The 57,671-nt window shown below is 52.4% G+C and carries 45 protein-coding genes and 2 pseudogenes (1 of these 47 running past the window's edge); 22 read left to right on the top strand and 25 right to left on the bottom strand.

Features of this window, described 5'->3' with window-relative positions:
- From BLQ17_RS04380 to BLQ17_RS04360, 5 genes are all read left to right on the top strand, one after another.
- Positions 1-76 carry the end of a hypothetical protein gene (locus BLQ17_RS04380; protein ID WP_092220183.1) on the top strand. It extends 176 nt beyond the left edge of the window, so the window shows 76 of its 252 coding nt (coding positions 177-252); its start codon lies beyond the left edge, outside the window; it ends in the stop codon at positions 74-76.
- Entirely contained in the window at positions 63-455 is a 393-nt protein-coding gene (gene pspC, locus BLQ17_RS04375; RefSeq protein WP_092220181.1) for an envelope stress response membrane protein PspC, read from the top strand. The genes BLQ17_RS04380 and pspC overlap by 14 nt, the downstream gene beginning before the upstream one ends.
- Before the next feature lie 204 nt (positions 456-659).
- Complete coding sequence (locus tag BLQ17_RS04370) at positions 660-1,091, top strand: PilZ domain-containing protein (protein WP_092220179.1); 432 nt, start codon at positions 660-662, stop codon at positions 1,089-1,091.
- An 85-nt stretch (positions 1,092-1,176) separates the two neighbouring features.
- Entirely contained in the window at positions 1,177-1,770 is a 594-nt protein-coding gene (locus BLQ17_RS04365; protein ID WP_092220177.1) for a hypothetical protein, read from the top strand.
- Between the two features lie 382 nt (positions 1,771-2,152).
- Positions 2,153-3,583 (top strand): trimethylamine methyltransferase family protein, encoded by a 1,431-nt coding sequence (locus BLQ17_RS04360; protein ID WP_176761081.1) that lies wholly within the window; start codon positions 2,153-2,155, stop codon positions 3,581-3,583.
- A gap of 3 nt (positions 3,584-3,586) precedes the next feature.
- On the opposite strand, the gene BLQ17_RS04355 is transcribed toward BLQ17_RS04360, so the two are convergent.
- Entirely contained in the window at positions 3,587-4,609 is a 1,023-nt protein-coding gene (locus BLQ17_RS04355) for a potassium channel family protein (protein ID WP_092220173.1), read from the bottom strand.
- A gap of 428 nt (positions 4,610-5,037) precedes the next feature.
- Between BLQ17_RS04355 and BLQ17_RS04350 the strand changes: the two genes are divergently transcribed.
- A complete protein-coding gene (locus tag BLQ17_RS04350) occupies positions 5,038-6,783 on the top strand; it encodes a sigma 54-interacting transcriptional regulator (RefSeq protein ID WP_092220171.1) in 1,746 nt (581 codons plus the stop codon).
- Between the two features lie 81 nt (positions 6,784-6,864).
- On the opposite strand, the gene BLQ17_RS04345 is transcribed toward BLQ17_RS04350, so the two are convergent.
- From BLQ17_RS04345 to BLQ17_RS04325, 5 genes are all read right to left on the bottom strand, one after another.
- Positions 6,865-8,367, bottom strand: a complete 1,503-nt coding sequence (locus BLQ17_RS04345) for a Na+/H+ antiporter NhaC family protein (RefSeq protein ID WP_092220169.1) — start codon at positions 8,365-8,367, stop codon at positions 6,865-6,867.
- A gap of 219 nt (positions 8,368-8,586) precedes the next feature.
- Positions 8,587-8,826, bottom strand: coding sequence for a MoaD/ThiS family protein (locus BLQ17_RS04340; protein ID WP_092220167.1), 240 nt, complete (start codon positions 8,824-8,826; stop codon positions 8,587-8,589).
- Between the two features lie 12 nt (positions 8,827-8,838).
- Positions 8,839-10,569, bottom strand: coding sequence for an aldehyde ferredoxin oxidoreductase C-terminal domain-containing protein (locus BLQ17_RS04335; RefSeq protein WP_092220166.1), 1,731 nt, complete (start codon positions 10,567-10,569; stop codon positions 8,839-8,841).
- Between the two features lie 160 nt (positions 10,570-10,729).
- Positions 10,730-12,124, bottom strand: a complete 1,395-nt coding sequence (locus BLQ17_RS04330; RefSeq protein ID WP_092220164.1) for a putrescine aminotransferase — start codon at positions 12,122-12,124, stop codon at positions 10,730-10,732.
- A gap of 253 nt (positions 12,125-12,377) precedes the next feature.
- Positions 12,378-12,986 (bottom strand): TetR/AcrR family transcriptional regulator, encoded by a 609-nt coding sequence (locus tag BLQ17_RS04325; protein WP_092220163.1) that lies wholly within the window; start codon positions 12,984-12,986, stop codon positions 12,378-12,380.
- 1,005 nt (positions 12,987-13,991) lie between these two features.
- Between BLQ17_RS04325 and BLQ17_RS04320 the strand changes: the two genes are divergently transcribed.
- Both BLQ17_RS04320 and BLQ17_RS04315 read left to right on the top strand, forming a co-directional pair.
- A complete protein-coding gene (locus BLQ17_RS04320; protein WP_092220161.1) occupies positions 13,992-17,135 on the top strand; it encodes an NAD-glutamate dehydrogenase domain-containing protein in 3,144 nt (1,047 codons plus the stop codon).
- A 96-nt stretch (positions 17,136-17,231) separates the two neighbouring features.
- On the top strand, positions 17,232-17,459 hold the full coding sequence (locus BLQ17_RS04315) for a hypothetical protein (protein ID WP_092220159.1): 228 nt from the start codon (positions 17,232-17,234) through the stop codon (positions 17,457-17,459).
- Positions 17,460-17,623: 164 nt separating this feature from the next.
- On the opposite strand, the gene BLQ17_RS04310 is transcribed toward BLQ17_RS04315, so the two are convergent.
- From BLQ17_RS04310 to BLQ17_RS04290, 5 genes are all read right to left on the bottom strand, one after another.
- On the bottom strand, positions 17,624-18,043 hold the full coding sequence (locus tag BLQ17_RS04310; protein ID WP_092220157.1) for a hypothetical protein: 420 nt from the start codon (positions 18,041-18,043) through the stop codon (positions 17,624-17,626).
- A 208-nt stretch (positions 18,044-18,251) separates the two neighbouring features.
- Positions 18,252-18,644 (bottom strand): c-type cytochrome, encoded by a 393-nt coding sequence (locus BLQ17_RS04305; RefSeq protein ID WP_092220155.1) that lies wholly within the window; start codon positions 18,642-18,644, stop codon positions 18,252-18,254.
- Positions 18,645-19,038: 394 nt separating this feature from the next.
- Complete coding sequence (locus BLQ17_RS04300) at positions 19,039-19,407, bottom strand: hypothetical protein (protein ID WP_092220153.1); 369 nt, start codon at positions 19,405-19,407, stop codon at positions 19,039-19,041.
- A gap of 333 nt (positions 19,408-19,740) precedes the next feature.
- Positions 19,741-21,114, bottom strand: coding sequence for a sigma-54-dependent transcriptional regulator (locus BLQ17_RS04295; RefSeq protein WP_245694988.1), 1,374 nt, complete (start codon positions 21,112-21,114; stop codon positions 19,741-19,743).
- Entirely contained in the window at positions 21,111-22,865 is a 1,755-nt protein-coding gene (locus BLQ17_RS04290) for a two-component system sensor histidine kinase NtrB (RefSeq protein WP_092220151.1), read from the bottom strand. The genes BLQ17_RS04295 and BLQ17_RS04290 overlap by 4 nt, the downstream gene beginning before the upstream one ends.
- A 705-nt stretch (positions 22,866-23,570) precedes the next feature.
- On the opposite strand from BLQ17_RS04290, the gene BLQ17_RS04285 reads away from it, so the two are divergent.
- Both BLQ17_RS04285 and BLQ17_RS04280 read left to right on the top strand, forming a co-directional pair.
- Complete coding sequence (locus BLQ17_RS04285; RefSeq protein WP_092220149.1) at positions 23,571-24,185, top strand: CBS domain-containing protein; 615 nt, start codon at positions 23,571-23,573, stop codon at positions 24,183-24,185.
- A 2-nt stretch (positions 24,186-24,187) separates the two neighbouring features.
- Complete coding sequence (locus BLQ17_RS04280; RefSeq protein WP_092220147.1) at positions 24,188-24,724, top strand: HPP family protein; 537 nt, start codon at positions 24,188-24,190, stop codon at positions 24,722-24,724.
- Between the two features lie 753 nt (positions 24,725-25,477).
- Here the strand turns inward: BLQ17_RS04280 and BLQ17_RS23635 are convergent.
- The 3 genes and pseudogenes from BLQ17_RS23635 to BLQ17_RS22160 all read right to left on the bottom strand — a co-directional run.
- Positions 25,478-25,762 (bottom strand): annotated as a pseudogene (locus tag BLQ17_RS23635) (AMP-binding enzyme); the annotation flags it as partial.
- Positions 25,740-26,249: a PAS domain-containing protein gene (locus BLQ17_RS04265; protein ID WP_407919117.1), complete on the bottom strand. Its 510-nt coding sequence runs from the start codon at positions 26,247-26,249 to the stop codon at positions 25,740-25,742. The gene BLQ17_RS04265 and the pseudogene BLQ17_RS23635, both read right to left, overlap by 23 nt.
- 60 nt (positions 26,250-26,309) lie before the next feature.
- Entirely contained in the window at positions 26,310-26,516 is a 207-nt protein-coding gene (locus BLQ17_RS22160; RefSeq protein WP_143005433.1) for a PAS domain-containing protein, read from the bottom strand.
- Positions 26,517-27,085: 569 nt separating this feature from the next.
- On the opposite strand from BLQ17_RS22160, the gene BLQ17_RS04255 reads away from it, so the two are divergent.
- The 5 genes and pseudogenes from BLQ17_RS04255 to BLQ17_RS23485 all read left to right on the top strand — a co-directional run bounded on the left by BLQ17_RS04255 (position 27,086) and on the right by BLQ17_RS23485 (position 34,202).
- Positions 27,086-28,555 (top strand): RimK family protein, encoded by a 1,470-nt coding sequence (locus tag BLQ17_RS04255; RefSeq protein WP_092220139.1) that lies wholly within the window; start codon positions 27,086-27,088, stop codon positions 28,553-28,555.
- A gap of 12 nt (positions 28,556-28,567) precedes the next feature.
- Positions 28,568-29,683, top strand: a complete 1,116-nt coding sequence (locus tag BLQ17_RS04250; protein ID WP_092220137.1) for a GNAT family N-acetyltransferase/peptidase C39 family protein — start codon at positions 28,568-28,570, stop codon at positions 29,681-29,683.
- A gap of 266 nt (positions 29,684-29,949) precedes the next feature.
- Complete coding sequence (locus BLQ17_RS04245) at positions 29,950-31,092, top strand: glycerate kinase (protein WP_092220135.1); 1,143 nt, start codon at positions 29,950-29,952, stop codon at positions 31,090-31,092.
- 148 nt (positions 31,093-31,240) lie between these two features.
- Positions 31,241-31,492, top strand: coding sequence for a hypothetical protein (locus tag BLQ17_RS04240; RefSeq protein WP_143005432.1), 252 nt, complete (start codon positions 31,241-31,243; stop codon positions 31,490-31,492).
- Positions 31,493-31,550: 58 nt separating this feature from the next.
- A pseudogene (locus BLQ17_RS23485) lies at positions 31,551-34,202 on the top strand (glycosyltransferase).
- Here BLQ17_RS23485 and BLQ17_RS04230 read toward each other — a convergent pair.
- Complete coding sequence (locus BLQ17_RS04230) at positions 34,196-36,064, bottom strand: LTA synthase family protein (protein ID WP_092220131.1); 1,869 nt, start codon at positions 36,062-36,064, stop codon at positions 34,196-34,198. The pseudogene BLQ17_RS23485 and the gene BLQ17_RS04230 overlap by 7 nt on opposite strands.
- 63 nt (positions 36,065-36,127) lie before the next feature.
- Positions 36,128-36,580: a metal-dependent hydrolase gene (locus BLQ17_RS04225; RefSeq protein ID WP_092220129.1), complete on the bottom strand. Its 453-nt coding sequence runs from the start codon at positions 36,578-36,580 to the stop codon at positions 36,128-36,130.
- A gap of 575 nt (positions 36,581-37,155) precedes the next feature.
- Here BLQ17_RS04225 and BLQ17_RS04220 point away from each other — a divergent pair.
- The 3 genes from BLQ17_RS04220 (at position 37,156) to BLQ17_RS04210 (ending at position 39,953) form a co-directional block, all read left to right on the top strand.
- Complete coding sequence (locus BLQ17_RS04220; RefSeq protein ID WP_092220126.1) at positions 37,156-37,422, top strand: DksA/TraR family C4-type zinc finger protein; 267 nt, start codon at positions 37,156-37,158, stop codon at positions 37,420-37,422.
- 320 nt (positions 37,423-37,742) lie between these two features.
- Positions 37,743-38,312 (top strand): glycerol-3-phosphate acyltransferase, encoded by a 570-nt coding sequence (locus BLQ17_RS04215; protein WP_092220124.1) that lies wholly within the window; start codon positions 37,743-37,745, stop codon positions 38,310-38,312.
- Positions 38,313-38,330: 18 nt separating this feature from the next.
- Positions 38,331-39,953 (top strand): aminotransferase class V-fold PLP-dependent enzyme, encoded by a 1,623-nt coding sequence (locus BLQ17_RS04210; RefSeq protein ID WP_092220122.1) that lies wholly within the window; start codon positions 38,331-38,333, stop codon positions 39,951-39,953.
- A 240-nt stretch (positions 39,954-40,193) separates the two neighbouring features.
- Here BLQ17_RS04210 and BLQ17_RS04205 read toward each other — a convergent pair whose 3' ends face one another.
- From BLQ17_RS04205 to BLQ17_RS22155, 6 genes are all read right to left on the bottom strand, one after another.
- The gene (locus BLQ17_RS04205; protein WP_092220120.1) at positions 40,194-41,117 is read right to left on the bottom strand and encodes a hydroxymethylglutaryl-CoA lyase; all 924 of its coding nucleotides are present in this window, start codon (positions 41,115-41,117) and stop codon (positions 40,194-40,196) included.
- A 36-nt stretch (positions 41,118-41,153) separates the two neighbouring features.
- The gene (locus BLQ17_RS04200; RefSeq protein ID WP_092220118.1) at positions 41,154-42,356 is read right to left on the bottom strand and encodes a CaiB/BaiF CoA transferase family protein; all 1,203 of its coding nucleotides are present in this window, start codon (positions 42,354-42,356) and stop codon (positions 41,154-41,156) included.
- A gap of 153 nt (positions 42,357-42,509) precedes the next feature.
- Positions 42,510-43,376 carry an isocitrate lyase/PEP mutase family protein gene (locus tag BLQ17_RS04195; RefSeq protein ID WP_092220116.1) on the bottom strand — a complete coding sequence of 289 codons (867 nt, stop codon included), beginning with the start codon at positions 43,374-43,376 and terminating at the stop codon, positions 42,510-42,512.
- A 366-nt stretch (positions 43,377-43,742) separates the two neighbouring features.
- Entirely contained in the window at positions 43,743-44,630 is an 888-nt protein-coding gene (locus BLQ17_RS04190; RefSeq protein ID WP_092220114.1) for a DMT family transporter, read from the bottom strand.
- Positions 44,631-44,905: 275 nt separating this feature from the next.
- Complete coding sequence (locus BLQ17_RS04185) at positions 44,906-45,931, bottom strand: XdhC family aldehyde oxidoreductase maturation factor (protein WP_092220112.1); 1,026 nt, start codon at positions 45,929-45,931, stop codon at positions 44,906-44,908.
- Between the two features lie 218 nt (positions 45,932-46,149).
- Positions 46,150-46,374 (bottom strand): hypothetical protein, encoded by a 225-nt coding sequence (locus tag BLQ17_RS22155; protein WP_143005431.1) that lies wholly within the window; start codon positions 46,372-46,374, stop codon positions 46,150-46,152.
- Between the two features lie 65 nt (positions 46,375-46,439).
- Here BLQ17_RS22155 and BLQ17_RS04180 point away from each other — a divergent pair, with 65 nt between their 5' ends.
- Positions 46,440-47,465, top strand: a complete 1,026-nt coding sequence (locus BLQ17_RS04180) for a uroporphyrinogen decarboxylase/cobalamine-independent methonine synthase family protein (RefSeq protein WP_092220110.1) — start codon at positions 46,440-46,442, stop codon at positions 47,463-47,465.
- Positions 47,466-47,988: 523 nt separating this feature from the next.
- Positions 47,989-48,978, top strand: a complete 990-nt coding sequence (locus BLQ17_RS04175) for an NADP-dependent oxidoreductase (protein WP_092220108.1) — start codon at positions 47,989-47,991, stop codon at positions 48,976-48,978.
- Between the two features lie 167 nt (positions 48,979-49,145).
- On the opposite strand, the gene BLQ17_RS04170 is transcribed toward BLQ17_RS04175, so the two are convergent.
- Positions 49,146-49,370, bottom strand: coding sequence for a hypothetical protein (locus BLQ17_RS04170; protein ID WP_092220107.1), 225 nt, complete (start codon positions 49,368-49,370; stop codon positions 49,146-49,148).
- Positions 49,371-49,524: 154 nt separating this feature from the next.
- Here BLQ17_RS04170 and BLQ17_RS04165 point away from each other — a divergent pair, with 154 nt between their 5' ends.
- Together BLQ17_RS04165 and BLQ17_RS04160 are read left to right on the top strand one after the other, a co-directional pair.
- On the top strand, positions 49,525-51,999 hold the full coding sequence (locus tag BLQ17_RS04165; RefSeq protein WP_092220106.1) for a glycyl radical protein: 2,475 nt from the start codon (positions 49,525-49,527) through the stop codon (positions 51,997-51,999).
- Positions 52,000-52,052: 53 nt separating this feature from the next.
- Positions 52,053-53,030: a glycyl-radical enzyme activating protein gene (locus BLQ17_RS04160; protein ID WP_092220104.1), complete on the top strand. Its 978-nt coding sequence runs from the start codon at positions 52,053-52,055 to the stop codon at positions 53,028-53,030.
- A 234-nt stretch (positions 53,031-53,264) separates the two neighbouring features.
- Here BLQ17_RS04160 and BLQ17_RS04155 read toward each other — a convergent pair whose 3' ends face one another.
- Together BLQ17_RS04155 and BLQ17_RS04150 are read right to left on the bottom strand one after the other, a co-directional pair.
- The gene (locus BLQ17_RS04155) at positions 53,265-54,968 is read right to left on the bottom strand and encodes an acyl-CoA dehydrogenase family protein (protein ID WP_092220102.1); all 1,704 of its coding nucleotides are present in this window, start codon (positions 54,966-54,968) and stop codon (positions 53,265-53,267) included.
- A gap of 94 nt (positions 54,969-55,062) precedes the next feature.
- Positions 55,063-57,066, bottom strand: a complete 2,004-nt coding sequence (locus tag BLQ17_RS04150) for an oxidoreductase (RefSeq protein ID WP_092220100.1) — start codon at positions 57,064-57,066, stop codon at positions 55,063-55,065.
- Positions 57,067-57,671: the final 605 nt, after the last annotated feature.

Raw genomic sequence — 57,671 nt, 5'->3', positions numbered from 1 at the left:
GGAGGAGCGTGTGGAAGCTCTTGAAACAATCCTTGCCGACAACGCCAGAGGAAAAAGAAACGATGAACAGATATAGCGAACAGAAAGGAATCTACCGTGCCCGGGACGGGATTTTTCTCGGGGTATGCAAAGGTATAGCGGAATATTTCGACTTCAAGGTATTCTGGATCCGGGTGATCCTTGTAACCGTGTTCATATTCAGCGGTTTCTGGCCGGTTATAGGCGTTTACCTGGTTGCGGCTTTCTTCATGAAGCCCACCCCCGTCCAACCCCTTGAAAGCGAGGAAGAACAGGTTTTCTACGACCAATATGTCTCTTCTCCCAGAACCGCCGCCATGAGACTGAAAAAGAAGTTCGACCAGCTCGAGCGCAGGATCAGGAGAATGGAAGCGGAGGTGACGGCGAAAGAATACGACTGGGAAAAACGCTTCAACTCCTCGCACGGCGCGAGGTGATCCTTTTTTCCAGGACCTTGTCGTCTCTTGTTCTTTTTTCACCTGCCGACGCACTGACAAGTATAACCAGCTGGAGCAGCAGCAGCAACAATAGAACCTTTATTCCTTGACCTTACAAGCCGCGGCCTTTATCCTAATACAGACAGGGCAGATTATTGCCATTTTTCCACACTCTTGTACAGATAATCGGTTACACAGGTTGCCATGGCTGACACGAAAAAAAACTGGGACGACATTTCATCTCTTGATGACCTGAAGATAGACTGGGATTTTGAACCGGAGAACCCGCAGGGAAAGCGCAAGGATTCAAGGCTTACGGTTAAGGAACTGGGGCTGCTGCTTGAAAAAAAGAACATTCCGGTCAAAGTTCTCGCGCTGAAAAATGAGCACAAAGGTAAACTTGTCGACCTGTCCCTGAAGGGAGCGGCGCTGCTCCTCGATATTGACATCCCCGCCGACACCAAAATAGCGCTTGGTTTTTTTCTTGGAGCGGAAAAGATCCTTACCAGAGGTGTTGTCAAAAACTGTTCGCCGGCAAGCGGCGGACACCGCATCGGCCTGATGTTTTCAGATTTGCCCGCCGAGTGCCAAAAAGCTATCGATGCGCTGCTTGCCTCAAAAAACTACCGACTGTGAGCACCACCTATTGCCACCTGCTTGAGCCACGTTTTAAAACAGAGATGCAATACCTAAAGGCTTAGACACGTCAAGGACACCGCCCATGAATGAAGAGCAAAGAGAGATCACCCTGCACACCCCCAACAAGATATACACCGGTTTTGTCGATGTTGGCGCGAAAGCCATGCGAACAATCGACATCTTCAACAGTGCCAATATGTATTGGAAAAACCCGGCCGAACGTTCTTTCGACGATGCGTTGCTGCTCCACAGGGCAAAGATATCTCTGGATGGCGGGGTTAAAATAGGTGAATTTTCCAAGGTCCAGATCCGGCTGGTCGATATTATCCTGTTCATCGACTCTCTTGGCCAGACCGGTTGCCAGACCGAAAAAGTACGAGCGGCTGCCCTGAAACAGAAGACCAAGGAAGAAACGTCCACGGTCCAAATATTAACCCGTGCATGGGGCGGCAGTTTTTACTACATCCGCGGAACATTTTACGGCCTTTTCAAGTCCAAGTCGTCAAAACGTTATGTGCCCATCACCCAGGCCAATGTCCAGAAAATAACCCGCACAGGGGAAAAATGGCAGAAAAGCGAACTGGTGATCGACAACGCCTTTGTCGGGGTGAGCACCAGCCACATCGAAGCCTGCGCCTTTGGCGCCAAGTCCGAACCAGACCAGCCAGCAACCTGATGCCTACATCTGCTTCTGGTCTGGCGCCCCCCAAGTCCCATCTTTGGTGACAGAGAGCGTGCTGCAGAGACAATCCCTGTGTCCACGACCTCCATGGTGACACCCTCCGTTACACCTTTGTAAGTTACAACCCTGTAACACTTCTTCTTCCAAGGCTCAGCCATAGTCGGCCGACTTCTAGGCCTGCTGTGTCATCCCCCTGCAATTGGGCGGGAATTCCCCCCACCAGGTCGACCTTACATGGCATACAATTTGCTAAACCAACACCAGGGAAGCGTCGGTTTGAGATATGGCCGGAGACAAGCGAAGCAGTAGTGCAGCTGTTGCCGGGCCGATTTTTCTAACACACAATCCGTTAACGGGTAAAGAGGAGATAATAGCCATGATGTTGCAGTCACCACCGCTGAAAATAGTCGCGAAGGAAGATCTACACCGGATCCACGAACAGACTCTCAGGGTTTTAGCAAAGACCGGGGTCGCCTTCCATCTCCAGGAAGCCCTTGCAATTTTCCGCGACAATGGCGCAACCGTTGAAAACGGGACAGTGCTCATCCCTCCGGAAATGGTGGAAAATGCGCTTAGAAATGTACCGCAACAGTTCACCTGGCACGCCAGGAACCCCGACAACAACATTGAGGTCGGTCCCGAGCAGAGCAGAGTCCACGTGATGCTCAATCACGGTCCGGTCAACATCCAGGATATAGAAAACGGCAGGCGGAGGAGTACCACAGAGGATCTGGCAAACCTTTACAAACTGGGACAGGCGAGTGACGTTTGCAATGTCATAGGACAGGTACCGGTAGACCCCAGTGACGCCGATTCTTTAGTAAAGCATCTTGTGGTTACCCACAAACTGCTGCAACATACCGATAAGCCCTTGATGTCATATCCTGTCGATAACCGTCGGCAGACAGAGGATATATTCACCATGGTGGAGATGGCGATGGGCAGGGACTATCTTGATGATCATCCGGCGATAGGCACTTCCGTCTGCGCCCTCAGCCCGCTGAAATACGCTCCGGAGTCCTGCGACACCCTGATCGGTTATGCAAGGAGAAACCAGGTAGCCATGGCCCTCACCTGCGCCATGAGCGGCGTTACCGCCCCGATAAACCCGATAGGGACTGTGATAATGCAGAACGCGGAAATTCTAGCGGGTCTTGTGCTGACCCAGCTGGTAAATCCGGGCACTCCTTTTATCTACTCTCCAGCCTCGGCTGTTCCGAACATGAAAAATGGCGCGTACATCACCGGGTCTCCGGAATCGAACCTGATAAACATTGTCGGTCTGCAGCTGGGAAGAGAGCTGTACAAGATCCCGACGCGCACCATGGCTGGCCTTACCGATGCAAAAACAGTCGATTGCCAGGCGGGATATGAAACCATGCAGAACCTGTTCACCCTGATGCTGGGAGGAACGAACATGATAAACGAGTGCATAGGAACCCTCGATGCCATCATGACGGTCAGTTATGAAAAATTCATAATCGACCAGGAGATGATCGGCCGACTGATGCGCATAATGGAAGGGGTGGCGACAGAGGACGAGGATTTCGATATAAGCGCCATCGAGGAGATGGGCCAGAGCGGCTGCTATCTTATGCACCCGAGCACGCTTAAGAAATGCAGATCGATGTGGACGCCCGCGGTCTCCGACTGGAGTTCCTTCAGCGACTGGCAGAAAGCTGGCGAAAGCGACGTTGTCGTCCGGGCCAACCGCAAGTACAAGGAGATCCTGGCTGCCTGTCCGGAGTCAATGATCAGCTCCGAACTTGACCAGGAACTGCGGGCATTCGTGGAATCTAAAAAATAACCGCTACGAAGGCAGCAGCGACCGGTCCCGGGAGATCATCACCAGATAATCTTCATCGGCGATGACATAATCCATTTCCGGATTTGCCAGCAGTCTGTTTTCTTTCTTGTTCTGGATACCGAGCAGCGTCGCCTGGTGATCCTGTTTCAAGGCGATCATCACCTCAAGATATTTCCTGCCGACGAATTTTCGCGGCGCGGCGACAGAGAACAGATCATTGCCGTAACGGGTGCTGAGCAACTCCGAGACAATGGCGGACATGCCATGATCTATTGCAGCAGTCGCCAGCAGGTGGCTGCTCAATTCGCTGCCGACGATAATCTCATCGGCTCTCGCCCTCCGGCAGTGCTGCTCGTTTGCCTTGTTCACAAGTTCGACAATGGTATACACTTCCGGATTTATCGATTCCACTGTCAGCGTGGTAAGCACAACTTTCGCATCCCTTGCGGTGGGATCGACATTATCGTCTCCAAGAATCACAACGGTTGCCGCGTTTTTCAGCCGTGCTTTTTCCAGGGTCTCCTCATTTACCGTCCCCCGGACAAAGATCAACAGAGGATCATCCACCGGCTTTTCATCGATATCGGCGATAAGCACCACCGGCACCTTCCGTGTTTTCCTGTCGGCCCGCACCTCTTTGAGTACCGCGCTGCTCCGATGGTTCCATTCACACAGAATCACGTGTTCTTCCAGATTGACAGTTCCCATTCCTTTATTCTCACTCATCCTCTTGCTTATCATGACAGTTGCCAGCTGCGCACTCAACATTCCCAAAAGCCCGATCCCGAAAAACATTATGATGGCAGCAACAGCGCGCCCTCCTCCGGAGGTCGGAGAGATATCGCCATACCCCACAGTGGTCAGGGTGACAATGGACCACCAGATACCGCTGACAAACGAGATGTCCGGTTCAAAATAGGTGATGGCCAGGCTGGAGCATAAAACGATGACGAGAATTATCAGCAGCAGGGTCAGCAGATTTTCTCTATTGAGAAATTCGATTATTTTCTTAAGCCTTTTATTCATGGAAAGTTTCGGTATCTGATCGATCTGTCATACTGCAGTGCAACCTGTTACGTCGGGGTAAAGCTAATCGATATTAACAGTGCTGGCAAACACTATCTCTTTAATTATAAGATGTTACCTGGCAACGCCCAACAACAGCACCAACCGCGTCCTGTTTTTTACCAGATGGCAATGGCGGAACATGTTGGCGAAAGCCATAGTGGCGACAGCTGGAATTATACCCATTTTCTCTCATATTCCAGACCTCATTTTCCGTATTTCTGGTATTATAGAACATCAATCTGAAAAAGTTTCATTGCTTGCATGTCCCTCCCATGGATACAACCGGCGCTGCGGCCGGAAACCGACGGGGCCAGCAGCCATTTTAAGCAAAAAATCACCAGTGGTCCCACCGCCTTCACCAGGCTGGCAGGATCCAGCAGTTTTACATGAACGAGAAAATAACTTTTGAAGATGTTGTCCAGAATACCAGCAACGGCGTCATCGCCACAGACTGCAACGGCCACATCCAGATATTTAACAAAAAAGCAAGACAGTTGCTCAATGTAACGGACCAAGACCTGGTGGGAAAGGATATCGAGCCCATTATTCCCTCCGTCGGCAGAGCTGTCCATGACTGCCTGCTGGGGAAAAAACCGGTTTACGGTCGCCAGTGTCCTTTAGGCGTCTCCGAGATTATCGTCAATATAACGCCGATATTCAGAAGTGAAAAACTTATCGGCACTGTGTGCAATTTCCAGAAACTGAGCGCCTTTGAAACTGCTGCGCAAAAAACGGATTCCTACCAGAACCTGAACCGGCAGTTTGAGACGATCTTCCATTCCTCCTCCGATGGGATCTGGGTCTGCGACGGCAATGGAATTGTCCTGAGCATCAATAGCGCCTCGGAGATCCTCAACGGCATCGAGGCCGACCATGTTATCGGCCGCTCCGTCTTTGACCTGCAGATGGATATGGTCTTCGACCACTCCGTCACCTCCAAGGTTATGGCCAGCCGCCAGCGGGAAACCGTCATGCAGTATATTGCCAAGAGCCAGAAATATCTCCTTTCCACAGGGACCCCGTCAATCGACGAACAGGGCAATATCGCCCTTATCGTTATCAACGAGAGGGACATGACGGAACTCAACACCCTGCGCCGGAAATTTGAGCGAAGCCAGATGGTCAGGGAGAAATACCAGCAGGAGCTTTCCGAACTGACCCTGTTCACCCTGAAAAAAAATTCAATAATCGCCGAATCAAGCAATATGCGGCAGCTGCTCCAGATGGCCCTGAAACTCTCCCATATCGGTGCCTCGAATATTCTGGTACTCGGGGAGTCGGGAACCGGCAAGGGGCTGCTGGCCCGGATGATACACAAAAACAGCAGCAGGGGACAGAAACCTTTTGTGGAAATCAATTGTGCGGCGCTGCCGGAAAACCTGCTCGAGGCGGAGCTGTTCGGTTATGAGAAGGGCGCTTTCACCGGAGCAAGGGACAAGGGGAAAATCGGCCTTGTCGAGCTTGCCCAGGGGGGAACCCTGTTCCTTGACGAAATCGGCGATATGCCGCTGCTGCTCCAGACAAAACTCCTCAAGTACCTGGACAATCAGGAAATAAGAAGAATAGGCGGGACCGAATTTATCAAGGTAAGCTGTTCGGTGATTGCCGCCACCAACCAGAACCTGCAGGAGAATGTGCAGAAAAAACTGTTCAGGGAGGATCTTTATTACCGATTGAGCAGTTTTGTACTCAAGCTTCCGCCGTTGCGGGAGAGAGTGGACGACGTTTCCGGACTCGTGCGGTTCTATCTCAATAAATTCAACAAGAAGTATTCATACAATAAGACCATAAGTCCCCAGGCGATACGACGACTCCAGAAATACTCTTTTCCGGGAAACATACGTGAACTCAAATCGATCATTGAAAACGGCGTCGTACTCAGCGACTCTAACCTCATTGACGATTTCGTTGTTTCAAGCGTAACCGACGAACCGCCCCCCGGGAAAAACGCCGTACAACACCACCTGCCCGACACAGACGACCTCAACCTGAACAGGAATCTGAAAACACTCGAAAAACAGCTATTGAAACAGGCCAGGAAAAAATTCAGGACCACCAGGGAAATGGCGGCAAAACTTGGAGTCAGTCAACCCTCCGTGGTGCGCAAACTGCAAAAATACAATATCAGCTGAGTCGATGGTGCAAAAAACAAGGGGGGATGCAGCACTTACCGCATCCCCCCTTGTTTTCGGGTAAATCTTCCGCGACCTCCGTTACAGCCCCATATAGCCTACAACCAGAAAAAGGATCCCGGTAATTATTGCGCCAAGGAACCCGTAAGGCATCTGGGTTACCGCATGCCGGTAGTTGTCGCATCCCGCCGCCGCAGAGCTGAGAATGGTGGCGTCGGAATAGAAACAGATATGGCTTCCCCATACACCGGCTGAACAGACGGCACCGATGGCAACCACCGGATTGGCACCAATGGCAACCGCAAGGGGGATCACGATTGGAATGGCAATGGCGTACATTCCCCAACTCAGCCCCATGATAAACTCGGTAATGCCAAGCACCACAAAAACGACGAACGGCAGCAACTCGGGAGTCATATACATTTTTGCCGTCTCTATTACGTAGGTCAGAAATCCTATCTTTTCGTTAATGTTGGCAAAAGTGAGCGCCAGCACCACCATCAGCAGCGGGAAGAGCATCTGCTTGATGCCGACGATGCAGGTGTCGAAGAATTCTTCAGGTCCCATCAGCCCCTGGGGAATGAAGAACACAAACATGAACGCCACGGTGGTCAGAACACCCAGCTGCATGTCAATGTCAAAATAGATGGTTGATCCTATGAGCACCAGGATAGGCAGGAAGAAATTGTAGATTCTCGGCTTGGCAGGCGTTTTGGTCTTCTCGCCGCTGTGGATATCGATCTTCTCCGACCCGGGAGGGGCGAGAATACCTTCTTCAAAGGCTCTTTTCTCAGCTTTTTTCATCGGTCCGAATATCGGCACGATGCCGACTATAACCAGCGGAACAATAAGCGCTGCGACCCAGCCGTAGATATTATACGGAATGGTCTGGATAAACATTTTTATGCCTTCGCCTTCAGGAGCCGCTCCGGCCTGTTCGATCAGACTGGCGATGTATACGGCCCAGGTTGAGATAGGAATAAGAACGCATACAGGAGCCGCGGTCGAATCGACGATATATGCCAGCTGTTCCCTTGAGACCTTGTGTTTGTCGGTGATCGGTGCCATACAGGAGCCGACGGTCAGTGAATTGAGGTAGTCGTCGATAAAAATCACCACGCCAAGCAACCAGGTCCACAGCAGCGTACTTTTTTTGGTCTTGGCGCGTTTTGCGACCCATTCACCGAACGCTGCCGCCCCGCCGCCTCTTTCGATAAGGGCGATGATGCTTCCCATAAGACCGCACACGATAAAGAGCCACTGGGTATCCCCATCGGTGAGGACCTCACTTAAAGTTTCACTCATCGGAGCGAAAAATCCGGTCTGGTGGGCCATAAGAAAAGCCAGCAACGAGGCCAGCGTTAAACCCTCGAGGATTCTTTTGGTATAAAAGATAAATGCAAGCAGAAACACAGAAGGAAGTGCAGAAAAAATTCCCAGACTCGCTTCATCGTCGGGAACCATGACCGTGATGATCAGAAAAGCAACAGCCAAGACGGTGTACTCAACGATGGTCCTGCTGAGTTGACCTCTTCCTATACCGCTATCGGTAGTCATAGCGTTTATCCCTACAGATTCACTCATTGTATATCCTCCGCACAAACGAAATGGAAAATGTTTGCGTATGTAATTTAATACGATACGGTCAGCACCCGCAATTGTACCTGAACCAGCCACCCCTTATCGTGTCACAGGTGCTGTTCCAGCCTGACGTCTTTTGACGTTGCCGTATCGCTCTATGTTGTTGTCGCTCTATATCATCTCCTAAAATAGACCCTGCAATAGTACGGTCTGATAACACCATCAGCCGCCGTGCAGGCTCTGCAGAAACTTCACCACGCCGTTTTCCGGCACCTTGTCGTCCGCCTTGGCGAGAAAGCCGTTGACGGAGACGATCGAAATGCGCTCCCGGGGCATTTGCACCAGGTCAGCGAGCTCACCCACCGTGATGCCAGCGGGAACGTCCAGGTCAAGGCCGGTTTCCGGATAATCACCCGGATAGTAGTCCGGCAGTGTTCCAAGAAGTCGCAGGTGTACTTTCATTTCAGTTCAAATTCACAAATCTTCAAAGGTACTGTTCATCTGTTCCCTGGTGACCTTGACAACAACATTATATGGCGGCAGCGGCTCTTTGTAGAACATCTCCGGCAGCTGGTAGTCTTCTTCCGTAAGACCCGCCCGTTTGTTAAAACCAAGCTCCGTCCTTAGTACTGTTGAGCCAAGCTCGGCCCACTCGGCTTCACCGAAAACATCACCCGACTTTGCCGACATCATGGTATAGACGTTGCCTATACCTTCTTCCGAGGCAAGCCCGGACTGGGCGAAATCACAAATACCGACACTGTCCACCGCCGCCATGTGAATCTGGGTGGCCCGGGATATTTCCACCTGACCTTCACCGCTCCTGGCGTCAACCGTACCGCCGAAGGCTTCCAGGTTCTGGTCGACAACCCATCCCGCAGTGTGGTCGGCGCCCATGGGCGTCGTCGCATAAGTCACCGCCATCCCCTGGATGGCCCGCGGGTCATAGGCGGCCATGCTCTGTTTTTTCACGGCGGGCACCCGGTCGTGGTTGAAATGTTCACCCACCGCATGCGGCCCGTTTCCGATCAGACGACCCATTTCCGTTCCCTCGGCAACCTGCTCGACAAGGCTGATTGCCTTTTTGGCATCGCCAAACTCGGCATAGCCGGCATCAAACGCGACGGCGAGTGCGACTCCGGTATTCATGGTATCAAGACCTATATCGTCGCACAAAAAATCAAGCCTGGCGATTGCATCGATATCGTCGTTACCTATCATACCGCCCATTGACCATATTGTCTCATACTCTAGCGACGAGGTCACAAATTCCCCTTCGGCGGTAACGAATTCGTTGGAGCAGTCGACTATGCACTGGGCACATCCCTTGTGCTTGTTTTTTCCGCCCCGCTCCTTAATCACCTTGGCGATGGCCTCGCCGCTGATCTTGTCAACGTTTTCAAACTGCCCCTGCCTGGCATTCCTGGTCGGAAACGCGCCTGCGGCGTTAATGGGCTCGACCAGTACCGCAGTACCCAGTTCAGGGAGAATCTCACCGCTGAACTCATCGGCTTTGACATCCTTGGCGTAAGCCCTGGCAGCATCTTTAAACCTTTTGTCATCAGCGAGCGGAACCGGTTTCTTGCCGTTGCGATCAACCACAATAGCCTTCAACCCCTTCGAGCCCATAACAGCACCCAAGCCACCCCTGCCAGCGGCCCGGCATGGCCGGCCGTCGAGGTCGGTTGACTGAATGGAAGCAGAAAGCAGCTGCTGGTCACCGGCCGGCCCTATACAGGTAACGCTTTTGTCCGTTCCGAGTTCCCCGTGCAGTGTTTGTGTCAAGGCATAGGTACGCATCCCTTTCAACTGGTCACAGGGCACGAGTGATGCGGCAGTGTCGCTCTCAATATTCAGGTAGAAATACTTGCCATCGGCAGCCTGGCCTTCCACCACCACCGCCTTGACGCCGAGTCGTGCAAGGGAATAGGCAACGGTACCCCCGACATTGCTCTCCTTGATCCCGCCTGTCAGCGGACTCTTTGCCCCCACCGATAGTCTGCTGCTGTTCACAAGCGTTGTACCGCTGAAATAGCCCGGAGCAAAAACAAGTTTGTTGTCACCGGTCAAGGGGTCTGCTGTCGCCGAAACCTCGCTGTCAACCAAAAGCGAGGTAAGTGCCCGGCCGCCCAACTTCTCGTATTCCTGTGGAACATCCTGCCACTCAGCGGTTTGAGCGGTCATATCAACCCTCAGAAATTTCATAGTTCCTCCACTGTCTTGTTAAATAATGAAGAAAATGCCCTTGCTTTTTCCCGTTGCTCTCCAACCGGCCACGGATGAACAGCAGCGAAATCATTCATGATGCTTTATGAAAAAATCCCGGGAGGGGCATCTTCCTCACCGTCACCAAACTACCACATCATTAGCCGAGGCTGATGAATGTGTCTTCCAGCCGTTTCAGCATTTCGTCGATCAACTCATACGAAATAGTAAGAGCAGGTTCTATTCTGATTGTCTGAGCATTGGTCAGGGTACCGGCGGTCAGCACTCCGCGACTGAAAAGTCCCGAGGCCACCTTATAGCCGATTTCATCAGTCGGGAATTCCATGCCGAGCAGAAGACCTCTTCCCCGTATGCCGTTGAGAATCTGAGGATAGCGCTGCTGCAGTTCATTTACCTTCTTCTTGATATATTCACCTTTTTCTGCCGCCTGTCCGGCCAGATCTTCCTCTACCAGGACAGTGACCGCTGCCAGGGCGGCGGCGCATGCCACCGGATTTCCACCTGTGGTGGTGGTATGCATAAAAGGATTCGGTTCCATGCATTTCCAAATTTTTGCCGTGGAAAAGAAACCGGACATGGCTATGACCCCGCCGCCGAGCGCCTTGCCAAAACACATGATGTCCGGCGTAACATTCCAGTGGTCGACACCAAAGATTTTCCCGGTACGGCCAAAACCTGTCTGAACTTCGTCGGCGATCAGCAACACTTCGTACTTGTCGCAGATCTCCCGCAACCTAGGCCAGTAGTCGTCGGGCGGCTCAATGGCGCCTGCTTCTCCCTGGATTGGTTCAACCACCACTCCGGCGATATCATTGCCTACTTCCTTGGCGCAACGCAGAGCCTCTTCAATTGCGTCCGCATCTCCGTAGGGAACCTGGTGGACATTATTGAGCAGCGGTAAAAGAGGCTGGCGGTAGACCGCCTTGCCCAGCAGAGACAGCGCGCCGAGAGATTTTCCATGGAACCCCTTGAGGGTTGAGATAAATCCGCTTTTTCCGGTATAAAGCTTGGCCAGTTTCATGGCTCCATCGACAGCCTCGGTACCACTGTTGGCAAAAAAACCGTACTGGATATCCCCCGGAGTCAGCTTGGCGATAACCTTTGCCAGGTGTGCGCGCAGGGGATCAAGCATTTCCTGGCTGTACTGCGGGCTGCGATCAAGCTGCGCTTTTGCCGCTGCAACGATCTTAGGGTGCCTAATCCCCGGGGAGTAAAGCCCGAACCCACCGAGCATATCGATATATTCGCGACCCAGGACATCGCGCAGGATCGACCCTTCGCCCTGCCAGTCGGTAAGGGCGAAATCACTGGTCTCGGTCACCGATTTCCTGTACTCCAGAAAACCTTTGTTTATATGATTTGCAAAATTCTGGTATGTCGACTCGGCGACCCACTGGCGTTCGGAATCGCTGACATCAGCTTCTGGAGTCTTGATGAGATTGACCATTTTGCTGGCTTCACGCAACGCTTCGTCAATATTTCGTGTACACGGTGCGGTTTCAGAAAAGTTTTTGTTTTCCACAGGCTTATTCATCTTACACGTCTCCTTTTACTAATATTCAGGTCCCCGGATGCTGTTTTGCTCCAGGTGCCACTCTCAGGCAGTATCCTCAACCCCACAAGGTGATCTCCGTCGGCGGTCAACAATATTAACTGACTATTCAGTTTATTTTATTACCCAGCCTTATCGTTGCATCCTCGGTGACTGCCACTACATTAATTGAATGTTCAGTTAATAGTAACCTGAACACTATCTGGATTATAGATTCAGACTACAGTTCCAGACTCTAAACCCCTCGATTCTTCAGAATGGTATATGCCGTTTTTTTGCAGCTTTGCGCAAAATCCTCAAACGGATTGTCCCCCGCGAGAAAATGGGCATGAAACTCCAGTCCCTCCATCATGGTCAAGACAAAATCCGCGGCTTTTACTTCGTCACTCACCTGAATGACACCCTTCCTGTTGAAATCAACGAACTGGTCATGAAGAAAATCCCTGAACCATACAAACATGTCCGTAAACAGTTTGTGGACATGCTCATCCCTGAAGCTCTGGTAATAGAAACCAAAATGAACCCCCGGATCTACCGTTCGCGACCATTCGTAACTGAAGATCATATCCATGAGCGCATCGAATCGCTCCTGATCATCTTCGATATGATCAAAATTAATCAGATGACGAGATTTGAATTTACTGACTATCAGCTCGATAAGGGCCGCCCGCAGGTTGTCTTTATTCTGGAAATAATGAAGAATAAGACTGGGATGAATATCGATACTCTTGGCTATCTTGCTTATAGACGTCCCCTCAAGCCCTTCGTCTATGAGAACGCGATAGTACGCCTCAAGTATCTCAGGTATTCTCAACTCCGCGTTTCTGTTCTTTCGGCCTGCCATAACTGATTAATTTATTTCCCCGCTTGTCTGTGATGTGATTATGGTTGATGCTACACTTTCCATTTTTTCCTGTCAAGAAGCTAAATTCTAATTATTAACTGTCCGTTCAATAAATATTGTTTTATTTACATGTTTATATTGCTGTTTTTTCGCTGCAAAAAAAAATCATTTTTTTTGATGCTTTTCATAAATTTACATATTTGTGATTTATTTTTATTTGTTTTACACATATTCGCAACGATAATTGCCTGCTTGAATTCTATCCTGTTCCGAGGTGCAAAGAGGCAGCGCCACCGTCTTGAACCACGCTTTTGATTACAAAATGTATCAACCACTATCGTAAGAAGCTTCACGACACGATGCCATCTCACCACCGCATGCCAAAACGACAACATGTCGCATCCCCCCGTAGATACAACATTTAAGAGCGATTACACAAACTAAAAACAATACTTTTCCGCGCTACGGGCTTCACTCAATCATTGATACATATTTGTATCATTGGTTTTTTTTACTGTATTTACAACATATTAGCGCGCTCTTCGATGCGCTATCGAATCACAACAACATCTTCTACCATACCCATCCAACAGCATAACACTCTATTTTAAAACGATCTTTTTAAAAATATCTCTCTCTGGCATCCATTTTGCGATATCCACTCTGTCTCGGCTTGCAACCATGTTACCGATAACTCAACGCAGTTTTTGCCGGTTCGGTTCCCGAATCGTACCGAAAATTCCCGTGACAGGTTGGTACGCAGAACATATTTGGCAAACCAGTCATCGCGGACGCCAACTGCCTGGCGCCCCGCAGCAAAGTTGGCCAAATGGTTGATTGTGATGTGATGGATTCAGATTGTACAGCTTTTGCGCAAGTGTTGCGGACGATCGCCCAAATCCCCGGGGCACGCCCGCTGCTTGCTGGCAGCTACTTGTTATCTAAAACTATTTACTTAATACATTTAACATCGTCTGGCAGTTAACCGTTTCGAAGGAGCACATCATGGAAAAGGCTGCAGGTAACTCGACAGTTCTGCTTCAAGGAGCAGATATCATCAACAAGGCACAAAGCGACGGACTCGATTCCAGGTTGCTTTACGAAGCAGTCATAGATCTGTCCTCAAAAGGACTTGTCACCGCAAACTGTATTAACATGGCGGCAGGGATTCTCCTAGAAGACCTTGGACTGCCTTCATACTTCTTTCAACATATCCAGAAAGATTCTCTTATAAATCTTCTGCAGTCTATCGCCACGAGCATACAGCTGGTAGATGGAAAAGTCGTTCTATACGACCGGGTCGCTCATATCGATTTCGACCTCACCCAGGGCGATGAAGCCCGACAGGAAACGGTACGTATTGCCACCAGGGAGACCCGGGACGACATGGAGGTGGTCATTGGCGAACGGATTTCCGGGCATCGCCGGGAGTATTATTACAGCCCCAGGTCCAACTACTACACCTACCTGATCCGTCCGGAGACCGTCGCCGACTTCGACAGGGACAAATTCACCCAATCGAAATTCTTGTTTCACCTGACCGGAGACTACGACGAGATTCCTGAGCCGACAAGAAAGCGCTATGAAAAATTTCTGGCCAAATGCGAGAGCTCGGTCAGCCCGCTCATAGAAGTGTTCAACCTTCCGGAGACTGGAGAAACCCGACTGATGTTCAACAGTGACTTCGAGGCACCGCAGCTTCCCCTGCTGCGCAAAATGCTCGGCGATCACGGTCTCACCCTGGTCAGGGCCTACTGGGAACCGTACTTGGCACAGTCCACCGCTCCTTCATCGGTTTGCACCCTCTATATCCAGGGAGAGTTGACCAGAAGCCAGGAAGAATCTCTTGTCACCGATCTCAAGGCGTTTTTGGCTTTTGCCGTCAACGACACGGTAGACCTCTACCTCCAGGACAAACTCACGTTCCATGAGATGTTGTTTGCCGGCAACGCCATCGATTTCACTCATCTCTTTATCTATAAAGAGAGCGAGAACGCGACCGACAGGGAAATCCTGGAGAGTCTTTCAAACAAAGACCACAGGGACGCATTTGCAAAACGCCTGCAAAGCTCAAACAAATCAATCTACAAAGAACCCCTGATTCACGAACTCGCTGGCAGCAATGCCGATCTGCTCAAGTTCCTGTACGATCTCTTTGAAAAAAGATTTCACCCCGACTCCATGCTCCGGATCGACGACAATGAAATCGCCAGGAAACGGGTCGAATTCGACAAAAAGATCTCGTCACGATTCATAGACTGCAAGCTGGGGTACGACATCTTCTCCTTTATGTTCAAGATCGTCACCTCAACCCTGAAGACCAACTTCTACAAAAAAGACAAGCGGTCGTTCTCCTTCCGGTTCGACAGCACAGTTCTCGATCCCCTGGTATTTGACCAGGAAGTTTTCGGCATTTTCTACGTTAACGGCCACTACGGCTGCGGGACCCACCTACGGGCCGACGATATTTCAAGAGGAGGCTTACGGCTGTTGCGAGTTTCCCGGTCCAACCACGAGGAACAGCTCGACAACGCCGTCCTGCTCAACTACGCGCTCGGCCCCAAGGCCCAACGTCTCAAGCATAAGGATATTTGCGAAAGCGGTTCCAAAGGGGTCATCATTCCCCATCCGCAATACGCCTGCTACTCGATGGAATCACTGCTCGACTACACCGAGGGCATTATGGACCTGATGCTCCTTGAGGACTCCATCATCGACTACTACGGCAAACCGGAGCTGATCTTCTTCGGACCCGACGAAGGCACTGCGCCGCTAATGGACGCGGTGGCCCTCAGAGCCAGGGAGAGAGGATATGAACACTGGCGCACCATGACCACCGGAAAGAGTTTCGGCATCCCCCACGACACCTACGGAATGCTTGAGTCGGGAGAGCTGTTCGGACTGTATGACCGCAAGAGCAAAGGTGTCGAACTCGAACTTGACGGCAAATCGGTGGCTCTGACTAACGATATGAACGAAATCTACCGGCTGATCGGAGATAAAATAGCCACAAGCGGCATGACCACCACCTCCGTCATGAGCAGTTTCAGGACCCTCATCTCCTATTACAAGGCCAAGGAACAGGACCTGAACCTGATGATGTCCGGCGGCCCTGACGGAGACCTCGGCGGCAACCAGATTCAGTGCTATAAAGGGAAAATCTGCCTGATCATCGACGGTGGATCTATACTTTTCGACCCTGAAGGACTGGACAAGGAAGAACTCGCCAAGATCGCGTTTATGAGAAATTCCTCGCCGCGCAAGAATTCCCTGGCTTTTCCCAGGGAAAAATTGAGCGATAAAGGGTTCATGGTACCAATCGGAGCACGGGACATCTCGATGCCCGACGGCACCGTCGTCGAGGACGGAACGCTGTTTCACCGGAACTTTCTCGTCAGCCCTGAAAGTCGAAAGTATATCAAGCAGGCGAACATAAAGGCGTTCATCCCCTGCGGCGGTTTCAAGGATACCGTCAACCAAAGCAACGTCAAAGCCTTTATCGCCAACTTCAAGGAACTGAAATTTATCGTAGAAGGTGCGAACGTATTCTTTGACGATACGGCAAGGCGTTTTATAGCCACCACCACCGCGATAAAGCACATCAAGGATTCGACGGCGAACAAAGGTGGCGTTTTCTCCAGTTCAATTGCCGAAGTGCTCACCGCCTTCCTGTTCCAGGAAGACTATGAGAAAGAGCTGCTCAACGACACGGCAACCAGGTGCGGCCTGACAAAAGACATCATGGAACTTGTGGCCCACTATTCCCAGCTTGAAACAGGGTTGCTGCTGCGCATTCACGAAAAGAATCCGGGCATGCCGCTGTTTGATCTCTCCGCTATCACCAGTGAGCAGATCTTCGCCCTGCAGAACGAGGTTGCGGAAAAACTCGAAGAGATCCTGCAAAACGAAGAAATGGTCTGGCAGGTGCTGCTCCGCTATATCCCGTCAGGACTCATTGAAAAACTTGGACGGGACAAGATCATGACAACATTCAACACCGAGGAGCTGCAGCCCTATCGCAACGCCATCGTTGCCAAGAAGCTCGCCGCCATTGCGTTCTATCAGTTTGGTGATGATTGGGACAACTACCGGGCAAAGGTATTGAAAAGAGATTTTACCGGTGCCCTGAGTAAAGCGCTTCAAGCATAAAAAAGGTCTGAAACGACAAACACACCCTGTCGCTGCTGAGAAACGATCCGCGCAACAGGGTGAAAACAATACACATCCTCTAACAAACGAAATATCATGTGCAGATTAGAGAAAAAACAACAAGTACTGAGAATCCTGGCCGACAATCTCAATACTCCGAACCCGGAGCTGGTAGCCTCGGATTATATCGCCGACAAATTGGATATGAGTAAGACGGACACGTGCCAACTGCTCAAACTCATGCATGAAATGGGGGTTGTGGTAAGTGATATGGAAGGTGAGAGATCGCTTATCACCCATGAAGGCCTGAGCTGCTTGCAATAACAGCTGTCATCCCGGCGCCTCGCCCATGTTTGACGGGGCGCCGCTTTGACAGATATGAGGGCAGAAAAAGGCGACCGGCTGATGCATGCGCCCCATCTAAACAGACACTTCCAACCGGCAAAAACCGGTCAGGCGTAATTTTTTTGCCACCTGCCACTCACCTTTCAGGGGAAGCCGATGGTTATTTTCCGGCCTCCTGCTTCCTCGCGGGTTTTCAGGCGTAACTCCATACTATTATTACGAAAGCCAAAAGCTAAAGTCGACTCCCCCTGGGAACTGTCGACATGGATGATATCCCGAAGAACGGCTACGATCCTGTCGCCAATATCATTATCGGGCGGCGGCAACTCTGTTTTCCTGTATTCGGCAACTACCCTGACCGAACCTGACTTTGTTTTTTCAAGAGATATCTCTTCGGCGTTGTTATTGAGCCCATGCAGAATAGCCAGCGCTATCCACTTGATAGCCGCTTCGTCGACGTCTGGCTGGTGCTGCAGTCTGGACATCTCCTTGAGAGGGTCATTGGTTGCATAACAGTCGCACATTTCCTGAACTTTCTGATGAAGGCTCGATGATTCACGCATAACTGACCTCCCTGTTTGGTGTTGGTTTCGAGGTGGGGTTTCTTTGCCATGAAATGGTAGGATTAGCAGACTCATCCTGGCTCAAAAGATAAATACGATTTCATGAAGTGCAATAAAGAGGCGAACGAGGCCATTTGGAGCCAACTGGTCGCCTGAGCGCAACCATCACCGGCTGCAGTCTCCCCGCATGCTCCCGACACCCCACAGGCTAATCGGACTCGGAGCTGATGTAACCGATAACGGACCAGATCTGATCCGGCGACAACTCTTCTTTAAACGAAGGCATATCTCCTCTTCCCTCCTTGATCTTCCAGAAGAAATCGCCTTCTCCGTGAGCTTTAAAGCTTTTTATAAGGTTCGGCGGTCCCTTCGCCAATCCAGCCTGGTCCGCCGACTTTCCCTCAAGCGCACCACCATGGCAGAATCCGCAATTCTCCTGGTACACTTTTTTCCCAGCGGCGACAACCACATCATCAACCGCAAGAGGGCTGGTCAGCTCTGCCGCCTTTCGGGGAGCCATCCATTCATGGGCGACCGCCTGGAAGCAGACAATTGTCAGCACCAGCACCCCCGCACATATCCACAACAACCTGTTTTTCATCCTCCCTCCCTGATCCTGTCTTTTACCTAAAAGATCCAGCCGCTGCTGCCTGACGGACAATGCGGACAAAAACCACCCCGCTATTTTGCCTTTTCCCCAGGGGCGACCGATTCATCCCAGCTTATGTAATAGCATATTCAGCTTCGCCATGCAAAAACGCACAAGAGCCCGGACCTTGGCAAAACAGTCCCATCCACCACTACAGTGCCTCCCCTGCAACAGCTTTAATTAACACCAAAAAAATCCCGGCACTTTTAGTACCGGGATTTTAAAAGTTGCCGACCGCAGGAAGTAACACCAAAAATAAAAAATAGGGGGGGAACAAATGGCATACATCCGGCCGGCAAGGTTTATTATCTATTGTTATTATGCTCTTTCTGAACTGGACACTCCTTTATTGCATTTCCCCGCGGATCTGCGACTCAAGATCGAAAATATCCTGTTCCAGCCGGGCAAGATTATCTCTTGATATATCCGGGTCTCTCAGGGCCTCCCCATACTCAAAACGCTTATCGTTGAGAGCTTTTCGCAGAGCAACCGTATCCTCCATAAATTTCTGGTTGACACCATTACTCCACTGGTGCCCCCCGGACCAGGTAGCACCGGAACAACCGTGGTGATAATTGTGCATGCCATAGCGGTCGCCGCCCATCATATGACCGTTGTTATGCCCGTACATACCAAACCAGCCGTTATTGTGAGCCGAAGCTGCGCCTGCTGCCAAACCGACGATCAGGATAGTTGCTGCAATAATTTTTTTCATGTTTTTCTCCTTTGCTTTACTATATTTTCATTTCGAAATGAGCCCGACCCATCCTTCTCCGGTCGTTTCGATCAAACTCATACACTCAAGCTACCTTTTAAGAAGCAAAGGACATGCCATTTTAAAAATAATATTTTAATACACCTCAAGCCATTGACATATCGACATTTTATAAATCAAAACGCTACTGTCCGCCACGCGCCTACCGCAGACATATCCAATTTCTGGACAGGGCTGCCGGCTTTCACGTCCGCCGATTGTTCATTTTTTTCACACCCCGAGACAGGTGACGGCGGCGAAGGTGAAGACCTCCAGGATGACTATTTTTTCCAGTCAAAGTCCATACTCCTTAATCTTGTTCAACAGTGTCTGTCTTGCCACTCCAAGCAGCTTGGCCGTGCGGCTTTTATTGTTGCCGGTTTTTTCAAGGGTGGAACGGATCACCTCACGCTCCATATCGCGCAGGGTGAACCCCTCTGTTTGCTTGGAATGTTTTATCTCCTGAACCTCTTCAGAGAGAAGATGCGTAGGCAGGTCGTGGGCCGAGATCTGTTCGCCCATACACAGGATCACCGCCCGCTCAATAGTGTTTTCAAGTTCCCGGATGTTTCCCGGCCAACTATACTGCATCAGCAGATTCAGCACTTCCGGATGAAACCCCTTGATGTCCTTTCTGTTTTTCTCAGAAAACTTTTTCAGGAAATGGCTTGCCAGGTCGGGAATGTCGGTGTTTCGCTCCCGCAGGGCCGGAAGCTTTACCGGAACCACCGACAAACGAAAGTAAAGATCCTGACGGAAGGTGTTTTCACCTATCATCTTGCTGAGATCCTTGTGGGTCGCCGCCAGCAGCCGCACGTCGACTGCGACCGTCTCGGTTCCCCCAAGCCTCTCAAACTCTTTTTCCTGCAGCACCCGCAGGATCTTTGCCTGGGTCTGCAGACTCATATCCCCGATCTCATCGAGAAACAGGGTTCCGCCATCAGCCAGTTCGAACCGGCCCTCGCGTCTGGTGGCAGCTCCGGTAAAGGCGCCCTGTTCGTGACCGAACAGCTCGCTTTCGAGCAGATTCTCATTAAGGGCTGCACAATTGAGCTTGATAAATGGTTTATCTTTACGCAGACTGTTCTGGTGCAGGGCGTTGGCAACAAGTTCCTTCCCTGTTCCCGACTCCCCGGTAATCAGCACCGTCGCATCGGTTGGAGCCACCATTGACAGGGTTGTGAACATCTTCTGCATGGCAATGCTTTTACCGATTATGCTGCCAAACGAAAACTGTTCGTCCAGCCTGTTTTTCAGCGATTCGTTCTCTTTGGCCAGCAAACGGAAACTGAGTGCCCGATCAACCAGAATCTTCAACTCTTCTATGTCGACGGGTTTGGTTATGTAGTCAAAAGCACCTTTTTTCATTGCCGCGACCGCGCTTTCAACAGACGAAAAGGCGGTCAGGACGATAACCGGGATGTCCCACCCCGCCTGCAGCAACACGGAGAGAGTGGTCAGCCCGTCCTGCCTGGCCATTTTCATGTCGAGCACAATCAGGTCCGGACTGTTGTCATTTCCCACGAGATATGGCAAAACCTCATCCCCGTCGGACAATTCAGCAATCGCGTAGCCACTGTCTTCAAGATTTGCCCGGAGCATCATCCGGTGGGCATCATCATCGTCGACCAGCAGTATCAAAGTTTTTTCTGTTATCGTCCCCATCATTCTCCCCTCCTGCGCCTGGGCAGGATTATCGTGATCATGGTACCCTGCCCCACTGCTGTCTCCACCTCGACACTGCCCCGATGCTGCTCGACAATCTGGTGGCTCACCGCAAGTCCGAGCCCGGTGCCGTCCTGTTTGGTGGTGAAAAAAGGATCGAACATTCGCTCGCGGTCCTCCACTTTGATGCCGCATCCCGTATCGGTCACGCTGATCCTGACATCTTGACCGTCAGCCGCCGCGTCAAGGATTACTTTTCCGCCTGGGGCTGTTGCCCCGACACTGTTCTTGAGCAAGTTGAGCAGCACCTGAAGCAGCAAATCGGGATCGGCGCTGATGGTCTCGCCCTGATCACACCGCCAGGAAAACTCAAGAGCATGTTCGGCAAAATCGTTTTCCATGAGAGCAACGGTTTTATTGATCAGTTCACCAAGGCTCAACTCGACAAAATTGGGTTCCCGGGGCCTGGCAAACTGCAGCAACCCGGAAACGTTTCTGTTGAGCCGATCCACCTCACTTTTCATCAGGTTTATGTATTTTTTGCTTTCACTGGTGATCTCCGGTTGATTACCCAGATAATGCGCAAACCCCTTGAGGGTGCTGAGCGGATTGCGTATTTCGTGGGCGATGCCGGCTGCCATTTTACCAAGTGCCGCCATCCGCCTGGACCGTTCCAACTGCTGCTCCATTTCACGGATGTTGCTCATATCGCGTACCACCAGAACCGTACCTATCACCTCTCCCAGATCATTTACCAGTGCAGATCCACCCACTTTTACCGGGACACTCCGGCCATCGCCAAAAGTACAATCCAATGAAAGATCGAGCTCTGCACGGCGGATTGCCGCAGTGTCGTCCATGCAGCCGCCAAACACCTCGGCAACATGTTTTTCCTGCATCACCTTCTGGCTGCAGCCGATAATCTTTTCCGCCTGTCTGTTGCAGGACACCAGGCGATCTTCAGCATTCAAGGTCACCAGCCCTACCGGAATCGACTCTATGACGTTATCGGTATAGAGTTTCATGTTGGCAAGTGTCGACCGGGCAACGCTCATCCCCTGGTACAGAAAAAGAAAATAGAGACCGGCGCTGCCCAGAAGAAAGAGAATCGCTCCCATGAACAGTGCATGCTGTACGTCCTGCTTCCGGGCATTGTCAAAAGGTTCGGTATAGAGGCCTATGTAAATAGTGGCTGTTTCCTGAGGGCTCCAGTCGGCATCGTGCTTGCCCCGGTGCTGCCCCCTTATCCCTCCCATCATGCCCATCATCGAACGGGAGGAATAGAGCACCACGGGCCTTGCTATGGTGTACACTCCTTCTTCCCGGTCAAGCCAGAAGGTTTCTTTTTCCTCGAGCCCGGCTGCCGACCGGACCGCCTCAAGCCCCGACAAATCAGGAGCGTCATCCGTTCTGGCGGCTATATCGCCATAGAGGTCGGCAACAAGAATATAGGCAACCCCGGTTCCCCGACTGCTTTCCGCGAGCAGTGTATCCAGAGTGCCGCTTCCTGCCATGTGATGCATGGCGGAAGTGCGCATCGCCGCTTCAATTACCCGGACAATCGTCTCCCCTTTCTGCCGGAGAAAACGTTCCATCATATTTTGCGCCCGGTTGATATTCTGGATTGTCGAAAATGTCAGCACAATTCCCATGAAAATGGTTGCCAGAATAAGCCCCAGCGCAGTTTTTGAAAGCCTGAAAGGAAGCCGCCTTGCGGCCAGAATATTTATCTTGTCGGTTTCGCCAACGCCCATCTGTCCCCCATCCTCATACCCCTTTAGCCAAACGAATTATTGCCGACCGCACGGTTCGGCACCCTACATCCGGCGCTGCCATACCAGCACCACGTGCTGCTGATTTTCTTTACCGGTGACCGATCAACAGATATTACTGCAGGATCCATACCAGCACCAGAGCTCTAACAACCGACCGCTACCCTGAATATTGCATCAACACCCCGCGCAAATCAACAACAATAACGACATAATTCCAGATATTTACCAGAGAGGATCAGCAGAAAGTATTTCACCTTCGTCATATCCCCCGAAAGACCAGTGCCTAATTTTTTGACATAAGCCCTCCCGATCGCACCTGTTGTTGTACAAAATTTAGGCATATTCTCTTTTTTTTACACCTCCTTTTTCAGCCGCTCTCCCGGAGGTCTCATCAATAAAAATCTGTCCATGTCAGAAAAAACCTATTGCCGGCGCAAAGGCTCCGGGACGGTACTCAACCACCCGACAGGGTTGACACCCGTGACTGATTCCAGGGTATACTCCGAGTTGCCAGCAACCATCATGCTAAAATCATACGAAAAATTGATATAAGTCAATTACTAGGAAACGAATTCATGTTCACCTCCAGACAGCAGGCTGACCTCTTATCCGTAAAAAACAATTAATTCCCGAAAACAAACGTACCGGGAAAAGATCCGCTTGATACCTACACCGGAGAAAAAAATGTCCGAAAACAAACAGCTTCCAGTCATCGCTGCCGATATCTCCGAGGGGGATATCATCAAGGCCATGAAAGCCATTCCTGGATATATCGATATTACCCCCGGCGACTTCCGAGAAATCTACCATGTTGCCCATACACTGGCCGTCCAGCGGATGCTCGATTCGGTGACCGCGTCCGGTCTCATGACCAGTCCGGTACTCTCGATCGAACAGACCACACAACTTGCCGAAGCCGCCCGAATGCTTGCCTCAAATCAAATCACCGGCGCTCCTGTTGTCGACAGCGAAAAAAAAGTGGTCGGCGTCATATCGGAAAAAAACTTCCTCATCGAGATGGGGTTGGGCGCTTCCCCTTCCTTTATGCAGATCGCCACCCACTGTTTACATGACAAGAGCTGTCTGGTTGCCCGACTGCATGGCAGGACTGTCCGGGATATAATGACCCAGCCGGCCATTACCGGAGACAAACAGATGACCATCGGGGAAATCTCTGCCATTTTCACCAGGCAAAAGATCAACCGGATACCTATTGTCGACCGCGACGGCACGGTTGTCGGGATCGTCACCCGTACCGATCTGACACACGGATTTCATATTTTTTCACAAGGGCTGTAATTATGGAATTTTTGCAAAAACTCAAAGGCAGCAGCCAGAGTCCACCAGCAGTCGGTCCCGCCGAAATCCTCTGGTCGTGGATCGGCAGCTTTATTGGCATTGGCGCGGTTTCGTTTGCCCACTACAAGATGTTTGGCCACAACGACCTGATGATGCTTATCGGTTCGTTCGGCGCCTCTGCGGTACTTATCTACGGCGCCATCCGCAGTCCCCTGGCGCAACCGAGAAACCTGGTCGGCGGCCATGTCCTGTCGGCGATAGTCGGAGTAACGGCTTACCAGCTGCTCGGACAGCAGCCATGGATTGCGGCATCGGTTGCCGTCTCTACCGCCATCGCCCTGATGCACTTTTCCAAGACTCTCCATCCCCCGGGCGGCGCAACCGCTCTGATTGCAGTGATCGGCAGCGATGAAGTCCACAACCTCGGGTATCTCTATGTCATTGTACCCGTGGCTCTTGGAGCTGTCATAATGCTCATTATCGCCCTGATAATAAACAATATCCCTAAAAACCGGAGATACCCCGAGTTCTGGCTGTAAACGCCGGCGCGGCAATAGAGCCTTTTGCCCGATCGGTTACGGTCGTGCAACTCATTTTCATGAAACAGCGAGAGAACTGAACGCGCATAGCGACGTCCAACCCGCCATTTTTCCTGACTGTTTTTTGCACCACATCTCTTAAAGGAACTAAAAATAACGAGCAATAACACGTAACCATCAATGTTCCGCTAAACGGTTACCACTCAATGGGTTATTCCACAATAACGCTGACCTTTATGTATTTGAGCGTAATATGTTGCAGCCACAGACTGGCGCTTATCCCAAACTATTTCATTTAGATAAAGTCAGACTCATCTGCGGTTATTTTTTGTCCTTGCTGGTTAAGGACCGCTGTCTTCAGCAGTTCTGCTTGCTTTTTATTTTCAAAATACATTGTTTTCACATTAATCGAATTTTTCAGTAATCTGTTTTTCGATTATCAACAGCTGGCCGTGGCTACTTTAGTTTTTTTTCGCAACACCGCGTATCTGTTACCGGAACCGGAACAGCCCCCTTTCGCTCTGCAGATGTCCTCCAGGGCTCTAAACGGACACAGGACCGGTTCAGGGCAACGGCGCCGAACAATTCTCAACATGGAGCAAGAAAAAGGGTAACAAATGGAAAACAAATTATGGAGCAACAACCAATGGACAGAGAGCAGAGGAGGAAATCCCGCTCCACTCTCTTACTGGCGGAGAAAAGCAAGGAAGCGGGTATGGTCGACGGGGTTTTAAACATTATCGGTGGCAGTTTGCGCAGCACCCTCTTGTTTATTTTACCGACACTGGTCTTGGAGATCGCATCCACCAGCATGATCCGCTCGGGAACTCCATATTTGGGGATTGTACCGTTGTTGACGAACTGTCCTATGAAATCCCTGATCTCGCCCTCGGCAACAGATCCCTTCAGGTCATCCTTGACGATGACAAACGCCACAGGACGCTCCCCCCACTTTTAATCGGGGACACCAATGACCGCCACCTCGCTTACCGCCGGATGCTGGCTGATTATGTCCTCAAGTTCCAGCGAGGAGATCCACCCTCAGGAAAACACGCTTATTCGCTCCGTCACGGTCCTTGAGTGTGGACTCGTAGTTGATCGGAACAGCGGCGCCGTCCCTTCTGCGCCGATAATGATACTGTTCCATCCTGAACCGTTCTTCGGGCGTGGCCACCATATCGGTCCACTTCATTCTGCTCTGGATTTCCTCCTTGGAATATCCGGCAAGTGTTGCAAAACCGGTGTTTGCCAGCGAGATGGTGGTATCTTCTTCAATTATAATGGTGCCAGCCCCGGTGTTTTCGAATACCGACCGGTACCACTCCTCACTTGAGCGCAGCTCTTGCTCAACCTCTTTCTGGGCGGTAATATTCTCGAAAAATCCTTCAAGAGGGCTGATTTCCCCGCGATCATCACGGGCGAGCCTGACATTTAAGTTGCCGATTATGACTGTGCCGTCCCTGCGACGCAGCCTGCTCTCAAAGTTGGTCAGCTCGCCCTGCGCAAGAACCCGATCCACCAGCATCATGCGCCGTTCGGAATCGACATACAGATCCCTGGCAAGGTCCTTGATGGCAGCCAGGCACTATTCAACTGACGAGTACCCGAACATATTAGCCATTACCGGATTGGCGTAGATCAACCTGCCGTCAACCGTCGACCGGACAACACCGATAGGAGCATAATAGAGCATATCTTCGCAAAGAAGAAGCCGCCGGGAGAACTGCGTACAGGAAGTACAGCTACCGGACGGGTCAGGTTGTGAAACTGAAAAAGATTGTTTTTGCACCATTATTGAGTATTCCTGTCAGCAGTGACGCTCTTGACCGTCAGGTCAAACCGTGCTTTATCAGAATCGCCGCTTGTGCAGCAGGCCATTACCCATGGCTGAACAGCAGACAGGATCAACTCAAGCCGACTCCGGCTGAGACAACGGGGTCGCCAGCGCTTCAGCAGGCGGCCGTCCGGTCTCCACAGGGCGTCGCCTTGTTCTGCGGCAGTACGCTGAGACAACTATACTACAGTGGGGTGCTGCGGCCAATCAACTTGTCGCCGTTTTCCAGGTGATAAAGGCCACCCCATGTCGTCTCCATCACACTTGCGGACAGTACCTCCGGCCACTGTGGCGCAGGAGCAGAACCGATTCGGAAAAGATATTGGTGGCCAGATCGCAAAATTTCAACGAAAAATGTATTGTCCCCTGCCGCTACTCCATTTAGAACTTGCAACATCGCTCCCTAAAGGAATATGTTTTCCCGACCATGACCGGATGGGACCGTCGCCTGCGGTCTTCTACCGTTTTTTTATCATTTATCACAACAGCGTTGTTTATCTGTTATCGAAGATCCTTGGAGGTGACCTGTGTCCGTTCTTGTGGTTCTTGAAAATCCCGAAAACTGTCCTCTCAATCTTGAGGGGATCAACCCCGTCGCCGCCAGGACCTATCTGACCGACAGCTCTTTTGCCACGCTGAAAGGGGTGAAAGTTTTCAATATCTGTAAATCCTACAGATACCAGAGTATAGGGTACTACGTCTCCCTGCTCGCAGAGGCCAGGGGACACAAGTCGATTCCCGGGACCACCACAATCCTGGATATGAAATCGGTGGGGATCATCAGGCTGGTCTCCGACGAATTCGAAAATCGTATGGCAAAATGTTTGGGGCCGGACACCGAAACGAAATTATCGATACATATCTATTTCGGCAAAACCAGGGAGAAAAAATACACTTCCCTGGGATCCGCCCTTTTCAAGGCTTTTCCCACCCCGTTTCTCCGTGCCGACTTCAGCAGAACCGGGTCGTGGCAACTGCAGAACGTCACCCCCCTCTCGGTTCAGGATATTCCGGTGGAGGACCGCATTTTTGTAGAAAATATCGCCCAGGATTTTTTTGGCGGCAGAAAGCTCACCATATCCAGGCGGACGGTGCCGAAATGGGACCTTGCCCTGCTCCGCAACCCAAACGAAACCCGCCCTCCGTCGGATGCGAAGGCGTTGAGAATGTTTACCAGAGCCGCCGAAAGCCTCGGGTTCGGAGTGGAGACGATCAGCAGGGAAGACTCGAACCGGCTCAGCGCATTTGACGCGCTCTTTATCCGGGAAACAACCAATGTCAACCATCACACCTACCGCATCTCGCGCAAGGCCACTGCCGAAGGCCTCGTGGTCCTGGACGATCCGGTTTCCATCATGCGCTGTTCCAACAAGGTATACCTGGCCGAGTTGCTGTCGCGCAACCGGATCCCTACCCCCAGGACCCTGATCCTGCATAACAAAAATATCGACCAGGCCCTTGCCATGTTCAATCTGCCCTGCATCCTGAAACAGCCGGACTCCTCTTTCTCGCAGGGGGTGATCATGGTCAGGGAGAGGACCCGGCTGATCGAAGAGGCTCGGCGAATGCTGAAAAAATCGGATCTTGTCATCGCCCAGGAATTTGTTCCCACCGACTTTGACTGGCGCATCGGCGTACTCGACGGCAAACCGCTCTATGCATGCAAGTATCACATGGCCAGAAAACATTGGCAGATAATAAGCAAGAACAAGAAGGGACAGGACATTTACGGCAAAGTCGAAACCTTTCCCGAGGAGAAGGTCCCCAGAAAAGTGATCCAGACCGCCCTGCGCGCAGCAAAACTTATCGGCGATGGATTGTACGGGGTGGACCTCAAGCAAAGGGGCAAGGATGTGGTGGTGATAGAGGTGAACGACAACCCCAACATCGACAGCGGCATCGAGGACTTGATCCTGGGTGAAGAGCTCTACCTGCGGATCGCCTCAACATTTTTGAACAGGATAGAAGACCGGATTCGCGGTGAGCGATCGGTTTGAACGGGTACATGTATGGCAAACATTGAAATTCGCAACGCAGTCGCGTCCGACCTGCAACATCTTGTCACTATCGAAGAAGCCTGTTTCATGACCGACAGATTAAGCATGAGACAGTTCAGACACTGGCTCAAGGCTGACAATTGTATTTTCAAGGTTGCTGACGACGGGAAAAAACTTTTCGGATACGGACTGGTGGTGCTGCACAAGGGCACCAGGCTCGCCAGGCTCTATTCCATGGCGATATCTCCTGACGCACGAAGGCTTGGGATCGCCAAAAAACTGTTGACCACCCTCGAACAGGATGCAGTAACCGAAGGCCGGCTCTTTATGCGGCTCGAAGTGTCGGAAAACAACAATGCAGCCCAGGCTCTCTACCACCAGCTGGGGTATCGCGCCTTTGGCGAATATGAAAACTACTACCAGGATCAAAGCGATGCCCTGCGCATGCAGAAACGAATTCGCCAGATGGACACGTCACTTGTCCATCCCGAAACTCCCTGGTATCAGCAGACCACCAGCTTCACCTGCGGTCCGTCGTCGCTGATGATGGCCATGGCCAGTCTAGGCGACCATATCATCCCCAGCCAGGAACTGGAACTGGATATCTGGCGAGAGGCCACCACCATTTTCATGACATCCGGCCATGGCGGGTGCCATCCCGTCGGCCTGGCGCTGGCCGCCCACCACAGGGGCTTTACCGCCAAGGTCTACATCAACACCAAAAATCCGCTGTTCATTGAGGGAGTTCGTTCCGAGAAAAAAAAACAGGTCCTGCGGCTGGTAAACAGGCAGTTCATGGCCCGGGCACAAAACGCCTCCATAGCGCTTTGCTACAGAGATATAACCCAGGACGATATCAAGGGGTATCTCGATAAGGGCAACATGGTGATAGTGCTCATCAGCACATATCGGCTCGACGGACGAAAACTTCCGCACTGGGTCACTGTCACCGCGGTCGACGATTACTGCCTCTATGTTCACGACCCCGACCCGGATGTGAAGAGCCAGGACCCGCTGGACTGTCAGCATATGCCCATTGCCAGGGATGATTTCTCCAAGATGTCGGTCTTTGGCTCTGAACGTCTTCGCACCGCGGTGGTGATACGAAAAACAGACAACGGTACCTGAATATCCGGCGACTCCGCCACCCCGCGCCGGCCCCTTTCGTTGAAGGTGACTTTTCAGGAGGACGTTTGAAAAACATTTTCCACCTTGTCCTAACTTTTTGTTTTAGCTATAGTTGGCCATGACACAACTCTTTTGCTATTCAACTTCTCTGGTCGCCCGACGGCCGATGTCGTCAAGGTCTCTGCCCCGCTGCGGTCATGGCCGGTCAGGTGCAAGGTGTTAAACAGGATGATCACGAGAACCATTATTGTCCATCTTCATGAGTTATGAAAATCGTTATCGCCCCAGACTCGTTCAAGGAAAGTTTGTCAGCCGTTGAGGTTGCCAACCAGATCAGTGCCGGCTTTCGCATGGTTTATCCCGACGCTGAGCTGGTCCAGCTGCCCATCGCAGACGGCGGTGAAGGAACGGTTGATGCAATGATCGCCGCAACTAGCGGCAGCCGTGTTGAGATTGAAGTGACCGGCCCGCTGGCCGATCCGGTTGCGGCCTTCTACGGCATCACCGGTGACGGCACTACCGCCGTTATAGAAATGGCGGCGGCAAGCGGCCTGGCTCTTGTCCCGGAGGAACTGCGCAACCCCCTGCTCACCACCAGCTACGGCACCGGTGAATTGATAAACCATGCCCTTGACAAGGGCATCCGCCGATTTATTATCGGCATTGGCGGAAGCGCCACCAACGACGCAGGTGCAGGCATGCTCCAGGCCCTTGGCGTCGGGCTGCTCGATGACAGCGGCCGCCCCATTGGCTTTGGCGGGGGAGAACTGGCAAGGATCGAAACAATCGATATCAGCGAACTCGACCCCCGTCTGCGCGAGTGCGATATCCAAGTCGCCTGCGACGTGAACAACCCGCTGATCGGCCCCGAAGGAGCCTCGCAGACATTTGCTCCGCAAAAAGGTGGCGACGCGCTCATGGTGTCACTACTGGAGACGAACCTGGCCCACTTTGCCCGTCGGGTGGCGGACAACCTGGGCCAGGATATCGCGGCCCTCCCCGGCGGTGGAGCAGCGGGGGGCATGGGTGCGGCGCTGGCAGCTTTTGGAGGAGGCCGGCTTCGTCCCGGCATAGAGATAATTATCGATGCCGTCGACCTCAAAACAGCCCTGATCGACGCCGACCTGGTGATTACCGGGGAAGGACGGATGGATGGGCAGTCGATTTACGGCAAAGCGCCTGTTGGTGTAGCTCGGGTCGCCGCCGAACATGGAATTCCGGTGATCGCTCTTGCGGGAAGTCTTGGACAGGGAGCGGAAAAAGTCCTTGACTGTTCGATCGACGCCATCTTTTCAATCTCTCCGGGACCGGGAAGCCTGGCGAAGGCCTTTGACGAAGCGGCTGAAAACCTTCTTTTTCTGGCGAGAAATATTGGTGCCGTCATCAGGATAGCCGGCGGTAAAGGTTGAGACATTCGACTTATCCTGGTAAGCGAAGGGGAAAAACCAACTATCGTCAGTGACCGAAACAGTCTGACAGAGATTTTTTTTGTTTCTATCGACCTGACGACCGATCCCTGTTCGTCGGCCAAAGAAATTTCGCATAGCATTTATCATCTTGCCAACACCTACCATTCTATGGAATATAATAGCCCAGCCTGTCACCTTGATAGCCGGCAGCACCGCAATTCTCAACCGGATCGCTGCCTCTTTTGGGGATATGATTCTGCAGCCAGCAGAACTGTTCAGTCCGGTTTTAGAGCAAGCAGGGCCGACTCTATCGCGGACCTTGACATTCATTCCGTTTACGACCATCACCGCAACCGACCGGACAATCGGGGTATGGGATGGCGATGTGCCGGAACAATGACCCCGTGCGCTTACAATATTTACGTTTAAGCGAAAACGGTTGAGGATTTTTTTTATAGATGAATAGACTTACCTTACTGCTCGTGCTCCTCATCGGCGGACTCAGTTTTTTGATGTGGGGCCTTTTTAACCGTCCGGACCAGCTACCACCCTGGCCGCGCCATATAGACGGATTCGCATTCAATCCGATGCGGATGCACAACACCCCCGACCTCGACAACTACCCGTCCCTAGAAGAGATAGATCAGGATTTGGCGCTGTTAGAAGACAGCGTCCATTCCGTGCGGACCTATTCCGTCTCAGGCTCGCTCGGCGAGATTCCAAAACTCGCCAGCAAGCATCACCTGAACGTGGCGCTCGGCGCCTGGATCGGCGCTGACCTCGAACGCAACAACCAGGAGTTGAAAAAGCTTTGCACTGTATACAGCGGCTCAATCCCCAACATCGTGCGCGTTATTGTCGGCAACGAATCGCTTTTACGTCGTGACGTCCAGCTGAAGACGCTTATCCGCTATCTTGACCGGATGCAACGAGTAATAAACGCGCCGATCAGCACCGCCGAACCGTGGCATATATGGCTCAAGAACCCGGAACTGGCAGCACACGTCGATTTCCTGGCGGTGCACATCCTGCCTTACTGGGAAGGAATCGGCGTCGAGGACGCAATCGCTTTTGCCCGGCAGAGGATGGCTGCGCTGAAAAAAGCGTTTCCGGACAAACCCATTGTCATCGCCGAGATCGGCTGGCCCAGCCGCGGCCCGACCCGGGGAGCGGCCAAGGCATCACTGGCAAACCAGGCCGGCTTTTTGCGGCAATTCCTCGATGTGGCCCAGAAAGAAGATTATACCTACTATATAATGGAAGCTTTTGACCAGGTGTGGAAAAGGGATATCGAAGGTGAAGTCGGTACTGCCTGGGGGGTTTACAACGCCAAACGGGAAGCTAAATTTCCCCATACGGCCCCGGTTGTCCGTATTCCCGAATGGCCGACCCTTGCGGGACTGTGCGCGGCTCTTGCCCTGATCGTCGCCGCATTTCTGTTCCGCGACTCACAAGGGCTCAACTACAAGGGGCGAGGATTTCTCACCATCCTCACCTATCTGGTGGTCACCATCACGGTATGGATTTTATACGATTATACGCAGAGATACCTTACCACAGGGACACTCCTGGTCGGTATCCTCATGATCCTGTCCGCCCTGGGCATAGGGGTTGTGCTGCTGGCCGAGGCCCACGAATGGGCGGAGGCGTTGTGGCTGAGATCGCTGCGCCGGCCGCCGAAACCCGCTGGTGATCCCGGCTATCAGCCCATGGTTTCGATTCATATACCTGCCTACAATGAACCGCCGGAGATGCTCAAACAGACCCTTGATGCCATTGCCGCCCTGGATTACCCTCATTTCGAGGTACTGGTTGTCGACAACAACACCTGCGATCCCGAGATCTGGAAACCGGTCGAGGACTATTGCAGAAATCTTGGTGACAGATTCAAGTTTTTCCACGTCGCTCCCCTTTCCGGTTTCAAGGCCGGGGCGCTCAATTATGCCCTGCAACACACCTCTGCCGACGCAGAAATAAATGCTGTCATAGACAGTGACTACCTCGTCAGTCCCGACTGGCTCAAGGACCTCGTTCCCCTGTTTCAGAATCCCAAAATTGCTGTGGTACAGGCCCCGTAGGACTACCACGATTGTGAAGAGTCTGCATTCAAGGCCATGATGCATGCAGAATATAACGGATTTTTCCATATTGGTATGATCACGCGAAACGAACGAAACGCCATTATCCAGCACGGAACCATGACCATGGTGCGCTACCGGGTGATGCAGGAGGTCAACGGCTGGTCGGAGTGGTGCATTACTGAAGACGCAGAGCTCGGCCTGCGGATCTTTGAACGCGGCTACGAGGCCGCCTACGTTGCTAAAAGCTACGGACAAGGCTTGATGCCGGACACATTTCTCGATTTCAAGAAGCAGCGTTTCCGCTGGGCCTACGGTGCCATGCTGATAATGCGTCACCACCTTGCCAGCCTGCTCGGCCTGAAAAAAACCTGCCTTACCCGGGGACAGCGGTATCACTTCCTTGCCGGATGGCTGCCGTGGATAGCCGACGGGGTCAATCTGCTTTTCAACCTTGGAGCACTCACATGGACGACCTTGATGATCCTCAGGCCCGGAGTCTTCAACCCGCCGGAAGCCATGTTCTCGATGATGCCCATCGTATTTTTCTGTTTTAAGGTACTCAAGATGTTCGTCCTCTACCGCTGGCGTATCAAGGCTGGCCATCGCCAGTGTCTGGCCGCAGGCTTGGCCGGGCTCGCCCTGTCGCACACCATTGCCCGGGCCATGGTTGCCGGTTTTCTCACTAAAGGCATAGGGTTTTTCAGAACACCTAAAATGACAAGTAAAAACAAAATAATGCAGGCCCTGTCCGCCTGCCGTGAGGAACTGCTGTTTGCCACCGCCCTGCTTCTTGGCAGCTATATTCTGGGAAGAACCCAGGATATGTCGCTTTTCGACCTGCGTATGTGGCGTGTGGTGCTTGTCATTCAGTCAATCCCCTTTCTTGCTGCGATCATAGTGTCTATAACCGGCGCCCTGCCGAAGATTCCCGCCAGCCTGATAGGACATATGAAGCCGATCGATCACTACCCGGCAACAGACAGACCCCAGCCGCCCCCACCGCCGATCCATATTGAGTCACCTCACTGAAAAGATCGTTGCCCTGCCTGCAGGCCTACGCTGTACTGGTCGGCCGTAAACAGGTCCTGCCGCAAAACTGTCAGTTCTCTGGTCAGACGCAATATCCCGGGGCAGCGTTCGTCCTGATTTTCGGTTTGCTGTTTGCACAAAACCGGTTTTCCGGCTTCCGGAGCATACAGGCTCAAACCGGACAACGGCCTGATATAACGCAGCTTGCTGCTCTGGGCCAGGTGAAGATATCCATGATTTTCATCCCCTATGAGACCGAGCAACCTGGCCGGCAGCTGATACATGGGCAGCGTCCCGGTATCAACCGGCCCGCGCCGTCCATCCACGATTACAAGCGGTGTCGTCACGTAGGATTTGAACATCTCTGCGTCAAAGTCAGCCCTATTGCGGGGGAAAATGTTCTCCTGGACATACCCTTCGTGATTGGCGCCAAGATACGGCAGGTGGTCGCCGAAGAAAACGATCACCCCGTCCGGGTCCTCCAGCCGTATCTTTTCTACAAAATCCATCAATTCCCTGCTCTTGTAATAGACCTGGTTCACATAGCCCTTTAACATCCGGTTATCCATGCCAACCTCTATGACTTCCGGTCTTGATTTCGACAACGGGTAGTCGAGGTGCCCGAAAAAGGTGACGATATAGACAAACTTCGGCCCCGATTCCGGCATCTCTTGCAGTTTTTCCCAGACCTGCCGGTAAAGAGATGCATCGCTGAGGAACTGCCGATTCATATCGTCGAGGACAAAATCGTTTTTCGACCAGTACCGGTCAAAGCCGATGCGCCGGTAGGAATTGACCCGATTCCAGAACGCCGCATAGTTGGGATGAGCGGCGATGCTTTGATAGCCGGCTCCGTCAAGATAACGAGGCAAACAGGGAGCATCGTTGCGCAGCCATCCTTCGAAAAAAACACCGTTATCCGTTACAGGGAAACCGCACAATGCCTCAAACTCACTGTTCGCAGTATATCCCCCGAATACAGGGGCCATTGTTGTGCTGTGACCTGCGTCTTCCCAGAGTTTTCTAAAACGCGGATCAACCGGATCAGGGTGTATCCCCGCATGCTCAAGAACCATGGGATCCCAGAACGACTCAAGCAGGATCATGTAGAGATTCGGCCTGCGGGCAGGAGCACATGCTTCGGCCAGCCGTCTATTTTCCGGATCCAGCGCCAGCATGGCGTCATGGACATCGTCTGCGGAAACGTCGACCTTACCCCGTGCCATGGATCGCACCCCTTCGTGCACCAGGTGCCTGACCAGCCCGCGATCCCGGTAATTGCCCGGCTGATTCCACACCCAATCGCCGTAGCGTTTGTCCATAAAAGCGATCACCTCCGGCGCATTGGCAAAGACCGCCGCCAACAGTATCACCAGGGAACCAAGAGCAATCCAGGTACTTTTTCGTTTCCAGGCAATGGACGCTGCCAGTACGGTGACCGGAAGTGCCACGGCTGCAATCATCGCCGCCAGGCGCCAGTCGGAAAAGAGGTGCAGCATATTGGTAAAACCCAAAAAATCATCAGGCATGACAGGGCTGCCCAGCACAGTCAGTTTCAGGCCATTGCTTACCTGCAGCACTGCGGTTATCAGCGCAAAAGCGGCCGCCCACATTTTCCAGCTGCGGGCGACCAGGTAAAGCACCAGCCCGACAACGATATGGGCCGCCGCATCCTTGACCCAGGTGGTCGGCCACACCTGAATGGAAAAGAAGACAAAGATACCCCACTGCAGCACCGCATAGAGTGCGGCCGCCCAGGCCAGCATCGCCAAAAGCGCCAGCAGGGTCCGGCGCCAGCAGATACTGTGAGGAGCAGGCGTATTAAAATCACGATAGTAGATAAAAGCTTTTCTTATATTCATGGTACCCTGCGGCAGCTGGCATGGTGTCAGTTCATGGTCGCGGTGCCGCCTCGTTGGTGGTCCTCATATGATCCTGTCCAGCAAAAGGTGCGAAAAATAACCCAAAGTAAAGGATAGGTAGAAGGGGATAAACAGTGTGATATTTCCGGTTCCGAGCAGGACGGAGGGAACTATCAGTATGGGACTGCCCACAAGCAGCATGGCGGGCCAGCTATGAGTCCATCCCCGGTGGTGGCCCAGTGCCGGCAGCATGGCAAACAGCCCAAGCCAGGCTGCCAGTTTATAAGCGTGGCGGTAGATCAGAAAACCGTCCATGAGAACGAAAATGGCATAGAAAAGGTTCTGTCCCTTGGAATCTGTATCGGAGTCGGGAAACAGGGAGCCAAGCAGGCAAAATCCCATGAGAGCGCTTAACTGCAGGGGACTGTCGGTAAACCTGTGTACAACAGCGGCGCTACCGATAGCCAGAGCGCCGGTAACGATTCCGCCGGCTATGTGTCCCTTGTATCCAGGCATGGCATGTTCCTTTTTTCAGCTGTTGTGGTCGTCTTTAAAAAAAACAGTTGTCATACCGCTGATCAATGACCATGACCTCATGGACGGAGCAGCCGGAGTGTGACTTATGCATATCAGCGTATCTACATATCAGAAGATACAGTCTGCCTCAAGCGTAAAGAAATAGGGTGCCGCCTGAAACGTCACTACCAAGCACAGATGTGCCCGCTACGCCGGAGGATTTGCGCAACTCATCCAAAACGGCCCGTTTTGGAGGTTGGCAGCAGTATCTGCCCGCCATGACGCTTCAACGGCACAGAGTTGACCTATGGCTCTCTTTTCAAGTATCCAGGGCAGTAAATATCTGGTAAAATATCAGAGTGTCTGTATAAAGACAAGGTTGTAACACCAAATCCGCGGATCAACAAAGCCGCACTGAAAGTACGATGGGCTCGACCATCCTCTGGAACAGGATGTTGCTGAACTGCCGCCCCAGGCAGCTGTACCCCGCTTCTTCGAGGAGTTGTCCCCCTTCGGTTTATTGGAGTCTTTCCCGGAACCCGCAGAAGTCGCCCCCGGGAAAAAGGAGGTCAGTTATGGCTGTTGGCTGGGCCGGTGACGGAGCAGTTCAGGAACAGATCGATGCCACGGTGGAATCCGCGGTACAGTTGGCGAGAAGCCGCATGCCGCAAGGCCAGAGCTTGACCCATTGCGCCGAATGCGAAGCCCCCATTCCCGAAGCTCGCCGCAAGGCTGTACCTGGAGTTCAATATTGCATCGAATGTCAATCAGAACTTGAAAAAAACCAGAAGGCTGCTTCTCTTTTCAATCGCAGCGGCAGCAAAGACAGCCAGCTCAAGTAACTGTACCCTTCTGTGATCCCCGGGGTTGACATAGTCCTAGGAGCCCACCGGATTGCTCCCTGACGCTGGCTCTACAGGCGACCTTGGCAAACCCGGTGGACTCCTCCCGCAAGATGCCTGCCCTGTTTCCGTTTCCCCCCACGCCCAGACTTGCGCTGACAGCAGCCGCAGGAGTATGTAAGGTTCCGTCTCGGCCCCCTGCCGCTGCAGACCGGAGCTTTGATAGAGACGAAATTGAACCGCTGACCTTTACAGCTGTTTTTTATTTATGATAATCTACTGGTAATATTCAATAAGCTACCGGGGGGTGGATCTGGTTGATGGGAAAAGAACTGGTGGTAATCGTTATCGCGTATCTGCTGGGGAGTTTCTGTACGGGCTATTACCTTGTTCTTGCAAAGACGGGGCAGGATATCCGCGAAACGGGCAGCGGCGGGGTCGGTGCACGCAATGTCGGCCGATTGCTGGGGCCGGCCGGCTTTTTGACTACACTGCTAGGCGACGGGCTCAAGGGAAGCGCCGCGGTGCTGATCGGCCAGATGTTCAGCGGAAACGATACCGTTCTGGCATTAATTCTGCTGGCTGTGGTCGCAGGACACATCTGGCCGCTGAGACTTCAGTTTCGCGGCGGTCGGGGAGTGGCCACAGCTATCGGTGCCTACCTGACTATCAACCCGTTTCTAGCGTTAGCGCTGCTGATCATTACCGCAACGCTCATGATCTTCCGCCAGGGATTCGTTCTCAGCGGGCTGGCGGCATTTGTGTTGCTGCCCTTTGTCGCATTGTTTTTACACTTTTCAGGATATGCGGTAACCGTAATGGAAACATCTTCGATCATCATACTTTTTGCCCACCGTGAACGATTACGCCGGGTGTTTGCCAAATTTTAGAACAGCAGGGAGGCGCAAATGAAGTCTCTGGAAAATTTCAGTTTTAAAATTGCCGAGAAAACCTGGGAGATAGAAGCCGTACACGCCCTGAACTACAAAACATTCGTGGAGGAGATCCCCCAGCATGAGCCCAATGACGAGAAAAAACTGATTGACAAATTCCATCACGAAAACATCTACATCATCTGTGTCAACGAACAACAGAAAATAGTCGCCGGCATGATCGCCTTCCGTGATAAACGGCCATTTTCACTGGACCAGAAGCTGGAGTCCCTTGACGACTATCTCCCGAAAGGACACTCCATCTGCGAGATCAGGCTGCTGGCGGTTGAAGAGCAATATCGTTATAGCCGTGTAACGCAGGGGCTGATTACACATCTGGCCAACCATGCAATCGACTGCGGCCATGACCTCGCGATTATTTCTGGTACAGTACGCCAGACCAAACTGTACAGCCATCTCGGATTCGTGCCGTTCGGACCGGTCGTCGGACATGAATCAGCCCTGTATCAGCCGATGTATCTGACCCTTGAGAAATTTATCGAGTTGACAAAACGTTCCCGGTCCTTTGGTCAAAAGCCTTTTGACCTCTCTGGCGACAACGCCGTGCTTTTCAACTTCCTGCCCGGCCCCGTTGGCGTCAACAAGGAGGTGGCTTCGATGGTAAAAAGACAGCCCTGTTCCCATCGAAGCGAAGAGTTCATGAGGGATTTCCAGAAACTGCGCGGCAAACTCTGCGAACTCGTCAATAGCTCGAATGTGGAAGTTCTCATGGGACCGGGGACGATGGCCAACGATGCGGTAGCCGCACAACTCAGCCTGCTCCACCAGCCGGGGTTGATGCTTGTGAACGGCGAATTCGGCCGTCGCCTGCTCCATTGCGCAAATGGCGCAGGACTTGATTTCCAAGTGGTCGAGGCTGCTGAAGGAAGTCCCATTGAGCGGGACGATCTTGACAAGGCATTACGGGAACATCCCGGTGTCGGCTGGATCTGGGGCACCCATTGCGAGACCTCAACCGGCGTCCTCAACGACCTTGACATGTACAGGGAGTTCTGCGCAGAACACGACCTGAAGCTATGTATTGACTGTATCAGTTCCATCGGCACGGTCCCGGTCGATCTGAACGGGATCTATCTGGCCTCGGGAACCAGCGGCAAAGGGCTGGCGTCTCTTTCAGGGTTGTGCATGGTGTTCCACGACAATGACCTCGCTGCTGCCCCCCGCCATATTCCCTGTGTCCTTGACCTTGGAATTTATCAACAGAAAAATGGCGTACCCTACACCATCCAGACCAACCTGGTCTATGCACTGCTGGCGGCGGTACAATCACAGGACTGGATGAAACGGTTTTCCGAGATTGAAAATTGGTCCAGATCGATCCGGTGTCAACTCAATCAGATCGGCGCTCCTGTTCTTGCATCGGAATCCTGTGCCATGCCGTCCGTCGTGACAATCAACCTTCCGGCAAACTGTTCATCCCTTGAAATCGGTGACCGGTTGAAAGAGCGCGGTATCCTTGTCAGTTATCACAGCGGCTACCTTCTTGAGCGAAACTGGATTCAGCTTTGCCGCATGGGAGCAGAGGATAGCCCGTCGGAAAAAGTTCTCAAGATTCTGGAACAAGAGCTTGTTCGGTGACTGCAACCCCTGAGAACGGGGAGAGGTGATATTTACAATAAAACTTCTTATTTTCCCGATCAATCAGGGCGTAACCGAAGTTGAGTGATCGTATCCGGGTCTGTGAGCTTTTAAAGACCAGGGGATAAAGAGCGGGATTCTAGGGGATAGACAGAGAAAAAGGTTGGTGCTGTATTACAGACAAACCGGATGCGACAGCGGAAACGGTTGGCGCCGCATCCGGTTTTTTTTACTTCAAACTCAGGTCGTAAGAGTCGGATAGACAGGTTCGGCTTTGCCGATCATTGCCGGCATCGGCTTTCCCAACTGCTGTTCAAGCCACTTGCTCGCCTTGAGCAGCCCGGCCAGGTCGATACCGGTCTCGACTCCCATCCCGTTGAACATATGCACCAGATCCTCGGTGGCAATATTGCCAAGGGCGTTGGGAGAAAACGGACAGCCGCCAATACCACCCAGAGAGGCGTCAAAGAGACGAATTCCGGCCCGGTATGCGGCATAGGCATTGGCATACCCTGTGTTCCTGGTATTATGCAGATGGACCCCTACCCTGAGCCCGGGACGCATCTTGACAAGTACATCTCTGACTTCACCACAAAGGGTTTCAACCTGATCCGGCATCGCCATTCCGGTGGTATCGGCGAGCATCACCTCATCTGCGCCAAGCTCCACCAGCCGGCTGGCAATCCTGATCACCTGGGCAGGAGGCACATGCCCTTCGTAAGGACAGCCAAACGATGCACCGATAATGACGCCGAAGGCAACCCCGGCTTCTTTCGAGATCCCGGCCACTTGCTCAAATCCCTTCAGGGAATCCTCGACGGAACATTTGAAGTTTTTGCCGTTGAGGGTTTCACTGGCGACAATGACCAGCCGCACGTGGTTGAGACCGGCCGTAACGGCCAGCTCAAAGCCTTTGAGGTTGGGCACCAGCGCGGTATAATGCTGCTGGGTGCCACTGAAATCAAGGTGGCGGCATATGTCGGCGAGGTTGGCCATGGTCGGCACGAATTTAGGATGCACGAAAGATCCAACCTCGATGGATCGAACCCCGGCCTGTTCCAGCAGACGAATAAGCTCCAGTCTCGTCTCCGGGGGCAGCACTTTGCACTCGTTCTGCAGCCCGTCCCGCGGCGAGACGTCAACAATTTCCACTCGTTTACTCATGTTATTCCTATCCTTTTTACCCCTTGTTACAGGCGATCAGATCACGCCCCCGGACTGCAGTTCCTCCAGCTGTGCGGCGTCGATATTGAGGATATCACCGTACACCTGCCGGTTATGCTCACCGAGCTCCGGACCGGTCCACGCCACCCCGCCCGGGGTTTCGCTCAGGTATGGGAAAACATTCTGCATCTTGATATTGCCCATGGCCTTGTCCGCGACCTCAATGATGGTATTTCGCGCCTTGAAGTGCGGGTCGGCCAGCATTTCGCGCGGGGTATAGATAAGCCCGGCCGGCACACCGTGCTCGTCCATCATCTTCTGCAGTTCATCGGTGGTGAATTTCACTGTCCACTGGGCGATGAGTTCATCCAGTTCTTCCTGCCGCTCTCCTCTTGCATTATGGGTTGCATACCGTGGATCTTCCGCCAGTTCGGGACGCTCCATGGCTTTGCAAAGCCTGCCAAAGATATTGTCGGCATTGGCGGCGATCAGGAAAAAGCTGCCGGTGGAACTCGGATAGATATTGGACGGAGCCACATTGGGCAGAATCGAGCCGGTTCGCTCGCGTATTTCACCGGCAAACTGATACTCGGGGATCAGGCTCTCCATAAGCGACAGCACCGCCTCATAGATGCTGATATCGACCACCTGTCCCTTGCCGGTCTTGGATCGTTCATGCAGAGCCACCAGGCCGCCGATAGCGCCAAATACCGAAGTCAGCGAGTCGCCGATACTGATGCCGATACGCGTCGGCGGACGATCCGGATAACCTGTTATATAGCGGATACCGCCCATGGCTTCGCCGATGCTGCCAAAGCCGGGTTTGTCCTTGTATGGCCCGGTCTGGCCGTAGCCGCTGACCCGGATCATGATCAGCCCGGGATTGGTCGCCTTGAGGGTTTCATAGTCCATGCCCCACTTCTCCAGCATCCCCGCACGGAAATTTTCCAAGAGAAAATCGGCGCTGTCGATCAACTCTTTTGCCATCTGCCGACCCTTCTCTGATTTCAGGTTCAGGGTTACCGACTTCTTGTTACGTGCAAGTACAGGCCACCAGAGACTTTTCCCATTGTGACGATGGCGTCCCCACTGACGCATGGGGTCTCCCTTTCCGGGAGGCTCGATCTTTATAACCTCTGCGCCAAAATCTGCCAGAAGCTGTCCGCAAAACGGACCAGCGATAAAGGCACCCATCTCGACAACACGTAATCCCTCAAGTGGTCTTTTCTTATCAGCCATGAAAACATCCTCCTTTTATCGGTAGGTTACACCCATAATCGGGCATAACATCGGTGACCGCGACCGGCGGCTCTTTAACAGACAATCTCCCGGGTTAACTCCTCCCTTGTTACCATCCATGCACTTCCAGTGGGTTGCTGTCACCCGACTGTGCTAGATGACCATAAGGTCCTTCAGTTCCGCAATGGCCTCATCAAGACCAACCAATTCATTGAATTCGCTAAAAGATATCATCTGATCCATCAATTCTTCGGTCGAGCCATTATCTTTTAGATGCTTCATCAACTTCATCATCGACTGGGCCATGATAAAAATCGAAGCGGTGGGATAAATCACCAGATTGTAGCCTATCTCCTGTAATTTGCTGTTGGGCAGCAGCGGCGTCCTTCCGCCCTCAACCATATTGGCAAGGGTCGGTTTGGTCAGCACCTCGTTGATCTGGACCATCTCCTCGACACTTTCCGGAGATTCAACAAAGAGAACATCGGCACCGGCATCCTCATAGGCCCTGGCGCGGTCCAGCGCCTCCTGGATACCATAATTGGTCCTGGCATCGGTCCGGGCGACAATCAAGAGATCGGGATCTTCCCTGGTGGCCACCGCTGCCTTGATCTTGGCAACCATCTCCTTGGCAGGGACAACCTCCCGGCCAAGCATATGGCCGCACCTCTTGGGAAGCACCTGGTCCTCAAGTTGAATGGCCGCCACATTGGCCGCCTCATATTCACGAATGGTCCTGATAACATTGATGACGTTGCCAAAACCGGTATCGGCGTCGGCGATAACAGGCAGATCGACGACCCCTGCAATGTTGCGCGCCCTGGTTACCATCTCTGTCATCGACATAAGGCCGATATCAGGACGGCCGAGATGGCTGGCAGACTGTCCATAACCGGTCATGTAAACCGCCGGGAATTGGCATTTTTCTATTACCCTGGCGGTGAGTGCATCGTGGGCTCCGGGAGCAACCACCAGCTCTTTACCATTTAAGAGATTCTTCAGTTCCGTTCTTCTTTTCATTCCACATCTCTATAGTTTCTGTCTCGTTTTCCCTGAAGCCGAACGGGCCTTATTCCCATCCATCAAGAGAATTTGCTGACAATATGAAAGTTTTGACAATTGGTTGACAACGCCTCGGGAGCATGAAGAGAAACAGCTGCACAACCAGCCGGTGCACCGGTTTCTCCGCCTCTCTCCTTGACTTTTGTATACAATATACGTAAATCAAAAGTCAAGGATATTTTACCATACGGTTCCCCAACTACACCATCCAGCGCAATAAAACAGGAATGGATAACCGCCTCCGGCCTGTCACCCGGCAGGAGACATCCCATCCCGGAAGGACCGGTTCATAAAAGTAAGAGTCACAGACGAATACGGATCGGTTTATTGGGCGATTTTTCGAGGCTTGAAATTGAGTAACAGACAGCTGGCGATAATGACTGTACCACCAAGAGAATCGAGCAGGGTAACCGGTTCGGAAAAGATCCACAGGCCGAGAATCCCACCGAAAATGAGTTCGGACATGCCGATCACCCCGACTTTTGTCGACGGCAGATATTCAAGGGCCTTAATAGCGGCGAGCTGGCCGGAGGCGCCTATAAGAGAGATCCCCAAAAGAAACCCCATACCTCTCAGAGAGATTTCAAGCGATGAGTCCTGCAGAAGAACAGGGAGGCCGCCAATAACCATCCCGGCAAGACAGAAATAGAAAAACGGGGTAAAGGGGCTGTTTGTACCGCTTACGCGCCTGATCAGGGTTATGCTGAGCCCGTAGGAAAAAGCGGCGGACAGCGCCAGGAGGTGGCCAACCTGCAAGGAAAAGTTGACATCTCCTGCCCAGAGGATGCACAAGGTTCCGCAAAATGCTGCGGTGATCAGCAGCCAATCCCTGAGTTCCGTACGATCCTCGGTGAGGATCGGCGAGAGTATTGCCGCAAAAACCGGATAAAGATATATCAGGCAGAGAGCCTCGAAAAGAGGCAGCAGCAGGATGGCGCCCATGATGCAGATTATGCCGCCTCCTCCTGTAATCCCCACCAGGAGCATGGTCCGCCTGTCTTGACCCAGCAGCCAGCTGTTTATGCCCCTGGTTATGAGGATCATCAGCAGGGCACCCAGGAGGCAGCGGCCAAACATAATCTGCCACACACTCAGATACGGTGAGGCGAAGCGAAGCACCACATTCAACAGTGCGAACAACCCTGCTGAGAGAAAAGCAAAAAATATTCCGATATACCCGCCAACGGCTTTCGCCGCTACCGCCTTTGACATCTTCTTGCCCCCTTTTAATCTCTACTGTTTCGATGTTTTCCGGTTCATCTGCCTTGAAAAATGGAACATTTCCAGCAAGACATGTTGCCGCGGGGAAAATTACTTCTCTTTCTGCACCACTGCTGTGCGGCTACGTTGTAACGCCCGGCCACCTCGAACATACTCCCCTATTAGGACCGGAGTCGGCGACCGGCATCGTCTGCCGGTACGGTTCTCGGGAATTGCCCGCAGCTGACTAGAAACCTGTGATCATGATCCGCCTTCCCGGCAACAGGCTATTTTGCCCCTATCCTGGCACGGACCTGCACCAGTTCCCCGACAATACTCAGGGCGATTTCGTTGGGGGTATCGGCACCGATACAAAGACCGATGGGACTGTATACACGTTTCAGGTCGGTTTCGGAAAAACCTTCCTGGCGCAGGGTATCGTAGATAACGTTGCGTTTTCTCCTGCTGCCGATCATGCCAATATAGCCGGCATCGGTTCGCAGCGCCTGGGCAAGCACGTCCTTGTCATGGAGATGCCCGCGGGTGACGATCACCACATAGTCATCTCCGGACATCTGGCCGAGGCAGGAGTCAAAGGAGTCCACCACCCTGATCTCACGCGCCTCTGGGTACCTGTCTTTATTGGCAAATTCCGTTCGATCATCAATCACGACCACCTCGAACCCGGCAAAGGCGGCCAGCTTTGCCGTAGCATGGGCCACATGTCCTGCTCCCACCATATGTACCACCCCCGGGCTGGCGAGGGGTTCGACAAAAATTTCCGCATCACCGACCCTGGTAAGAAACGGAACCCGGCCTGCCCTTTTCACCAGGGACTCATAAAAACCCGGGCCAAACTGTTGGACACTCTCACGGTCTCCCAGCATCATTTTGACGGTGTTATCGTCATCCAGTCCTCCGGGCAGCACGGTGAGCAGCATCGGTCTGCCCCCATCTCGGCAGAGCGTTTGCAATCGCTTGAAAAAATCGAGCTTGCCGCCATCGATTTTCTGCAGCAATATCGAGACAGCGCCGCCGCAGACCATGCCCTCGCTGGCCAGCGCACTTGCGCTCATGGAAAACTCAACCACCTTGTGGTCCACTGCCCCCGCGAACATTTCCCCGGCCGCCTCAAGGCACTTGGCCTCCACGGCACCACCACCCACCGTCCCGCAGATGGTACCGTCACGGCGAACCAGCATTCGCGCCCCGGAAGTTCTTGGCGCCGATCCGCTGCTGCGGACAATCCCGCCAAGAATCACCAACTCTCCACTTTCCAACGTCTCTATAAGTGTATCCAATAAATGGTGCATCACTTTCTCCTTGATTCACTGCGACCCCGTTTTCCCTGCCGGTCCAGGTATTGACTTCTTCCGGTTCCACGTCGACTCCCCGGTCCCGGCCCCTTGGTCTTGCAGAGGTCGCGCATACAACTCACCTGCAAAACGCCACCAGACGCCCCTTCGACATGCCCAGTAGCGGTGTACACCTATACACTGCTTGGTCGCGGCAAGGATCAATCGACTGGACTCTATATTAAGAGTTGTGCCCCCTGTGGCGCAACTCTAAAAGCAGCCTGGCCACCAAATAGGGATAATATTCTGAAACCACCGATATTTTCATCTAAAGGAGTCGATGCCAGCAGTAAACGTGGTGGCCTCGCATCAAAATTTGATGGAACTGTTGACCACTTTTCGCTGATATTTCTGTTTTTCTTTTTTTCTGCTTCGTGGTTGTTCTGGACATAATTAGTCACAGATGGCATTCTTGTTCTAACAATTATTTGCCATCATAATTTCATGATCAATAGGAGCTGACACCTTGCCAATTCCTGGAAACCTCTTGACTACAGCCATGGCGGTCATGCCGCAGACCAGTGTAGAGCAAGCTCTTGCAGCTGCACTGTCTTTAGATGTTCCGTTCTGGCCGCAACTGCCCAACTACAGCTATTACGAGGATATGTATGTCCAGGCGGCGGAACATTTTCCCGGGATTGTTCTTGATCTGCACCAAAAGAGTCTGCGTTTTTCCATGGACAAGTTCATTGAGGAGTTCGAGCAGACAATGAGTCATCTTGAAGACCCTTCCTACTTTGACGTCAGCGAACAATATTCCGTTGTCTATCACGACTTTCTCTCACTTGATCTCAGCGACAGGCCTGCAATCCGAGGCCAACTCGAGGGACCGGTGAGCTTCGGCTTCAATATCCATGACCAGGATGACCGGCCCATTCTTTTTGAAGACACCATCCGGCCTTTCATGTTCGAATTCATGGCCAACAGAATCAATGTCCAGCTCGCGAGGCTAAAACAGAAGAACCCAAACGCATTCATTTTCGTTGATGGGCCGGGGTTGCAGTTTATCTTTTCGGCACTTTCAGGCTACAGCGAGCTGCAGGCCAAAAACGACCTGGATGCTTTTTTTGCGACAGTGGACAAACCGCGGGGAATCCATCTATGCGGGAATCCCGACTGGGACTTTCTACTCAACCTCGATCTTGATATCCTGTCGTTGGATATCTATACCAACGCCGAACGATTTTCTTCCTGCAGCGACTCAATCAGGAAATTTCTCGACAGAGGCGGCGTTCTCGTCTGGGGCATCGTCCCGACCGGTTACGAGGTATTTGCGAGAGAAAGTCTTGGCTTTCTGTCAATGAAGCTTGAAACCATCTGGCAATACCTGGGCAGGAAAGGGATAGAAATTGAGCAGATCGTAAAGCAGAGCATGCTTTCTCCGGCCACCTGCTGCCTGATTAATCCCGACAAGAGCAAAACCGTTGAAAACGCTTTTTCAATGACCAGCCAATTATCGGAAATGCTCAGAAAAAAATATCTTCTGAGTTGAGAAAGACCAGCTGCGCGTTCTGCACTCTGCAGGAATCACATGGATACGGATAGAATTGAGTTCACCCTGGAGCCAAGTTGACGCAGCCTGCGACAACCCACCCGCAAGGCTTCTTCCAGAACTTATGCTGGATGACGCACAAGCGTTTGTTCGCCCACGTCACCAGACGTCACACCCTGACACTTATCTGTCGCGTTCACTATTGCTGCAGACGACAACTGTCAACCTCCAGCGAAAGAGCAATCACGACCATCCACCATCAATAGACAACGCCGGTCAGACGCACCCCGACGACATACACCTTCTCATAAATTACGACGATCGTAAAAGCAGCACTTGACATTTTACAAGAAAATAAACACAATTATCTGAACGGTCAGATAGATAACTGCAGCGCCGCCTCGCTGGCGCTGCACGGGAAGACAACTTCAGAGAGGAATTCATGGAATTCAAAAACCGGTGAACGGTTCGCCATTGCTCATGTCATAACCGGATTCTTCAAAACAGACAAAAGGAGATCACAATGGAATACAAAGCTATCAAACTGTTGAAACGCCCGCAGAATGAGATCACAGCCGATATCTTCGAAACGGTCACTCTACAGACCCCGGCGCTAGAAAAAGACCAGTTCCTGGTCAAGCAGACCCACATGTCGCTGGACCCGGCCATGAGGACCTGGATGGACGACAACGATGACAGCTATGTCGAGCCCGTTGCCGTAGGGGACGTCATGCGCTCTTTCGGCGTTGGCGAGATCGTCGAGTCGAAGAATGACAACTACCCAGTTGGCTCCAGGGTGTTGGGAATGACCGGCTGGGCAGAGTATGTCCTGGGAGGTGATGACATGCAGATTGTCCCGCTGGAGTTGCCGGTCGAGGCGCTGCTGTGCGTGATGTATGTACCTGGACTGACAGCATATCTGGGGCTGATGGAAATCGCCCGGCCTAAGGCCGGCGAAACTCTGGTCGTCTCCGGGGCCGCGGGCTCGGTCGGGTCACTGGCTGGCCAGATCGGCAAGGCGGAGGGATTGCGCGTCATCGGTATCGCCGGCAGTGATGAAAAGTGCGAGTGGCTGGAGCAGGAGTTGGGCTTTGACAAGGCCATCAACTACAAAACAGCCGATCTCGAGGCAGAAATTTCAGCAGCAGCGCCGCACGGGGTCGATGTCTACTTCGAGAACACCGGTGGCCCTGTCCAGCAGGTGGTCTTTAACCATATGAACCGCTTCGGACGAATTGCCGTCTGCGGCATGATCTCTGACTACAACAGGGAAGAACCGGCACCGGGGCCGAGCTGGAAACAGATCAACCTGAAGGCGCTGAGAGTTGAGGGATTCGTCATCCTCGACCATTATGACAAGATTCCTCAAATGACCGAGGCCCTCGGCGGATACCTGGCAAAAGGCCAGCTCAAGTATCGCATCCACAAGCTCCACGGGCTTGACAGTGCAATCGACGGTGTCAATCTGCTGTTCAGCGGTAACAATAAGGGGAAACTGGTTGTCGAACTGTAGTTTTTTTTTAAAAGGGTTCACACCCTGTGTCACAATTTTTTTTGCCAGTTATCTACAACTACAACCAAAAAACTGAAGCCGACTCCGAAAATGAGTCCTGCGAGGCTGCCTGCCAAGCGGAGTCCGCTTCAGCTTGAGTTGAATAATCCCTGCATAATCTTTTGCGTTCAACGGCTTGCTTTTTCCTGGTGTCGCCCCTCATCCGGCGATCGTGCGACAATGGTATCTGGCACATTGCAGAGAAAACCGGGACATATGGTGCCGCGCCACCAGCGCCCCATACACGATTCATCGATCACCCACAATCTATTTTCTGCATCTTCACCACCTGAGCCATAAACAGCGCCTGTATTGGCTTTTTGCGGAGAGATCTTTCCGCCCCGGCAGGACATGCAGGAGCACCAGTCCCGTCATGTATTTTTTTTTGTTGACAAGTTCAGGTAACGCCGTTACTGTTACATATATGAATAAAACAATCAGCAGGCAAAAACCATAACTTACAGGGTTCATACAAGAAGCAAATAAAAACAGCACAGGAGGACGAAAATGAACGCTACGGTCAAGGCGCTGGCAGAAATTGGATTTGATGAAGACAACTGGGGTGTTGGCGTATCAGGTGTCGTCAATGATCCTTCACCCTTCCCACGCATTAACCGTCTGCGTAACTGGTACTATGAAAGTGGCTGGACGGTCGACAGCGAGAGAGCGTTGCTGGCAACCGAGGCTTACCAGAAATATAGTGATGAGCCGCAACAGATCAAAGTTGCCTCCACCCTCGCCCACATTCTCCGTAACGTCACCCTGCAGATCGCTGATGGGCAGCTGCTGGTTGGCGACTGTGCCGCTCCGCCGAAATCCTGCCCGATCTACCCCGAGTTTTCCTATCAGTGGATCGTTAATGAGCTCAAGGGAGACGGCCCCCCGGTTCTGCGGGAGCGCCCCAACAACTGCTACACCTACAGTGACAAAGTTCGTGATGACCTGCTGGGCATCGCCGACTACTGGCAAGGTAAAACAGTGTCCGACACCATTCTCAGCCGCATGACCCCGGAAGAGATGAAGGGAGATTTCATGGGCATCATGCTTTACTCCACCAGCCTTTATCACTTTGCCGGCGTTGGTCACCTGGTTGCCGACACCGATCGTCTCTTCAAGCTGGGCTATGCCGGCATCCGCAGCCTGGTTCAGGAAAAGTTGGCGGCCCTGCCGGAGGGGGACGAGCGCAGCATCTTCTACCGTGCCCAGCTGATTGTTCTGGACGCGGCCATGGACTACATCCACCGCTACGCTGAGCTTGCGCGCAGCAAGGCTGTCAACGCTGAAGGAGCTCGGCGCGACGAACTGGTGCAGATGGCCGACAACCTGGACCATATCGCGGAGCAACCGCCACAAACCTTTTGGCAGGCGCTGCAGCTGACGCACCTGGCCTGGAGCCTTATCATCATTGAATCAAACGGTCACTCCGTTTCTTACGGCCGCCTGGATCAAACGCTGCTGCCCTACTTCCAAAACGATATCAAGAACGGCGTTAAAAAAGACTTTATTCAGGAAGTTATCGAGTGTCTGGCGGCCTTGAACACCAACTTCATGAAGCTGCGCGACTGGCTGACCACCCAGGCCAATAGCGGTCGTGCTCTGGGGACCAGCACCGTCACCATTGGTGGTGTTGACGGTGACGGCAATGACGCTACCAACGAACTCTCCGACATGTTCATTGACATGGTTGCCCACACCCGCCTGGGCCACCCCTGGATGGCAGCACGTATCCACAAGAACACTCCGGATCGTTTTGCCCAGAAAATAGCAAAAGCGATGCGCATGGGGACCGGCGAGCCTAAAATTTTCAGTGACGAGGCGTGTATCAAGGCCATGCGGAACAGAGGCGTCAGTCTTGAAGATGCGCGTAATTTCGTCGTCGTCGGCTGCGTCGAGCTGAGTGTCCCCGGTAAAGAATACGGGTGGCACGATTCGGCCTATTTCAGCATCGCCAGGGTTCTCGAACTGGCCATGAACGATGGTTACGCCCTCGGCCACCAGGACAAGGGCCGTCTCGGGCCGGCAACTGGCCGACTTGAGGACTTCGCGTCTTTTGATGAGCTCAAGAAATCCTATGAAGAGCAGATGATATACTGGGTTGACATTCACGCCCGCGGCACAAACATCATGGACGATGTCCATCGCGAGCTCAAGCCCCTGCCCTATCTTTCCCTTTTGATTGATGACTGCATTGCCAAGGGCCAGGATGTCAACACCGGCGCGGCTGTCTATAACTTTACCGGACCGCAGTGCACCGGGGTTGGCTCGACTGCCGATTGCCTCTCGGTCATCAAGCAGCTGGTATTCGAAGAGAAGAGAGTAAGCGCGGCCGAGCTTCAGGCTGCCGTCCAGGCAAACTGGGAAGGGCATGAGTCCCTTTATCACCTGGTCAACAGCGACAAAGTCCACCACTACGGTAATGACGACGACTATGCTGATGAACTGGCCATCTACGCTACCGATATCTACTGTGATGCCGTGGAAGGTATCCCAAATCCCCGCGGGGGAGTTTTCCAGCCCGGGGTTTACACGGTTTCTGCCAACGTCCCGTTCGGCATGGTCCAGGCTGCGTCGGCCGAGGGACGCAAAAACCACGAGCCGTTATCCGACTGCATCGGCCCTGTCCATACGTATGTCGCCTCCCACGACCGCAAGGGCCCGACAGCGGTTATCAAGTCGGCGGGGAAACTGCACCAGGAACGGATGTCTAACGGAACGTTGCTCAATCTGCGCTTCTCCCCGTCCACCCTGTCCGGAGATTCAGGTGTCAACAACCTTGTCTCTCTATATAGATCCTACTTCAAGGCAGGGCAGGAAATGCAGCTGAACGTTATCAGCGGAGCCCTGCTCAAGGATGCATATAAAAATCCGGACAAGTATCGTGGCCTGATGGTCCGTGTTGCGGGGTACAGCGCACACTGGTCCGAACTCAGCGATGAGTTGCGGCGTGATATTATGACCCGTACCGAAATGTCATTCGATTAAGCCATCACACGGCGCCCCCCGCGGGGCGCCGTCCATCCTGGGACCAGTTCTATATGAAGAGGCAATATAACCCCGATGTAGCCGGGACGATATTCAACATTCAAAGATTCAGCGTCCACGACGGTCCAGGAATACGTACCGTCGTTTTCATCAAGGGCTGTACCTTGCGCTGCCTGTGGTGCAGCAACCCTGAAAGCATCGAGTCCCGCCTGCAGCTGGGAGTCTACCCAGATCGTTGCATCGGTATCGACAAGTGCGGCCAGTGCCGACAAGCTGCGCCAGACCAATCAGCACTGATCGTAGAGAATAACCGAATCACAAGAATTGAATCAGAGAACCAGCTGGACTATACGGTCTGTGCTTCTGTCTGCCCGACCAACGCGATCAAGGTCTGGGGGCAAAGGGTCACTGTCGCCGAAGTACTACACGAGGTGCTCAAGGACAAAGACTTCTATCTAGAATCCGGAGGTGGCATAACCCTGTCAGGAGGTGAAGCTCTCATCCAGCCGCAGTTCACCATAGAGCTGTTGAGAGCAGCCAGAGCAGAAGGCATCAACACCTGCATGGAAACAGCGCTGAACTACAGACAGAAAACTCTGGATGAAGCGCTGCCGCTGATTGACCTTCTCTTCTGTGATCTCAAGCATATGGATTGTGAAAAGCATCTCCAGTTCACCGCTGTTTCCAACCAACTCATCCTCGCCAACATCAAACACGTTGTTGCGTCCGGCAAACCGACCATCATCCGTATCCCGGTCGTTCCCGAGCATAACGGCACAGAAGAGAATATTCGCGCCACAGCACGTTTCATCAAAGAAGAGTTGAACGGAAAAATTCTCCAGGTCCAGCTGTTACCATTTCGCAAGCTGGGAGAAGACAAGTACGCTTCACTGGGGAGGGAATACCCCATGGCGACGCTGGTCACCCCGGAACGGGAGGTATGGGAAAAGACTCTTCTTTCTCTTGCTGAAGTCATGAGAGAGTACGGCGTTCCGGCTGTCGCGGGAACAAACCATAAGATTTCTGTCTGATCCCCCTGCTCCCTTTTCAGGGAGGAGCATGTATCAGCCCCAGCAATTCCTGAACCGGACCCGTGACATGGTTCGCACTGCAACAAAAACGCCCCCATAGCTGACTATGGGGGCGCCGGTTCAGGAGGTGATCAAGGCTTTCATCGCCTGCGCTTCAAAGACGTCAGCAACACAATGAGGGGAGAGTTTCTGCTGCCTGCGCCCTCGCCGCAGTTACTGCTGTCCTACCAGGTCTTATTCTTGATCTTTCATCCGGTACTGATCCTTCATGGCGTAGACATAGTTCTTCCAGATCTTTGCAAATTGTTGAGGATTCGCCGCCGGCGCCTTGATCATCTTGAGGGACAGCTCCCGCTGCAACTCGGTATTGCTCGGTTTTGAGTGAATTGTCAGAGCATGCTTTGAAAAATCCCTCACCATGAAGTCAAATATTTCGTTGACCAGATCATCTTCAACACCGAGGATTTCGCAATTTTCCAGGATGAGCTGACCATATGGCACAAGACAGAAAACTTCCCCTACGGCGAGAAGGTAATCAATATCCTTCGCCTGGTCCGCATCCGGAGTAGCCTTCATGAGGAATTCCTTGAAAAGATTTATCTGCTCTTTGAACAGATTGACATTGGGAAGATCGACTCCCTTGTATGCCAGGTTATAATCATGGAACTGTATGCGGCCCAGTCCTTTGGTGGGGCCTTGATCAAACAGGAAGTCGTCATTGACAGCATCCGTTCGCTGGACCACCTTCGGGAACTCCTTCGGGTTGAACAGATAGTTCTTCATGAACTTGACGATCAGGGCAATGTTGACATGAACGGTCCCTTCCAACTTTGGAAGTCCCCGTATTTCTATCCCGGCCATTTCGAAAAAGGTGTCTTTTTCAAATCCCTTGGCGGCGATAACATCCCATAAAAGATTGATCACCTCTTCACCCTGCGTCGTCACCTTCATTTTAACCATTGGATTGTAAAGCAGGTAACGACGATCTTCAGGCCCCGCACTCCGCATGTAATCGGTGGCCCGATCAGAAAAAAGCTTCATGGCGACGAGCCTGCAGTAGGCATCGGTAAACAGTCGTTTGACATGAGGAAAATCGGTGACGAACATGCCGTAGACGTTTCTGTTGGCGGCGTGATCAATGGCTTCATAGAAAGCGTGGGTACAGAGGCCGATACCGCCGAACCCGAGATTGAACTTGCAGACATTGATGGTATTGAGCATGTTGTCCCAGGCCTTGGGACCTGTTTCCATGATATCTGCTTCAGTGATGGGGTAGTCATGCAGTACATATTCGGCGACATAGTTCTGCTGGTTAACGACATTTTTCACGCACTCGTACTTTTCATGCTTGGAGTCAACCCCGAAAAAGACATATTCACCGCTATCGGCCATCTTACCGAAAGTGGACACGATAGCCGCCTCGTTGCCATTGCCGATATAGTATTTATCGCCCCTTGCCACATAGGAGCCATCAGGCTGGGGATGGAGCATCATGTCGCTCGAGTAGATGTCGGCCCCATGCTCCTTTTCCGATAACCCGAAGGCGAAAACTTCGCCTTCCTGAAGAAGTTTGGCGGTTTTGTGCTTGATCTCTTCATTGCATCCCATCCAGACAGGAGCGAGCCCCAGCATGGTGACCTGAAACGTATACCAATAGGTGAACCCGTAGAAGCCCATGAGCTCGGCAAATGCAACATTCCGGTAAGTATCCCAGCGTGAATCTTCCGCACCATACCCGGACGGTGTCATCAGGGTCGCCAGGACGTTATGTTCCTTCATGAAGTCTACAAACTCGTAGTTCCACACCCGGTTGTGGTAGTCTTCCTTGATACTTTTCAATCCTTTTTGCTCAAAATAGTCGATGACCTTCCGCATCATTGCCTGCGTCTTTTCATCCAGCCCTTTGCCTTCATACTTATGGGGATTCAGTAAGTTCATGATTTTATTCCTTGCAATTTTTGTTGATTGACCCGTATAAACAGGACGTTGTAAAATTTTCAAGCCGTCGGGCCCGCTCCTCTGACAGAACCAGTTACACCACACTCCTGCCGGCACCAAACCCGGAATGGATCGCGTCAAAAACAAGTCCTATCCTTTCCGCATCACCAATCACCCGGCAAGATATCCCAATTTTTTCCAGCTGTTTTTGTAGTGGATTGTAAGCACGGGATCCGGCAGCCAAAACGACAGTGTCACATGGCAGTTTCACGATTTTTCCGGCACGCTCCACCATCACCCCCCCGGGGGTAATTTCCATCGCCCTGGTTTCCTGTTGCACAGATACCCCCACTCGGGAGATATCCTGCAGCATCGCCCATCGAGTGGTAAGACCGATGTCCTTACCGATCTTATCAATCATCTCGATCAGAAAAACCTCCTTACTCCCTCTGGTGGCAAGCCGGTACAGTTCCTCAGGCGTCGCAGCCTGATTGACCAACAGGAACTTGAGGGCCTCGGCGGACATTGTTCCACTCTCGGCCAACATCAGTGCAGTCTCCACCCCGACAGCTCCGCCGCCGATCACCACAATCCTCCGTCCGGGGGATACTCTGCCCTGCAACACGTCCCAGGCCTGAACGACATGCGGCAGTTCCACGCCAGGGATCGGCGGTGTCAGCGGTACACCTCCGGTTGCCAGGATGACAGCCTCCGGAGCTTCTTTTTCAACCAGCGCAACATCAACCGCCGTATTGAAAATCACTTGAACGCGGCTTCCGGCAACTTGGTTAGCAAGGTCTGCCGCCAGCGTCAGAAATTCTTCTCTTCCTGGAGGAGCACCTGCTAAAAAGAGCTGGCCGCCAAGCCGGCCACTTTTTTCGTAAAGCTTGACCTCATGCCCCGTCTCTGCAGCCGAAAGTGCCGCGCTGATGCCTGCGGCGCCACCGCCAACTACCATAACCCGTCGAGGTCGGCTGCTTGTTGTTACCCGCGCAGATCGCTCATGTCCGGCTTTTGGGTTGCACAGACACTCGATCGGCTTTGCCTTGAAAATATGATCAAAACATCCCTGCCCGCAGGCCACGCAATGCAGAATCTCTTTTTCGCGACCGCTTTGAGCCTTGTTTGGCAGTTGGGGATCCGCAATGAGTGCACGCCCCATGGCGACCATGTCACATTTACCATCGGCAATCAGTTCTCGAGCAGTGACAGGGTCGTTGATCCTGTGGCCAGCTATAACCGGCACCCCGACCACCTGCTTGATCCCCTCTGCCAGGTAAGAAAATACCCCGCGTGGTACCGAACCAATAATCTGCGGGACACGGGCCTCATGCCATCCAACGTTTACATTCACACCATCTATGCCCGCTTCCTCCAAAGTCCTTGCGAACATCTGCAACTCTTGAGGACTATTGCCGCCCGGCATGAAATCATTGCCGTTGACCCTTGCCAGCAGGGTGAAGTCATCACCCACCGTTTTGCGAATCGCCGAGATCACCTCCACCCCGAAGCGCATTCGATTTTCAAGGGTGCCGCCATAACCGTCGTTGCGTTTATTTGTCAGCGGAGACAGGAATTCGCTTATCAGATAACCTGTACCGCAGAGCACTTCCACTCCGTCGAAACCAGCAGCCTGTACCCGGGCTGCCGCATCTGCAAAAGATTGAACCACCGCACCGATCTCTTCAGAATCCAGCTCCCTCGGCGTTTCTTTGGTCAATCGCGAAGGGATGGCGGAAGGTGCAACAGGCTGGAGTCCGTTGATCGAACGTGACGGGACATATCTTCCCGGATGATTAATCTGAACAAGTGCCCTGGCTCCCAGATCTTTGATGGTGCCGGCAAGGCGGCCAAGACCAGGAATAAATTCGTCCTTGTGCGCTCCGAGACACTGGCCGGACCCGCAAAGCTCATCAACCGTTGCATAACCAACCGTAATCATGCCGACTCCGCCCCGTGCCCTCTCGGCATAAAACTGGATCAGCTTGTCGGTCACCATGAAATCCTGGCACATATTGGTGTGCATTGCCGGCATCGAGATTCTGTTCTTGACTGCAAGGTTACCAATTGTAATTGGCTGAAACAGTAAATCGTCCATATTGCCTCCGTCTTTTACTTTCACGCTCAACAGCAATCCGAGTTTTCTTTAACCAAAAACACCGCACAAAACCTTCTTATCGACGTTATCCCGAACCTATCCTCGCCATTTTTTTTTGTTGGACAAATTTACCCGGTTCTGCTCTTGACAGGTTGTTCTCCATGTGACAATATTCATCTTACGTCAACGTAAACGATAAGGCAAGGATTATCTTTACCCGCTTCACCAAATTGATCTTCAGAGCTTGCTGTTGCGGCGAGTCGGTAAATCCCGGCTCCGACAGGTTGGGATTTACCTGGATGACAAATCTTTTGTCATAGTATCAACCGCACGAAAAAAAACGGGACATCCACATTACCAACAGTAAAACAATCCCCCCTGGCATAACATTTTCCGCATGTGAGGAATCCCCCTGTCCTATGCCGCAATTTTGCAGTCTTGTCGGGTCATCGAACAGCTATCGGAGTACACTGCGTTTTCACCGCCTCCAGATTTTCCGCAGGACGCACCTCCGGCTTGACCAGAAACCTTGCCAATGCCGGCAGAACCAGAAGGGCGCCGACCATGTTCCAGACAAACATAAAGGTCAGCAGGATCCCCATATC

It is taken from the genome of Desulforhopalus singaporensis, from assembly GCF_900104445.1.
Taxonomy (GTDB): domain Bacteria; phylum Desulfobacterota; class Desulfobulbia; order Desulfobulbales; family Desulfocapsaceae; genus Desulforhopalus_A; species Desulforhopalus_A singaporensis.
The sequence above is the reverse complement of the archived record's forward strand: the minus strand, read 5'-3'. Positions and strand labels throughout refer to the sequence as shown.

Bases quoted from the DNA above. Each gene is read 5' to 3' on its own strand.
- BLQ17_RS04295 (WP_245694988.1), bottom strand. From the start codon at position 21,114: ATGATGGGGACGATAACAGAAAAAACTTTGATACTGCTGGTCGACGAT.
- pspC (WP_092220181.1), top strand. From the start codon at position 63: ATGAACAGATATAGCGAACAGAAAGGAATCTACCGTGCCCGGGACGGG.
- BLQ17_RS04330 (WP_092220164.1), bottom strand. From the start codon at position 12,124: ATGAATAAGCCTGTGGAAAACAAAAACTTTTCTGAAACCGCACCGTGT.
- BLQ17_RS04305 (WP_092220155.1), bottom strand. From the start codon at position 18,644: ATGAAAAACAGGTTGTTGTGGATATGTGCGGGGGTGCTGGTGCTGACA.
- BLQ17_RS04165 (WP_092220106.1), top strand. From the start codon at position 49,525: ATGAACGCTACGGTCAAGGCGCTGGCAGAAATTGGATTTGATGAAGAC.
- BLQ17_RS22160 (WP_143005433.1), bottom strand. From the start codon at position 26,516: ATGGTGCAAAAACAATCTTTTTCAGTTTCACAACCTGACCCGTCCGGT.
- BLQ17_RS04325 (WP_092220163.1), bottom strand. From the start codon at position 12,986: ATGGCAGGCCGAAAGAACAGAAACGCGGAGTTGAGAATACCTGAGATA.
- BLQ17_RS04195 (WP_092220116.1), bottom strand. From the start codon at position 43,376: ATGAAAAGAAGAACGGAACTGAAGAATCTCTTAAATGGTAAAGAGCTG.
- BLQ17_RS04265 (WP_407919117.1), bottom strand. From the start codon at position 26,249: ATGCTGGTGGATCGGGTTCTTGCGCAGGGCGAGCTGACCAACTTTGAG.
- BLQ17_RS04335 (WP_092220166.1), bottom strand. From the start codon at position 10,569: ATGAAATTTCTGAGGGTTGATATGACCGCTCAAACCGCTGAGTGGCAG.
- BLQ17_RS04245 (WP_092220135.1), top strand. From the start codon at position 29,950: ATGAAAATCGTTATCGCCCCAGACTCGTTCAAGGAAAGTTTGTCAGCC.
- BLQ17_RS04340 (WP_092220167.1), bottom strand. From the start codon at position 8,826: ATGAAAGTACACCTGCGACTTCTTGGAACACTGCCGGACTACTATCCG.
- BLQ17_RS04285 (WP_092220149.1), top strand. From the start codon at position 23,571: ATGTCCGAAAACAAACAGCTTCCAGTCATCGCTGCCGATATCTCCGAG.
- BLQ17_RS04185 (WP_092220112.1), bottom strand. From the start codon at position 45,931: ATGCACCATTTATTGGATACACTTATAGAGACGTTGGAAAGTGGAGAG.
- BLQ17_RS04250 (WP_092220137.1), top strand. From the start codon at position 28,568: ATGGCAAACATTGAAATTCGCAACGCAGTCGCGTCCGACCTGCAACAT.
- BLQ17_RS04310 (WP_092220157.1), bottom strand. From the start codon at position 18,043: ATGCGTGAATCATCGAGCCTTCATCAGAAAGTTCAGGAAATGTGCGAC.
- BLQ17_RS04190 (WP_092220114.1), bottom strand. From the start codon at position 44,630: ATGTCAAAGGCGGTAGCGGCGAAAGCCGTTGGCGGGTATATCGGAATA.
- BLQ17_RS04225 (WP_092220129.1), bottom strand. From the start codon at position 36,580: ATGCCTGGATACAAGGGACACATAGCCGGCGGAATCGTTACCGGCGCT.
- BLQ17_RS04205 (WP_092220120.1), bottom strand. From the start codon at position 41,117: ATGAGTAAACGAGTGGAAATTGTTGACGTCTCGCCGCGGGACGGGCTG.
- BLQ17_RS04315 (WP_092220159.1), top strand. From the start codon at position 17,232: ATGTGCAGATTAGAGAAAAAACAACAAGTACTGAGAATCCTGGCCGAC.
- BLQ17_RS04210 (WP_092220122.1), top strand. From the start codon at position 38,331: ATGAAGTCTCTGGAAAATTTCAGTTTTAAAATTGCCGAGAAAACCTGG.
- BLQ17_RS04355 (WP_092220173.1), bottom strand. From the start codon at position 4,609: ATGAATAAAAGGCTTAAGAAAATAATCGAATTTCTCAATAGAGAAAAT.
- BLQ17_RS04370 (WP_092220179.1), top strand. From the start codon at position 660: ATGGCTGACACGAAAAAAAACTGGGACGACATTTCATCTCTTGATGAC.
- BLQ17_RS04365 (WP_092220177.1), top strand. From the start codon at position 1,177: ATGAATGAAGAGCAAAGAGAGATCACCCTGCACACCCCCAACAAGATA.
- BLQ17_RS04280 (WP_092220147.1), top strand. From the start codon at position 24,188: ATGGAATTTTTGCAAAAACTCAAAGGCAGCAGCCAGAGTCCACCAGCA.
- BLQ17_RS04360 (WP_176761081.1), top strand. From the start codon at position 2,153: ATGATGTTGCAGTCACCACCGCTGAAAATAGTCGCGAAGGAAGATCTA.
- BLQ17_RS04220 (WP_092220126.1), top strand. From the start codon at position 37,156: ATGGCTGTTGGCTGGGCCGGTGACGGAGCAGTTCAGGAACAGATCGAT.
- BLQ17_RS04200 (WP_092220118.1), bottom strand. From the start codon at position 42,356: ATGGCTGATAAGAAAAGACCACTTGAGGGATTACGTGTTGTCGAGATG.
- BLQ17_RS04155 (WP_092220102.1), bottom strand. From the start codon at position 54,968: ATGAACTTACTGAATCCCCATAAGTATGAAGGCAAAGGGCTGGATGAA.
- BLQ17_RS04230 (WP_092220131.1), bottom strand. From the start codon at position 36,064: ATGAATATAAGAAAAGCTTTTATCTACTATCGTGATTTTAATACGCCT.
- BLQ17_RS04215 (WP_092220124.1), top strand. From the start codon at position 37,743: ATGGGAAAAGAACTGGTGGTAATCGTTATCGCGTATCTGCTGGGGAGT.
- BLQ17_RS04175 (WP_092220108.1), top strand. From the start codon at position 47,989: ATGGAATACAAAGCTATCAAACTGTTGAAACGCCCGCAGAATGAGATC.
- BLQ17_RS04345 (WP_092220169.1), bottom strand. From the start codon at position 8,367: ATGAGTGAATCTGTAGGGATAAACGCTATGACTACCGATAGCGGTATA.
- BLQ17_RS04290 (WP_092220151.1), bottom strand. From the start codon at position 22,865: ATGGGCGTTGGCGAAACCGACAAGATAAATATTCTGGCCGCAAGGCGG.
- BLQ17_RS04170 (WP_092220107.1), bottom strand. From the start codon at position 49,370: ATGTCCTGCCGGGGCGGAAAGATCTCTCCGCAAAAAGCCAATACAGGC.
- BLQ17_RS04300 (WP_092220153.1), bottom strand. From the start codon at position 19,407: ATGAAAAAAATTATTGCAGCAACTATCCTGATCGTCGGTTTGGCAGCA.
- BLQ17_RS04350 (WP_092220171.1), top strand. From the start codon at position 5,038: ATGAACGAGAAAATAACTTTTGAAGATGTTGTCCAGAATACCAGCAAC.
- BLQ17_RS04320 (WP_092220161.1), top strand. From the start codon at position 13,992: ATGGAAAAGGCTGCAGGTAACTCGACAGTTCTGCTTCAAGGAGCAGAT.
- BLQ17_RS04160 (WP_092220104.1), top strand. From the start codon at position 52,053: ATGAAGAGGCAATATAACCCCGATGTAGCCGGGACGATATTCAACATT.
- BLQ17_RS04150 (WP_092220100.1), bottom strand. From the start codon at position 57,066: ATGGACGATTTACTGTTTCAGCCAATTACAATTGGTAACCTTGCAGTC.